This is a genomic window from Corynebacterium sp. HMSC11E11, from assembly GCF_001807025.1.
Taxonomy (GTDB): domain Bacteria; phylum Actinomycetota; class Actinomycetes; order Mycobacteriales; family Mycobacteriaceae; genus Corynebacterium; species Corynebacterium freneyi.
In genome coordinates this window covers 6951-62024 of sequence record NZ_KV787148.1, presented here as the reverse complement: position 1 = coordinate 62024, position 55074 = coordinate 6951, and the positions used below count along the sequence as shown (strand labels likewise).

General features: G+C 68.1%; 50 protein-coding genes and 1 tRNA gene. 33 read left to right on the top strand and 18 right to left on the bottom strand.

Features of this window, described 5'->3' with window-relative positions:
* Positions 1-39: 39 nt before the first annotated feature.
* The 6 genes from HMPREF3121_RS07570 (at position 40) to HMPREF3121_RS07545 (ending at position 5176) form a co-directional block, all read left to right on the top strand.
* Positions 40-309 carry a type B 50S ribosomal protein L31 gene (locus HMPREF3121_RS07570; protein WP_035119546.1) on the top strand — a complete coding sequence of 90 codons (270 nt, stop codon included), beginning with the start codon at positions 40-42 and terminating at the stop codon, positions 307-309.
* A gap of 18 nt (positions 310-327) precedes the next feature.
* Positions 328-501 (top strand): 50S ribosomal protein L32, encoded by a 174-nt coding sequence (gene rpmF, locus HMPREF3121_RS07565; RefSeq protein WP_035119544.1) that lies wholly within the window; start codon positions 328-330, stop codon positions 499-501.
* A 140-nt stretch (positions 502-641) separates the two neighbouring features.
* A complete protein-coding gene (locus HMPREF3121_RS07560; protein ID WP_070521723.1) occupies positions 642-1334 on the top strand; it encodes a response regulator transcription factor in 693 nt (230 codons plus the stop codon).
* Positions 1334-2995, top strand: coding sequence for a HAMP domain-containing sensor histidine kinase (locus HMPREF3121_RS07555; protein ID WP_224370373.1), 1662 nt, complete (start codon positions 1334-1336; stop codon positions 2993-2995). The genes HMPREF3121_RS07560 and HMPREF3121_RS07555 overlap by 1 nt, the downstream gene beginning before the upstream one ends.
* 84 nt (positions 2996-3079) lie before the next feature.
* Positions 3080-4504, top strand: a complete 1425-nt coding sequence (locus HMPREF3121_RS07550) for a S1C family serine protease (protein ID WP_246816104.1) — start codon at positions 3080-3082, stop codon at positions 4502-4504.
* Between the two features lie 90 nt (positions 4505-4594).
* A complete protein-coding gene (locus tag HMPREF3121_RS07545) occupies positions 4595-5176 on the top strand; it encodes a MogA/MoaB family molybdenum cofactor biosynthesis protein (protein WP_070521718.1) in 582 nt (193 codons plus the stop codon).
* A 314-nt stretch (positions 5177-5490) separates the two neighbouring features.
* Here the strand turns inward: HMPREF3121_RS07545 and mscL are convergent, their stop codons facing one another.
* The 3 genes from mscL to HMPREF3121_RS07530 all read right to left on the bottom strand — a co-directional run bounded on the left by mscL (position 5491) and on the right by HMPREF3121_RS07530 (position 7614).
* Positions 5491-5928: a large-conductance mechanosensitive channel protein MscL gene (gene mscL / locus HMPREF3121_RS07540; protein WP_070521716.1), complete on the bottom strand. Its 438-nt coding sequence runs from the start codon at positions 5926-5928 to the stop codon at positions 5491-5493.
* Between the two features lie 231 nt (positions 5929-6159).
* Positions 6160-6798 (bottom strand): SAF domain-containing protein, encoded by a 639-nt coding sequence (locus HMPREF3121_RS07535; protein ID WP_083291456.1) that lies wholly within the window; start codon positions 6796-6798, stop codon positions 6160-6162.
* 153 nt (positions 6799-6951) lie between these two features.
* Positions 6952-7614: a 5-formyltetrahydrofolate cyclo-ligase gene (locus HMPREF3121_RS07530; RefSeq protein WP_070521710.1), complete on the bottom strand. Its 663-nt coding sequence runs from the start codon at positions 7612-7614 to the stop codon at positions 6952-6954.
* Positions 7615-7675: 61 nt separating this feature from the next.
* On the opposite strand from HMPREF3121_RS07530, the gene HMPREF3121_RS07525 reads away from it, so the two are divergent.
* The 7 genes from HMPREF3121_RS07525 (at position 7676) to HMPREF3121_RS07495 (ending at position 13669) form a co-directional block, all read left to right on the top strand.
* Positions 7676-8671 (top strand): UTP--glucose-1-phosphate uridylyltransferase, encoded by a 996-nt coding sequence (locus HMPREF3121_RS07525; protein WP_070521707.1) that lies wholly within the window; start codon positions 7676-7678, stop codon positions 8669-8671.
* The gene (gene glp, locus HMPREF3121_RS07520) at positions 8671-9921 is read left to right on the top strand and encodes a molybdotransferase-like divisome protein Glp (protein WP_070521704.1); all 1251 of its coding nucleotides are present in this window, start codon (positions 8671-8673) and stop codon (positions 9919-9921) included. Before HMPREF3121_RS07525 ends, glp begins: the two co-directional genes overlap by 1 nt.
* Before the next feature lie 23 nt (positions 9922-9944).
* Complete coding sequence (locus HMPREF3121_RS07515; RefSeq protein ID WP_246816103.1) at positions 9945-10658, top strand: GNAT family N-acetyltransferase; 714 nt, start codon at positions 9945-9947, stop codon at positions 10656-10658.
* Between the two features lie 79 nt (positions 10659-10737).
* A complete protein-coding gene (gene glpR, locus HMPREF3121_RS07510; RefSeq protein ID WP_070521698.1) occupies positions 10738-12159 on the top strand; it encodes a divisome protein SepX/GlpR in 1422 nt (473 codons plus the stop codon).
* Between the two features lie 98 nt (positions 12160-12257).
* Positions 12258-12330 (top strand) — tRNA-Ala (locus HMPREF3121_RS07505).
* 95 nt (positions 12331-12425) lie between these two features.
* A complete protein-coding gene (locus tag HMPREF3121_RS07500; RefSeq protein ID WP_070521696.1) occupies positions 12426-12830 on the top strand; it encodes a DoxX family protein in 405 nt (134 codons plus the stop codon).
* Positions 12831-12841: 11 nt separating this feature from the next.
* Positions 12842-13669 (top strand): zf-HC2 domain-containing protein, encoded by an 828-nt coding sequence (locus HMPREF3121_RS07495; protein ID WP_070521693.1) that lies wholly within the window; start codon positions 12842-12844, stop codon positions 13667-13669.
* A gap of 73 nt (positions 13670-13742) precedes the next feature.
* Here HMPREF3121_RS07495 and HMPREF3121_RS07490 read toward each other — a convergent pair whose 3' ends face one another.
* On the bottom strand, positions 13743-15275 hold the full coding sequence (locus tag HMPREF3121_RS07490) for a dolichyl-phosphate-mannose--protein mannosyltransferase (RefSeq protein ID WP_246816102.1): 1533 nt from the start codon (positions 15273-15275) through the stop codon (positions 13743-13745).
* Positions 15276-15313: 38 nt separating this feature from the next.
* On the opposite strand from HMPREF3121_RS07490, the gene rsmI reads away from it, so the two are divergent.
* From rsmI to HMPREF3121_RS07465, 5 genes are all read left to right on the top strand, one after another.
* Entirely contained in the window at positions 15314-16276 is a 963-nt protein-coding gene (rsmI, locus tag HMPREF3121_RS07485; protein WP_083291453.1) for a 16S rRNA (cytidine(1402)-2'-O)-methyltransferase, read from the top strand.
* Positions 16277-16490: 214 nt separating this feature from the next.
* Positions 16491-18299, top strand: a complete 1809-nt coding sequence (locus HMPREF3121_RS07480; RefSeq protein WP_083291451.1) for a BCCT family transporter — start codon at positions 16491-16493, stop codon at positions 18297-18299.
* 68 nt (positions 18300-18367) lie between these two features.
* On the top strand, positions 18368-20020 hold the full coding sequence (locus tag HMPREF3121_RS07475) for a BCCT family transporter (protein ID WP_083291449.1): 1653 nt from the start codon (positions 18368-18370) through the stop codon (positions 20018-20020).
* Between the two features lie 108 nt (positions 20021-20128).
* Complete coding sequence (locus HMPREF3121_RS07470; RefSeq protein ID WP_141743030.1) at positions 20129-20713, top strand: hypothetical protein; 585 nt, start codon at positions 20129-20131, stop codon at positions 20711-20713.
* A complete protein-coding gene (locus tag HMPREF3121_RS07465) occupies positions 20713-21051 on the top strand; it encodes a hypothetical protein (protein ID WP_070521684.1) in 339 nt (112 codons plus the stop codon). The genes HMPREF3121_RS07470 and HMPREF3121_RS07465 overlap by 1 nt, the downstream gene beginning before the upstream one ends.
* Here HMPREF3121_RS07465 and HMPREF3121_RS07460 read toward each other — a convergent pair.
* Both HMPREF3121_RS07460 and HMPREF3121_RS07455 read right to left on the bottom strand, forming a co-directional pair.
* Positions 21035-22336, bottom strand: coding sequence for an aminodeoxychorismate synthase component I (locus tag HMPREF3121_RS07460; RefSeq protein WP_168161387.1), 1302 nt, complete (start codon positions 22334-22336; stop codon positions 21035-21037). The genes HMPREF3121_RS07465 and HMPREF3121_RS07460 overlap by 17 nt on opposite strands.
* Before the next feature lie 97 nt (positions 22337-22433).
* Positions 22434-25598, bottom strand: coding sequence for an N-6 DNA methylase (locus HMPREF3121_RS07455; protein WP_141743029.1), 3165 nt, complete (start codon positions 25596-25598; stop codon positions 22434-22436).
* Positions 25599-25862: 264 nt separating this feature from the next.
* Here HMPREF3121_RS07455 and HMPREF3121_RS12435 point away from each other — a divergent pair, with 264 nt between their 5' ends.
* Positions 25863-26681 carry a hypothetical protein gene (locus HMPREF3121_RS12435; protein WP_141743028.1) on the top strand — a complete coding sequence of 273 codons (819 nt, stop codon included), beginning with the start codon at positions 25863-25865 and terminating at the stop codon, positions 26679-26681.
* A 135-nt stretch (positions 26682-26816) separates the two neighbouring features.
* Complete coding sequence (gene metG / locus HMPREF3121_RS07445; protein ID WP_070521678.1) at positions 26817-28670, top strand: methionine--tRNA ligase; 1854 nt, start codon at positions 26817-26819, stop codon at positions 28668-28670.
* Positions 28671-28674: 4 nt separating this feature from the next.
* On the opposite strand, the gene HMPREF3121_RS07440 is transcribed toward metG, so the two are convergent.
* Entirely contained in the window at positions 28675-29478 is an 804-nt protein-coding gene (locus tag HMPREF3121_RS07440; protein WP_070521674.1) for a DUF1707 domain-containing protein, read from the bottom strand.
* A 37-nt stretch (positions 29479-29515) separates the two neighbouring features.
* Here HMPREF3121_RS07440 and HMPREF3121_RS07435 point away from each other — a divergent pair, with 37 nt between their 5' ends.
* The 4 genes from HMPREF3121_RS07435 (at position 29516) to HMPREF3121_RS07420 (ending at position 33213) form a co-directional block, all read left to right on the top strand.
* Positions 29516-30355 (top strand): TatD family hydrolase, encoded by an 840-nt coding sequence (locus tag HMPREF3121_RS07435; RefSeq protein ID WP_070521671.1) that lies wholly within the window; start codon positions 29516-29518, stop codon positions 30353-30355.
* Between the two features lie 306 nt (positions 30356-30661).
* Positions 30662-31801, top strand: a complete 1140-nt coding sequence (locus HMPREF3121_RS07430) for a resuscitation-promoting factor (RefSeq protein ID WP_070521668.1) — start codon at positions 30662-30664, stop codon at positions 31799-31801.
* A complete protein-coding gene (rsmA, locus tag HMPREF3121_RS07425; protein ID WP_070521665.1) occupies positions 31802-32737 on the top strand; it encodes a 16S rRNA (adenine(1518)-N(6)/adenine(1519)-N(6))-dimethyltransferase RsmA in 936 nt (311 codons plus the stop codon).
* 197 nt (positions 32738-32934) lie between these two features.
* Entirely contained in the window at positions 32935-33213 is a 279-nt protein-coding gene (locus HMPREF3121_RS07420) for a DUF1540 domain-containing protein (protein WP_035119510.1), read from the top strand.
* Positions 33214-33400: 187 nt separating this feature from the next.
* On the opposite strand, the gene HMPREF3121_RS07415 is transcribed toward HMPREF3121_RS07420, so the two are convergent.
* Both HMPREF3121_RS07415 and HMPREF3121_RS07410 read right to left on the bottom strand, forming a co-directional pair.
* Complete coding sequence (locus HMPREF3121_RS07415; protein ID WP_070521661.1) at positions 33401-34210, bottom strand: hypothetical protein; 810 nt, start codon at positions 34208-34210, stop codon at positions 33401-33403.
* Positions 34211-34345: 135 nt separating this feature from the next.
* Complete coding sequence (locus tag HMPREF3121_RS07410; RefSeq protein ID WP_083291443.1) at positions 34346-34918, bottom strand: NUDIX hydrolase; 573 nt, start codon at positions 34916-34918, stop codon at positions 34346-34348.
* Between the two features lie 147 nt (positions 34919-35065).
* On the opposite strand from HMPREF3121_RS07410, the gene HMPREF3121_RS07405 reads away from it, so the two are divergent.
* The 4 genes from HMPREF3121_RS07405 to HMPREF3121_RS07390 are packed head-to-tail and all read left to right on the top strand — an operon-like array spanning position 35066 to position 39531.
* Positions 35066-36514 (top strand): extracellular solute-binding protein, encoded by a 1449-nt coding sequence (locus HMPREF3121_RS07405; protein ID WP_070521658.1) that lies wholly within the window; start codon positions 35066-35068, stop codon positions 36512-36514.
* Entirely contained in the window at positions 36514-37509 is a 996-nt protein-coding gene (locus HMPREF3121_RS07400; protein WP_083291441.1) for a carbohydrate ABC transporter permease, read from the top strand. The genes HMPREF3121_RS07405 and HMPREF3121_RS07400 overlap by 1 nt, the downstream gene beginning before the upstream one ends.
* Before the next feature lie 6 nt (positions 37510-37515).
* On the top strand, positions 37516-38349 hold the full coding sequence (locus HMPREF3121_RS07395) for a carbohydrate ABC transporter permease (protein WP_070521656.1): 834 nt from the start codon (positions 37516-37518) through the stop codon (positions 38347-38349).
* A gap of 6 nt (positions 38350-38355) precedes the next feature.
* On the top strand, positions 38356-39531 hold the full coding sequence (locus HMPREF3121_RS07390) for an ABC transporter ATP-binding protein (RefSeq protein WP_070521654.1): 1176 nt from the start codon (positions 38356-38358) through the stop codon (positions 39529-39531).
* A 101-nt stretch (positions 39532-39632) separates the two neighbouring features.
* Here HMPREF3121_RS07390 and HMPREF3121_RS07385 read toward each other — a convergent pair whose 3' ends face one another.
* Both HMPREF3121_RS07385 and HMPREF3121_RS07380 read right to left on the bottom strand, forming a co-directional pair.
* Positions 39633-40481: a ParB N-terminal domain-containing protein gene (locus tag HMPREF3121_RS07385; RefSeq protein ID WP_070521651.1), complete on the bottom strand. Its 849-nt coding sequence runs from the start codon at positions 40479-40481 to the stop codon at positions 39633-39635.
* A gap of 2 nt (positions 40482-40483) precedes the next feature.
* Positions 40484-41335: a metallophosphoesterase family protein gene (locus HMPREF3121_RS07380; protein WP_083291439.1), complete on the bottom strand. Its 852-nt coding sequence runs from the start codon at positions 41333-41335 to the stop codon at positions 40484-40486.
* Between the two features lie 173 nt (positions 41336-41508).
* Between HMPREF3121_RS07380 and HMPREF3121_RS07375 the strand changes: the two genes are divergently transcribed.
* From HMPREF3121_RS07375 to HMPREF3121_RS07365, 3 genes are all read left to right on the top strand, one after another.
* Positions 41509-41967, top strand: a complete 459-nt coding sequence (locus HMPREF3121_RS07375) for a hypothetical protein (RefSeq protein ID WP_141743027.1) — start codon at positions 41509-41511, stop codon at positions 41965-41967.
* Between the two features lie 100 nt (positions 41968-42067).
* Entirely contained in the window at positions 42068-42988 is a 921-nt protein-coding gene (locus tag HMPREF3121_RS07370; RefSeq protein WP_070521643.1) for a 4-(cytidine 5'-diphospho)-2-C-methyl-D-erythritol kinase, read from the top strand.
* 129 nt (positions 42989-43117) lie between these two features.
* Entirely contained in the window at positions 43118-44998 is a 1881-nt protein-coding gene (locus tag HMPREF3121_RS07365) for an ABC-F family ATP-binding cassette domain-containing protein (protein ID WP_070521639.1), read from the top strand.
* 91 nt (positions 44999-45089) lie between these two features.
* On the opposite strand, the gene HMPREF3121_RS07360 is transcribed toward HMPREF3121_RS07365, so the two are convergent.
* Both HMPREF3121_RS07360 and HMPREF3121_RS07355 read right to left on the bottom strand, forming a co-directional pair.
* Positions 45090-46685, bottom strand: a complete 1596-nt coding sequence (locus tag HMPREF3121_RS07360; RefSeq protein WP_083291435.1) for a carboxylesterase family protein — start codon at positions 46683-46685, stop codon at positions 45090-45092.
* Positions 46686-46759: 74 nt separating this feature from the next.
* Entirely contained in the window at positions 46760-47527 is a 768-nt protein-coding gene (locus HMPREF3121_RS07355) for an alpha/beta hydrolase family protein (protein ID WP_070521634.1), read from the bottom strand.
* Between the two features lie 228 nt (positions 47528-47755).
* Here HMPREF3121_RS07355 and HMPREF3121_RS07350 point away from each other — a divergent pair, with 228 nt between their 5' ends.
* Positions 47756-48343 (top strand): TetR/AcrR family transcriptional regulator, encoded by a 588-nt coding sequence (locus tag HMPREF3121_RS07350; protein WP_070521631.1) that lies wholly within the window; start codon positions 47756-47758, stop codon positions 48341-48343.
* The gene (locus HMPREF3121_RS07345; protein ID WP_083291433.1) at positions 48333-49142 is read left to right on the top strand and encodes a metal-dependent transcriptional regulator; all 810 of its coding nucleotides are present in this window, start codon (positions 48333-48335) and stop codon (positions 49140-49142) included. The genes HMPREF3121_RS07350 and HMPREF3121_RS07345 overlap by 11 nt, the downstream gene beginning before the upstream one ends.
* On the opposite strand, the gene HMPREF3121_RS07340 is transcribed toward HMPREF3121_RS07345, so the two are convergent.
* From HMPREF3121_RS07340 to HMPREF3121_RS07320, 5 genes are all read right to left on the bottom strand, one after another.
* Positions 49126-50040, bottom strand: a complete 915-nt coding sequence (locus tag HMPREF3121_RS07340) for a metal ABC transporter permease (protein ID WP_070521626.1) — start codon at positions 50038-50040, stop codon at positions 49126-49128. The two genes, HMPREF3121_RS07345 and HMPREF3121_RS07340, sit on opposite strands and share 17 nt — an antisense overlap.
* Positions 50037-51056: a metal ABC transporter permease gene (locus HMPREF3121_RS07335; protein ID WP_070521622.1), complete on the bottom strand. Its 1020-nt coding sequence runs from the start codon at positions 51054-51056 to the stop codon at positions 50037-50039. Before HMPREF3121_RS07335 ends, HMPREF3121_RS07340 begins: the two co-directional genes overlap by 4 nt.
* The gene (locus tag HMPREF3121_RS07330) at positions 51053-51781 is read right to left on the bottom strand and encodes a metal ABC transporter ATP-binding protein (protein ID WP_070521620.1); all 729 of its coding nucleotides are present in this window, start codon (positions 51779-51781) and stop codon (positions 51053-51055) included. Before HMPREF3121_RS07330 ends, HMPREF3121_RS07335 begins: the two co-directional genes overlap by 4 nt.
* Complete coding sequence (locus tag HMPREF3121_RS07325; RefSeq protein WP_052053976.1) at positions 51778-52731, bottom strand: metal ABC transporter substrate-binding protein; 954 nt, start codon at positions 52729-52731, stop codon at positions 51778-51780. The genes HMPREF3121_RS07330 and HMPREF3121_RS07325 overlap by 4 nt, the downstream gene beginning before the upstream one ends.
* A 415-nt stretch (positions 52732-53146) precedes the next feature.
* Positions 53147-54865 carry an AbgT family transporter gene (locus tag HMPREF3121_RS07320; protein ID WP_052053977.1) on the bottom strand — a complete coding sequence of 573 codons (1719 nt, stop codon included), beginning with the start codon at positions 54863-54865 and terminating at the stop codon, positions 53147-53149.
* Positions 54866-55074: the final 209 nt, after the last annotated feature.

The following is a 55074-nucleotide window of genomic DNA, read 5'->3' as shown; positions in this document are numbered from 1 at the left end:
CGGAAGCGACCCGAAGTTCAATCCTGAGGGAATCGAAGCATGAAGAAGGACATCCACCCCGACTACCACCCGGTGGTCTTCCAGGATGCGGGTACCGGAACGCAGTTCCTGACCCGCTCCACGGCCACTTCCGGCCGCACCGTCCAGTGGGAGGACGGCAATGAGTACCCGCTCATCGTCGTCGACGTGACTTCCGAGTCGCACCCGTTCTGGACCGGCGCCCAGCGTGTCATGGACACCGCCGGCCGCGTCGAGAAGTTCCAGCGTCGTTACGGCAACCGCGTTCCGCGCCGGTCCAAGAAGAACTAAGAAGGAGGGTAAACCCACATGGCAGTCCCCAAGCGCCGCATGTCGCGGGCCAATACCCGCGCCCGCCGTTCCCAGTGGAAGGCTGACAACGTCGCCCTCCAGGAGGTCAAGATCGACGGTCAGGTGCACATGGTGCCCCGCCGCCTGGTCAAGGCCGCCCAGCTCGGCCTGGTCGACGTCAAGCAGTTCTAGCTGACTTCGAGCGGTCCCGGTCGGCCGCAGGCTTTTCAGGCTTTGCCCCGAAGACCCGTTCCCCGCGTGGGGGACGGGTCTTCGGCTTTCCCGGGCGTTGCTCTCAGCGCCGACTCAGCCGTTCACGGCACAATGGGACCATGAAGATTTTGGTGGTGGACGACGATCAGGCCGTGCGTGAGTCGTTGCGGAGGTCGCTGACGTTCAACGGGTACACGGTCGACCTGGCGGAGGACGGGGAGCAGGCGCTGTCGAAGATCGCGTCGGACCGGCCCGACCTGGCGATCCTGGATGTGATGATGCCCAAGCTCGACGGCCTCGACGTGTGCCGCCGCCTGCGCAGCGAGGGCGACGATCTGCCGGTGCTCATGCTCACCGCCCGCGATTCCGTGTCCGAGCGCGTCTCGGGCCTCGATGCCGGCGCCGACGATTACCTGCCCAAGCCGTTCGCGCTGGAGGAGTTGCTGGCCCGGGTGCGTTCCCTGCTGCGTCGCGCGGCGTTGGAACCCACGACGAGCCAGGAGCCGGTGGTCCTGAAGTTCGAGGACCTCAGCCTCGATCCGGACACGCGGGAGGTCTTCCGCGGCGAGCGGGCCATCAGTTTGACCCGCACGGAGTTCGCGTTGCTGGAGTTGCTGATGAACAACCCGCGTCGCGTGCTGTCGCGCACGTCGATCCTCGAGGACGTGTGGGGCTATGACTTCCCGACCTCCGGAAACGCGTTGGAGGTGTACATCGGGTATCTGCGCCGCAAGACCGAGGCCGACGGCGAGCCGCGGTTGATCCACACCGTCCGCGGCGTCGGTTACGTCCTGCGGGAGACCGCACCGTGATGCTGCGCCGTTCCGGCGGCGGGCGTCGTTCGTCCTCCGCCGATTCGCTTTACGACGCCGACGCGGAGGCGGAAGCGGCCCCGGGGGCGAGTGCGCCGGAGACCGACGGCCCGGCGGCGTCGAAGCCGTCGTGGCAGGGAATGACGGGAATCAACGGCAACGGCGACAAGGCGGGGAAATCCGCCAAAAATGGGAAAGCCGGCCGGGAGGACAAGAAGGGGAGATCGTCGTCAAGCGTGGACGACGAAGCGTTCGACCGGGCCTTCAACTCGGGATTCGGTCACCGGGTGTCGCTGCGGTGGCGGCTGACGCTGCTCACCGCCCTCATCGTCGCCGCCTCCGTCGGCCTGATGACGCTCGCCGCGTTCGTCACGGTGCAGGCGACGCTGTACCGGGAGGTCGACGAGAACCTCAAGAGGCAGGCGACGCAGCTGCTCAACTCGCCCTACGCGTCGGAATTCGCCATCGAACCGATCGTGACGGCCGATTCGCTGAAGATCCTCAACCCCGACCTCGACGCCATCTTCTTCGCCCGCGACAGCGTCACCGGGCGCGGCGGCACCATCAACATCGGCGGGCCCGAGTGGGCCGTCATCAGCGGCAACCGCATGGAGTCGCTGCGCACCGACGAGTTCAGCAACAAGCGCATCTACGCCATCCACGACCCGTCGGGGGCGACGCTGGTGCTGGCGTACAGCCTCGATTCGACGAATGCGGTGCTGCGGTCGCTCGGCGGCGTCCTCGTGGTGATATCCGCGATCGGCGTGTTCTTCGCCCTGGCCGCCGGCATCACGGTGGCGACGGCGGGCCTGCGGCAGATCGCGCGGCTGCGGCGGGCGGCCGACCGCATCGCCGAGACCGACGAACTGCGGCCCATCCCGGTGCACGGGCAGGATGAGCTCGCCCGATTCACCCGATCGTTCAACGAGATGCTCGCGGCGCTGCAGGCGTCGCGAACCAAGCAGGCGGAGCTCGTCGCCGACGCCGGCCATGAGCTCAAGACCCCGCTGACGTCGCTGCGCACGAACGTCGAGCTGCTCATGATGGCGTCGCGGTCCGGCGCCACCATTTCCGCGAAGGACCGCGAGGAACTCGAAGCCGACGTCATCGCCCAGATCGAGGAATTGTCGACGCTCGTCGGCGACCTCGTCGACCTGGCGCGCGAGGACGGCCCGCAGCAGGTGATCGAGGAGGTCGACGTCGTCGACGTCATCGAGACGTCCCTCGAACGCGTCGAGCGGCGCCGTCCGGACGTGACGTTCATCCTCAAACTCAACGACTGGTTCCTCTTCGGCGACCCCGCCGCCCTGGGGCGCGCGGTGCTCAACCTCATGGACAACGCCGCGAAGTGGTCGCCGGAAGGCGGCACCGTGCGCATCGGTTTGCGGCCGGTCAGCGAAAACCTGGTGGAACTCACCGTCGCCGACTCCGGCCCGGGCATTCCCGAGGAGGAGCGCGCCAAAATCTTCGACCGCTTCTACCGTGCGATCCAGTCCCGGTCGATGCCGGGGTCGGGTCTCGGGCTGGCGATCGTCAAGCAGGTCATCGTCCGCCACGGCGGCACCATCGCGGTGGAGGATTCCGACGACGGCGGCACGCTCATGCGGGTTCGACTTCCCGGTTCCGCCACCCGAACCGGGGAGCCCGTCATCGAAGCGTAGAGTCCCCCCGAAGGGGCCAAGTTCATGGCCGCAACGCAGTGGGCTCTCAGCGTCTTGTCAGTTCGAAAAGGCATGGTTATCCGCATGGCAAACGAAGACTTTCGCCCGAACGGGGGAACCGGCGACGCGTCGGGCCCCGGGCGCATCGAACCGCATTCCTCCACGTCGGGCAGACCGGGATTTCCGGGCTCGCCGGGGCCGGGATCGGGTGCCGGTGCCGGTGCCGGTGCGGGTGTCGGTGCGGGGGCGGGCGGCGGCTCGTCCTGGGGGGCGTGGTCCAATAATTCGCGGCAGGGTGGATTCGGTTCGCCTTCCTCCCACGGCGGCCACATCGACCACGGCCAGGGCGCATCCGGCGCACCGATGGGGGCCGGCGGTTTCGGTGAACAGGGCGGTGTCGGCAACGGCACCGCCAAGAAGGCGAAGGGCATCGGCGCCCTGGGCATCGCGGCGCTCATGCTGGCCTCCGCTGCCGTCGGCGGCGTCACCGCGACCATCGTCACCGCCGGCCAGTCCGGTTCGTCGCCGGCTCGGGATTCGGAGGTGACCAACGCTCTCGAAGAGCCAGGCGCCACCCGCTCCGAACCCGCGCCGGAGGGGTCGATCGAGGCGGCCGCCCAGGCGGCGCTGGACAGCGTCGTGTCCATTCAGGTGTCCACGCCCCGGGGGACGTCGTCGGGATCGGGTTCGGTGTTGTCGTCCGACGGCCTGGTGCTGACGAACCAGCACGTGGTGGGCGACGCCCAGCAACCGGGCGCACGCATGACGGTCCTGCTCAACGACGGCACCACCCACCCGGCCGAATACGTCGCGGGCCACGGTCCCAGCGACATCGCGGTCATCCGGGTCAGCGACGTCAACGACCTCCGCCCGATTTCGCTGGGCGATTCGTCGAAGGTGTCGGTCGGCCAGGAGGTCGTCGCCGTCGGTTCGCCGCTGGGACTGACGTCGACGGTGACGTCGGGCATCGTTTCCGCCCTCAACCGGCCGGTGGCGGTCGGCGGCGAGGGCGGCGAGTCGACGGTCATCGACGCGATCCAGACCGACGCGGCCATCAACCCGGGCAATTCGGGCGGTGCGTTGGTGGATCTGTCCGGCAACCTCATCGGCGTGCCCAGCGTCATCGCATCCAACGGCGCCGGCGAAGAGGCCGGCAGCATCGGCCTGGGCTTCGCCATCCCGGTGAATCAGGCCCGCCGCATCGCCGACGAGCTCATCGACCAGGGATCGGTGCAGATGCCGGCCATCAACGCCGCCATCGACACCCGTTCGCAGTTGCCGGGAGCGCTCGTCGGCGACGTCACGCCCGGGGGTGCGGCCGAGCGCGGGGGCTTGCGGCCCGGAGATTTGGTGGTGAAAGTAGATGATCGCAGGGTCGACTCCGGCATCGCCCTGATTGCCGCGATCAGGTCGCGTGCGGTCGGGGATACTGTCACACTGACCGTGACGGACGAAGACGGGCGCGGAATGCGCACCATCGATGTCACGTTGGAGGCGGCCCGCGAGTGACGCCGGCGGAAAGACGGTGTCACGGCGGATGGTCCGCAACCGTTCGGCGGCTGGTACGCGACGTGATTGATATGCGACAAGGAATGCGACATGGGTGAATTGGACGACGCCGAGCGTTACGGCGGCGAGGCCCTGGAGGCCGACTTGGAGCCGGACGAGGGCAATCTCGCGGCCATCGAGCGGGAGATCGCCACGGAGACGCAGACCCGCCGCGCGTTGGTGGTGTTGGTGGGCGACCGTGCCGCGGATGATGAGCGCACCGGCGAGTTGATGGTCGAGCTGCTGGAGGAGGACGGCTACCGCGTCGATGCGGTGGTAACGGCCCCGTCGGAGAAGCGCCAGGTGCGCAAGGCCCTGGAGACCGCCGTCGTCGGCGGCGCCGATCTGGTGGTCACGGTCGGCGGCGTGGGCGTCGGTCCGCGTGACCTGGTGCCGGAGGCGACCCGCAAGGTCCTGGACCGCCGTCTCGGAGGCATCGAGCAGGCGCTGCGGGCGTCGGGTTTGGCGGCCGGTTCGACGGAGGCGGGCCTGTCCCGTGGTCTGGCCGGCGTTTCGGGGTCGACCGTGGTGGTGAATCTTGCGGACAGCCGCGCCGCCGTCCGTGACGGCATGGCGACGTTGGGCCCGCTGGTTTCGCACGTCATCGAGGATTTGGGCCGGTGGCGGGTGTGACCGACGCAGGGGGGAGTGCTTCGGGGCGCCGTCGTCGGCGTCACCGTCGCCGTGCGGGGGCGGCCCCGGCGGCGTTCACCGTGAAGAATTCGGCGAAGAATGCCGCGAAGAAGTCGGCGACCACCGCCCGGCTGGAAAGGGGAAACCCCCCACCGGAATCCCCGGACGATGTCCGGGATTTCGATGAGGGGTTTTGGCGGGGCGAGATGCCGCCCCACTGGGGCTGAGCTCCGGGCCGCGTCCGCGTGCCGCGGGCCCATCGTTCGTTGGGGCTCCGCCGTGCTCCTCGCGAAGGGGGCCGGGCGTCTCGCGTCTTAGGCGTCGCCGTCGAGGTTCTTGTTCAGGGCGGAGTCCGGGGTGCCGGACTGCTTGGCCAGCAGGTCGCGGATCTCGGTGAGCAGGTCGGCCTCGGTGACCTCTTCCTCGGCCGAGGTCTGCAGCTTGGCCTCGCGCATCTCGTTGAACTTGTTCATCGGGGCGACGATGACGAAGTAGACGACGGCGGCGACGAGCAGGAAGTTGATCACTGCGGTGATGACGGCGGCGAAGTCGAGGTAGGTCGACGGGTTGTCCTTGATGATCTCGAAGCCGAGGCCGGTGACCTCGGCGCCGCCGATGGCGTTGAGCAGCGGCTCGAGCAGGCTGTCGGTGAAAGCCGTGACGATGGCGGTGAAGGCGGCACCGATGACGACACCGACCGCGAGGTCGATGACGTTGCCGCGCATGATGAATTCCTTGAAGCCCGAAAGCATGGTGTTTCCCTTCGTTGCGGAGGCTTGACGAATACAACATAATCGGTCAACTTCGGAAAAGCACCCCATTGGGGTGGACATCACAAAACGCCGTTCGCTTCGCCTTTTGTTAACCAGCGTTTTCGTCGACGCTTCCTCGGGTTTTGGCCAGTGTGTAACCCCGCATCGAAACCACATCTCTGTCCTTCGAATTATCTGTTTCTGTTGATTTGCGGTTGGGGTGAGTGCCGGTCATCGGGACAGCACCAGCGTCAGCGGCAGGTCGAGGCCGGCGGATGCGACGGTCGCCGCGGCGCCGGGCGGGAGGGCGAGGAGGACGACGCCGTCGTCGTCGGAAAGCACGACCCGGGCCCCGTTGGCGACGGGCCGCGCCGATCCCGCTTCGGGCCCGGGGGCGAGCACGTCCACGATGTCTCCGGTGCGCAGCATCGGCGCGAGTCCGGCGTCGCGGGGAGCGACGGCGACGATGTGCGCGTCGGCGATGCCGGTGAGTGCTTCGGCCAGGGCCATTCCGGCGAATCGGGGTTCGGTGAGGATTTCCCCGCGCGTCAACGGTCCGGCCGGCGTCGCCCCGATGACGTCGTCGACGGTGGCCAGCGCCCGGTCGGGGACGTGTTCCTCGGGTACCGCCGCGACGGTCACGTCGGCTTCGGCGATGGCCGTCCCAGCGGCGACGTCCCGGGCGGCCACGACGACTTCGGTCGTGCCGGCGTCCGGGGTGGCCAGGTCCCGCGCCGCGACGGCGATGGCCAGCGCCATCAGGCCCGCGGCGATTGCTTGGCGACGCCTGCGGGGAGTCAGCCGCCCTCCCCGCCGGGTGCGGCCGGTGGTCGTGTCGCCGCCGCCCCGTCCGTGATCCGTCCCCCGCATGATCCCCGCCCTTTCCTCGTGTTATTCCGGTGTGTTCCCGGTGCGTTGTTCCTCAATGCATTGGACGCGCGCGGGGCACGATCGGTTCCATCTTTTTCGGCCGGGGGTGCCCGTTCGGTCGCGGGGTGTCCGCGGTGTGTGGGCGGGGGCCGCTCAGGGGCGGGGGAGGATCAGTTCGTCGGCGGTGATGACGGCGTCGACGGGAAGGTCATGGACGTCGTGGGGCACGGCGTCGACGACCTCGTTCGGGTGGAGGATCACGGCGACCGCGCCGGTCGCGTGGGCGAGGCTGCGGTCGTAGTAGCCGGCGCCCCGGCCCATCCGCATGCCCGTCCGGTCGGCGGCCACGCCGGGGACGATGACGACCGCGGCATCGGCGATGGCCTCGGGCCCCAACCTCGGGCCGACGGGCTCGGGCAGCCCGTACTTGCCCGGCGCGAGGCTGCCCCGGGTCGAGCCGTCCGAGTACTCCGCCCAGCGCAGGGCCGCAGGCGGCCCGGGCGGGCACGCGGGCAGGAGAAGGCGCACCGGCGGCATCCCGTCGATCGTCGCCAGCGAGTCGAGGAGTCGGTCGGGGTCGAGCGACGTGGCGCCGGGTTCGACGTCGACCGGCACGTGCGCGGCGATGGTGATGACCCCGTCGGACGCGGGTCCCGATGTAGCGGTTCCCCTCGTGTGCGAGGCGATCCACTCCGTCACCCGGGCGGCGAGTCGCGCATCGTCGCGTCCCCGCCGCACCGGGTCCGAGACGCTGCGCCGCTCAAGCAGCGACCGTCGTAAAGCCGATTTCGAGGCCCCGTCCGACACGTTTCCCATGTGCGCGACACTACCGCCCGGCTTCCCGGGACAGGGCCCCGACAGTCGGTAGGGTGGGCGCATGACCACTCCGCACGACGCCCACGACAACGCCGGAAGCGACGCCACCGGACGTGATGCCGCCCGCACGGTCATCGTCCCCGCCGCCGGCATGGGCACCAGGTTCCTGCCGGCGACGAAGACCGTGCCGAAGGAACTGCTGCCGGTGGTGGACACCCCCGGCATCGAGATGATCGCCGAAGAAGCCGCGGCCGCCGGCGCCGACCGCCTCGCCGTGGTCACCGCCCCCAGCAAGGACGGCGTGCTCGGGCACTTCAAGCCCCGCCCCGACCTGGAGGAAACGCTGCGCGAGCGCGGCAAGGACGACATCGCCGACAAGGTCAACCGCGCCACCGAGGTCATCGAGGTCCGCGGCGTCGTGCAGGAAAAGCCCCTCGGCCTGGGGCATGCGGTGCTCGTCGCCGAAGAGCTTCTCGACGACGACGAAGAGGCCGTCGCAGTCATGCTTCCCGACGACCTGGTGCTGCCCGTCGGCGTGATGGAGCGCATGGCCGCCGTCCGCGCCGAATACGGCGGATCCGTGCTGTGCGCCCTCGAGCTGCCTCGCGAGGACGTGTTCAACTACGGCGTCTTCGACATCGAGGAGCCCGCCGACGGTGCCGACGGTGGCGCCGCCGCCTCCGACGTCAAGCGCGTGCGCGGCATGGTGGAGAAGCCCTCCCCGGAGGAGGCGCCGTCGACGTTCGTCGCCGTGGGCCGCTACCTGCTCGACCGCGCCATCTTCGACGCCCTGCGCCGCATCGACCGCGGCAAGGGCGGCGAGTACCAGCTCACCGATGCCATCGAGCTGCTCATCCAAGAGGGTCACCCGGTGCACATCGTCATCCACGACGGTTTCCGCCACGACCTGGGCAACCCGGGCGGCTTCATCAAGGCGTGCGTCGACTTCGGCCTGCGCCACCCGACGTACGGCCCGTCGCTGCGCCGCTACCTGGAACGTCGCCTGCCCCAGGGTGATTCGCCGGACTTCTGCGACGAGGAAACCGGGGACGCCTGATGCGCTCAGTCGAGGAGCAGCTCGCGACGATCACCGCGAACGCGGCGATGCCCGCCCCGGTGCGCATCGCCATTTCGGAGTCGCTGGGACTGCTCTGCGCCGAAGACGTCGTCGCGGAGACGCCCCTGCCCGGGTTCGTGCAGTCCGCCATCGACGGTTACGCCGTCCGCGCCGTCGACGTGCGCGGCGACTCGGGGGAGACCCTGGCGGAATTCGACGAAGTGACCTTGCCCGTCGTCGGCGAGGTGTCCGCGGGCTCGCACCACCCGATGCGGCTGCAGCCGAAGCAGGCCGTCCGCGTCCACACCGGCGCCCCGCTGCCGACCCTGGCCGACGCCGTGCTGCCCCTGGACTGGTCCGACCGCGGCGAGCGTCGCGTGACCGCCCTGCGGGCCGTGAAGTCGGGCGACTTCGTCCGCCGCGTCGGCGACGACATCCAGCCCGGTGACGTTGCCGTGTCCGCCGGTGCGGTGATTTCCCCGGCGCAGGTGGGGTTGCTGGCCGCCGTCGGCCGGTCGAAGGTGCTCGTGCATCCCCGGCCGCGCATGTCCGTGGTGTCCATCGGCGCCGAGCTCGTCGACGTCGACCGGGAGCCGGGCCTCGGCCAGGTTTACGACGTCAACTCCTACGCGCTGGCCGCCGCCGGCCGCGACGCCGGGGCGGAGGTCCACCGCGTGGGCATCGCCGCCGGCGAGCCCCGTCGGATCCGCGAGATCATCGAAGGCCAGCTGATCAAGTCCGAGCTGCTGGTCATCACCGGCGCCGTGGGCGGTGCCGCCGGCGACGAGGTCCGGCGCGTGCTGTCCGAGATGGGCGAGATCGACGTCGAGCGGGTGGCCATGCACCCCGGTTCGGTGCAGGGCTTCGGGCTGCTCGGCGACGACCGCATCCCCACCTTCCTCCTGCCGTCCAACCCGGTGTCGGCGATGGTGGTGTTCGAGGTGATGGTCCGCCCCCTGATCCGCATCGCGTTGGGCAAGAGCAACCCCCGCCGCCGCACCGTCCCCGCCCGCGCCATCGCCCCCGTCGACTCGGTGGCCGGCCGCCGCGGCCTGATCCGCGGTCAGCTCATGCGCGACCGGGAGACCTCCGAGTACCTGGTGCAGCCTTTCGGCGGCGCCACCGGCGCGCAGGCCCACCTGTTGGCGGGCCTCGCCGAGGCCAATTGCCTGGTGGTCGTGCCCGACGACGTCACGCACGTGCGCCCCGGCGACATCGTCGACGTTCTCTTCCTGGCACGGCAGGCGTAGCGTCCACGTGGGCGTCGTCAAGCATGAGCGTGACGCGACGGCGGACGACGAGCGGGGAGACGACGAAATACATGGAGATGCGGTCGCAGCGCCTGATCACCGCCGCCGGCATCGTGCGACTGCGGCCGTTGCGGCGCTCCGACCTGGCTGAATGGCGGGCGGCGCGGCTGGGCGACGAGGCGATCCTGCGTGCCGTCGAACCCACCGGGGAACCGGACTGGGAGAAGGCCAGCTCGCCGCGGGCGTTTCGGAAGATGCTCCGCGGTGCCCGGTTCGCGGCCGCCGACGGGCACGCCGCCACCGCCGCCATCGAGCTCGACGGACGGTTCGCCGGGCAGATGACTCTCGGCTCCATCCGCCCGTTCCCGGTGGCCACCTGCTGGGCGGGGTACTGGGTGGCGTCGCCGTACTGGGGCGGGGGAGCCGCCACCGCGGCGCTCGCCCTGGCCTGCGACCATGCGGAGGCGCTGGGGATGCACCGCATCGAGGCGACCGTGCTCGCCGACAACGCGGCATCGCGGACGGTGCTGGAGCGCTGCGGTTTCCGGGAAGTCGGCGTGGTCCGCGAGGCGTTCCACATCGACGGCGCCTGGCGGGATCACCTGCTGTTGGAGCGGCTGGCGACGCAGGGTGGCGCGGTCGATGAACTCGTGGCGTCGGGGGCGGTGCGTACGCTGCGCGGCGACGTCGTCGACGGATCGGCGTGGCGGGAACGAAACCCCGGGGACGGGCGTTAACGTTGATCCAAACCCATGCCGGGTCGGGGAAGGGCCTGCGGCACCGGGGACATTTCCGACGACAGGAGGAATCCCGACCATGTCGAGCTCTCTGCTCCTCGTGCTCATCGTCGTGGTGTGGCTGTTCGTGCTCGCGCCGTTGGTGGTCAACACCAGGCAACCCATCCGGCGCACTTCCGAGGCACTTGGCCGCACCCGGCTGCTCCACCAGGGCGGCGAGTCCGTGGCCACGCGGCGCCGTCGCCCGGCCCTGACCGAGCGTGACGTGCGCGCCCCCGGCGAGGAGGTCGACGAGTCGCTGGAGACCGTCGACGCCGAGCTGGACGATCCGCGCGATGACCTGGATGACGCCATCCTCATCGACGACACCGACGATGGCGCCGAGGATTTCGACGCCCGGGGTGGGCGGTCGCGTCTCGGGCGCCGTGTGCGCGGCGACGATGCCGGTTCCGGGGACGCGGCCGCAGCCGATGAGGTGCCGGCGGTCGTCGACGGCGACATCGTCTACGAGCTCGAGGCGGGTGCCGATGCCGGTGCCGATGCCGGTGCGGATGCGGCCGCCGACGCGGAGGCAGACGCGGACACCGACTCGGAGGCCGGCGGTGAGGTGAACGCCGACGCTGCGGTCGATGACGCCGCCGATGATGCGCGGGACGTCGATTCTTCGCGTGACGACGCCGACCTTGCCGCCGAGGAGCCGTCCACGCGCGCCGCGGCCGCCAAGGCCATCGCCGATGCGTCGGCCGAGGACGCCCGCGCGTACCTGACCCCGGAGGACTTCCTGGTCATCGACGGTGAGACTTCGGCGGGGCAGTCCGCCGCCGCTGCCGAAGCCGCCGCCGATGACGCTGATGCGGACGACGCCGAGGCCGCCGAGACCACCGACGCTGCCGAGACCGCAGAGGACGGTGCGGATGCGGATGCCGTCGCCGAGACCGATGATGAGCTGGTGCTCACCGACGATTCCGATGCCGACGCCGGTTCCGACGCCGACCTTGATGTCGACGACGCCGATTTCGCCGAGCTCGACGACACCCTCACCGACGATGATCTGGCGTTCGCCGAGCGTCGCCGCGGTCGTGGCGGTTTCGACCCGGTGTCCGACGCCCGCTACGCCGAGACCCGCTTCGCGCGTCGCCGCCGCAGCGTCGGCGTGTTGGCCGCGCTGATCGTGCTGGGGGTCGTCCTCGGCGTCGTCGTCGGCGGCTGGACCTGGTGGCTGCCGCTGGCCGGCACCGGGCTGATGGTGCTGTACCTGGTGTACCTGCGCCGCACGGTCATCGCGGAGAAGGAACTGCGCGCCCGGCGCATCCGCCGAATGAAGATGGCCCGCATGGGCGTGCGCAACTCCGAGGACGAGGAGCTGGGCATTCCCGAGCGACTGCGCCGCCCCGGTGCCGTCGTCGTCGAGCTTGACGACGAGGACCCGGATTTCGCGGATCTGCCTTACGCCACCCATGAGTTCCCGGAGGAGGACATCCGCCGGGCCGCGGGCCAATGACCTGCTGATTTTGGCCCCCGGGGCGGGGCTGTTAAAGTTGCTTTCGTCGCAGACGGGAAGCCGGTACCTTCGCCGGAATCCGGATCCCGTAGGCGCGAGGGGCTATAGCGCAGTTGGTAGCGCGTCTCGTTCGCATCGAGAAGGTCAGGGGTTCGATTCCCCTTAGCTCCACGCTCGACACCCGGGTGTCAGCGACAGGGTTCTTCCGAAGGGGTTCGGAAGGGCCCTTTTTCGCGCTTGGGGCACCCCGGCTATTCTTGACGTCCATGGACCGACCCGCCGTACGCGATGGAGCGCTGCTCGTGCTCCGCCTCATCCTGGGCGTCATTTTCGTCTCCCATGGGTGGGACAAGATCTTCATCACCGGCGTCGACAAGACGACCGGTTATTTCGTGGCGGCGGGCATTCCGCAGGCGGAGATCACCGTGTGGTTGATGGCCATCGTCGAGCTCGTCGGCGGTGCGCTGCTCATTTTGGGGCTGTTGGCTCCGGCGGTGGCGATGGTGCTGGTGGTGACCATGCTGGGCGCCCTGTGGGCCGTGCATCTGGGCAATGGTCTGTTCATGCGCGACGATGGCGCGGAACTGGTGCTGTCCCTCATCGGCGGATTGATCGTGGTGTGGGCGTTCGGGGCGGGGCGGGCCAGTCTCGACCGGCTGTTCACCGCGTAGGAGGGGGCCGCATGAAGTGCGAGGATGTTCGCGCCGCGCTGTCGGCGCGTCTCGACGGCGAGCAGTCGGGTGCCGACGATGACGTCGTCGACGCGCATCTCGACGCCTGCGACGAGTGCCGCGCGTGGTTCGAGAAAGCCGTCGCGTTGAATCGTTCTCTGCTCATGGGCCCGGCGGGGGAACCGGGCGGCACCGCGTCGGGTTCGGCATCCGGTGCGGTCGGCCCGGCGGCACGTCCGTCGCTTCCCGACCCCGCCGACATGGCCGCGTTGTCGGAGCGCATTTTGTCGACCGTCGAACCGGAGCGACGCCGGCGTGAGCGTGCGTGGTTTTTCGTCACCGGTTCCGCGCGGGTGCTGCTCGTGCTGTTGGGCGTCCTGCATCTGGTGTGGGGCATCGGTTTGTTGGTCGGCGCGGGCGGTGCGATGGATCAGGCGTCCGCCGACGCGGGCGTGGATCTGGGGCAGGCGTTGGGTGACGACGCCGCGGCGGCGGCCGCCGCCCTCGACGAGTTGGTGGCCCCCACCATCGATGCGGTGGCGCTGCGCATGGCGTTTGCCGTGGGCATGTTCTGGGCGGCGTGGCGGCCGCGCGCGGCGATGGGCATGACGCCCGTCTACGGTGCGGCGGCGATGTTCTCCATCGGCTTCGCCACCCACGATCTGGTGCTGGGCACCCTCGGCGTCGCCGATGTCGCGGGTCTGGCCCTCATGGCCGTCTCCGCGCTCGCCCTGGGGCTGGTGTGGCTCGGCGGTCATACCCCCGCGGCGATGGCGCAGGCGTGGCGGGCGGCTGCGGGCCGACCCGTGCAGGGTCTGCCGGGCGACGTGGACTACTGACCGCCGCCCGTTGCTTCCAGCCCCGCTCCTATTACTTGCAGCTCGGCCCCGGTTACTTCCTGCCCTGCTCCGGTTATTTCCAGCTCGGCAGCCAGAGGCGCATTTCGAAGGTGTCCAGCGGCAGGGGAATGCCCGTCATGATGGGCAGCCAGAAAATGAATGCGGTGGCGACGACGGCGAGGTACGCCGCGACGATGCCGATGCCGACGGATCGCCCCCGAGGCCGCCAGCGCGTGACGTCGCCGGCGATGAGGGCGATGGCGATGATCACGAAGGGGATCAGCGCCGTGGCGTAGAAGAAGTACATCTGGCGGTCGTAGACGATGAGCCACGGCACCCACGAGGCGAGGAATCCGATGGCGGGCAGGGCGAATCGGCCGTCGCGGCGGAGCACCCAGCGGTACAGGGCCCAGACGACGACGGGGACGAGCAACCACCAGATCGGCGGGGTGCCGAAGAGCATCAGCCAGCCCTTGCACTCCCGCCCGCCCATGCAGGTCGTTTCGGTGGAGTAGTACAGCATCGGCCGCCCGGACCAGATCCACTGCCACGGTTTGGATTCCCACGGGTGCTCGTGGCCGCCGGAGGTCGTCAGCGAGCCGTGGAATTCGAGGACGCCGCGTTGGTAGTGCAGCCAGTTCTGCACGGCCTCGGGCAGCCGGTCGGCGCCGGGGGTGCCGGTGTCGCGCTGGTCGGCGGGCAGGTGCCGGTACACGGAGGTTTCCTCGGCGAACCACGAACGCCATGACAGCAGGTACACCGCCAACGGCACGGCCACCAGGTGCCCGAGCGCGGGCAGGGTGTCGCGGACCAGGGCCCCCAGCGTTGGCTTGCCGACGCCCGCCCGACGCCGGTCGACCAGATCGCAGAACACGCTGAACAAGCCGAACGCCGCGATGTAGTACAGGCCCGACCACTTCACGCCGAGCGCCAGACCGAGCAGCACACCCGCCGTGAACCGCCACCAACGCCAGGGCAGGGGTGGGCCGAGGTCGTCGTCAAGCGGAGGCGGCGGCGCCGCCAATCTGCGCGCCACCTGATCCCGATCCACCATCAGCGCCCATGCCGCACCGATGATGAAGGCCGTCTGGATGATGTCGAGCATCCCCATGCGCGACGACACGAACAGCACGCCGTCGGCGATCGCCACCACGCCCGCCACCATCGTGGCCGCGGCGGAACCCGACAGGCGACGGGTGATGTCCATGATCGCCAGCACCACCAGGACGCCGCACAGCGCGGACATGAACCGCCACCCCAACGGCGTGTACCCGAACAGCAACTCGCCGACGGCCATGACCTGCTTCGCCACCGGCGGATGGACGACCAGACCGAAGCCCGGATTGTCCTCGATGCCGCCGACGATCGGATCGCCCGTGGAACGCAGGATCTGCCACGCCTGCGGGACGTAGTGCTTTTCATCGAAGACCGGGGTGCCGTCGTCGGTGGGGAAGTGCAGACCCGCGAACCGCGACACCGCGGCGACGACGCCCAGCACCGCGAAGGCGCGGGTGTCCCACGGCGTCCACCGGACCGGCACGCGCGGCTCCCGGGGCGAAACCGGTTCGGCACCGTCGGTCTGCGGCTCGAGGAGAGGCTGGGTCACGCCCACGATGATAGGCAAGGGCCGATAGGATCGCGTCCATGGCTTCCAACGGCGACACTGACCGCATTCCGACGGGCGACGCCCCGCCGGGGGCCTTCGGGAACCGGGTCCTCCAACCGGGCATCACCCTGGCCGCCACGCCGCTGGGCAACATCGGCGACGCCACCGACCGGCTCCGGGCGGCGTTGGGCGAGGCCGACGTCATCGCCGCCGAGGACACCCGCCGGGCCCGCCAGCTGGCGTCGGCGCTGGGAGTGGAGATCCGCGGGCGGGTCGTCTCCAACTTCGACCACAACGAAGAGCAGCGCATCGAGCAGCTTCTCGACGCCGCCCGGTCGGGCCGGCGCGTCCTGGTGGTCACCGACGCCGGCATGCCCGTCGTCTCCGACCCCGGCCTGGCTGTCGTCGCCGCCGCGCATGACGCGGACCTGCCGGTGACCTGCCTGCCCGGACCGTCGGCGGTGACCACCGCCCTGGCCCTGTCGGGTCTGAAGGTCGGCCGGTTCATTTTCGACGGCTTCGCCCCGCGCAAACCGGGCGCCCGCCGGGACTGGCTGCAGTCGCTGGCCACCGAGCAACGCGCATGCTGCTTCTTCGAATCTCCCCACAGGCTGGCGTCGACGCTGGCCGAAGCCGCCGAAATCCTCGGGGGCGATCGCCGCGTGGCGGTGTGCCGCGAACTGACCAAGATGTACGAGGAAACCCGCCGCGGCACCCTGGAGGAGATCGCCGCATGGGCCGCCGACGGGGTGCGCGGCGAAATCACCGTCGTCCTCGAGGGGGCGGGCGTCTCCACCGCCCCGGTCAATCCGGAGGACCTGGTCGAGGAGGTCGAATTCCGCGTTTCCGGCGGCGAACGGTTGAAGGACGCGTGCCGGTCGGTCGCCGGCACCGCCGGTCTGGTCAAGCACCGCGAGCTCTACCAGGCGGTGCTCGACGCCCGGGCGGCCCGGGACTCCGACGACGATGACTTCGCCGACGGGCTCGGCGACGACGATTGAGTTGGCGCCGCCCCGTGACCACCCCGATATGCGTGTAAATGCGGCGGGGCGCCGATATCGTTAAGCAATCGTGATTTGAATTCACCGCGAAACCGTTTGACCAGCGAATATGTCAAACATTGCCTCGTCGTAAAGCACGTCAAATCTTGGCGAAACCTGAGATTTACGTGATTTACATTTGAAATCGCAGGTCAAAGGGCGTCATGGTGATTGCATGACCACCTCTGACCGTGAACACGGGCCCGAACACGGGCCAACGCACGAAAAGGAAGGGAATCTCGAAGCCTCCGGGTTCGGCGACGCCGCGGGCGTGGCCTCCGGCCCCGTCGTGCCGCCGCCGGCCATCGCCGACCATGATCTGCCCGGCGAAGATTCCGACGGGCCCGCCGGCTCGGGCATCGACTTGGCCGTCACCATCCCCGCCGCCGGCCTCATCCTGGCCATCGTGGTGTGGGGTCTGGCGTGGCCCGACAGCTTCGCGAATTTCGCCTCGACCGCGCTGGCGTGGGTCGTCGAGAACACCGGCTGGCTTTTCGTGCTCGCCGGCACCGTTTTCATTTTCTTCATCTTCGGTATCGCCCTGTCGAAGTTCGGGCACATCCGCCTCGGCGGCGACGACGAGAAACCCGAATTTTCCACGGTCAGCTGGATCGCCATGATGTTCGCCGCCGGCATGGGCATCGGCCTGATGTTCTACGGCGTCGCCGAGCCGCTGACTTTTTACCGCGACGGCGTGCCGGGCCGCGACCCCCACCAGGTCGGCACGGCCATGGCCTCCACGATGTTCCACTGGACCCTGCACCCGTGGTCCATCTACGCCATCGTCGGCCTGTCCATCGCCTACGGCACCTACCGCCTGGGCCGTCGTCAGCTGATTTCCGCCGCGTTCGTGCCGCTCATCGGCGTGCGCAACGCCGAGGGCTTCCTGGGCAAGGTCATCGACGTGCTGGCGATCTTCGCCACCGTCTTCGGCACCGCCGCGTCGCTGGGCCTGGGCGTGCTGCAGATCACCGCCGGCATGGAGCACACCGGACTGGTGCACAACCCGGGCACGTGGCTGATGCTGGGCATCATCATCGTGCTGGGCCTGGCGTTCCTCGTCTCGGCCCTGTCGGGCGTGAGCAAGGGCATCCAGTACATCTCGAACTTCAACATGGTCGCCGCCCTGGTTCTCGCGGTGTTCGTGCTCGTCGCCGGGCCGACCGTCGTCATCCTCAACACCATCCCGACCGCCGCGGGCTCCTACCTGTCGCAGTTCTTCGAGATGGCCGCCCGCACCGGCGCCTCCGCCGACGGCACCGCCGGCGAGTGGCTGTCGGGCTGGACGATCTTCTACTGGGCGTGGTGGGTGTCGTGGTCGCCGTTCGTCGGCATGTTCCTGGCCCGCATCTCCCGTGGCCGCACGATCCGCGAGTTCGTGTTCTCCGTGGTGCTCGTCCCGTCGCTGGTGTCCCTTGTGTGGTTCGCCATCTTCGGCGGTTCGGCGATTCACCTGGAACAGATCGGCCAGTCCATCTGGGGCGACGGCGCGGCCGAGGGCCAGCTGTTCGCGCTGCTGGATTCGTTCCCGCTCGGCGGCGTCGCCGCGTTCATCGCGATGATTCTGCTGGCGACGTTCTTCGTCACCTCCGCCGACTCCGCGTCGACGGTGATGGGCACGATGAGCCAGAACGGCCGTCTCACCGCGTCGCGTCCCGTCACCGCGATGTGGGGCATCGCGACCGCCCTCATCGCCGTCGTGCTGCTGCTCACCGGTGGCGAGGATGCGCTGTCCAACCTGCAGTCCGTCACCATTCTCGCCGCGAGCCCGTTCGTTCTGGTCATCATTGCGCTGATGTTCGCGCTGGTGAAGGGGCTTTCCGACGACCCGCTGTACCTCGATGACAAGGAACAGCGCCGATTCGCCCTGAAGTTGGCGCGCGAGCGTCGCATCGCCGCGGCCGCCGAGGGGCGCAGGGCCGCCCGCGCCGGGCGGGTCAAGAAGGCCGGAGCGAAGTCCGGCGCCGAGCCCGCGAAGAACTAGACGCGGGGAACCGGCCGCCGGGAACCGGGCGCGAAGATTTGGCAACGACACTGACGGGGCATGGGCCGATGAAGGGGCACGACGAAGAAGCGAAGCGGGACGGAGCGGGCGAATCCGCGGCACGCGCCATCGACTGGGGTGTGGCGGCGCCGGCGCTGATCCTCGTGCTCGCCATCGCCGTGTGGGCCATCGCGGTGCCAGAGGGCTTCGGGCGGGCGTCCTCTGCGGCGTTCACGTGGCTCGTCGACACGCTCGGGTGGGCGTTCATCATCGCCGCCGTGGTGTTCTTCATCGCCATGATCGCCCTGGCGTTCTCGTCGCTCGGGCACATCCGGTTGGGGCGCGACGGCGAGCAACCGGAGTTTTCCACCACCGGCTGGGTCGCCATGATGTTCGCCGCCGGCATGGGCATCGGCCTGCTGTTCTACGGCGGCTACGAACCGCTGTACCACTACCGCAACGGCGTGCCGGGGCACGCGGCGGGCAGCGCGGAGGACGCGTTCGCCCACACCCTCCTGCACTGGGGGCCGATCGCGTGGGCCACGTACGCCGTCGTCGGCGCAGCCATCGCCTACTCCACGTTCCGCATGGGCCGCCCGCAGCTCATCTCGGCGGCATGCACCCCGCTCATCGGCGACCGCCGCGCCCGCGGCTGGCTGGGCAAGCTCATCGACGTGCTGGCCATTTTCGCCACCGTTTTCGGCACCGCGATGTCGCTCGGCCTCGGCGCCTCCCAGATCGCGGAAGGCTTCCGCGCCACCGGGATGATCGCCGATCCGGGCCTGGGAGTCATGCTCACCGTCATCGGCGTGCTGGCCATCGGGTACCTGGCCTCCGCGATGTCGGGCGTGGCCCGGGGCGTGCAGATCATGTCGAAGTTCAACATGTGGACGGCCGCCGCCATCGCCGCCTTCGTCCTCGTCGCGGGGCCGACCGTCGCGCAGCTCGACACGATCCCCATGGCGCTCGGGTCCTACCTGGACCAACTGTTCGAGATGACCGCGCGGTCCGCGGCGTCCGCCGACGGCACCGCGGGGGACTGGTTGGGCTCGTGGACGATCTTCTACTGGGTGTGGTGGGTGTCGTGGACGCCGTTCGTCGGCATGTTCCTGGCCCGCATTTCGCGCGGCCGGACGATCCGCGAGTTCGTCGTCGGCATCGTCGTGGTGCCGTCGACGCTGACCCTGCTGTGGTTTTCCATCTTCGGCGGCACCGCCATCGAGTTCGAGCAGACCGGCCGGTCGATCTGGGGCGACGGCACCGCCGAGGCGATGCTGTTCGCGATGTTCGGCGAACTGCCGTGGACCGGCGTCGTGTCGGTCTTCGCCATGGTGCTGCTGGCGACGTTCTTCATCACCACCGCCGACTCCGCGTCGACGGTGATGGGCACGATGAGTCAGCGTGGCCGCGTCAACCCGACGCCGTGGGTGACGGGCGTGTGGGGCCTGATGACCACCCTCATCGCGGTGGCGATGCTGCTGTCCGGCGGCACGGACATCCTGTCGTCGTTGCAGACGATCATCATCGTCGCCGGATCCCCGTTCCTGCTGGTGGTCATCGCGCTGCTGGTGTCGTTGATCCGCGGCGTGGCCAACGACCCCAGCCGCCTGGACGAGAAGGCGGCCCGCACGGTGTACCTGCGCATGTTGCGGGAGCAGCGGGCGCGGGAGAAGGCCGAGCAAAAGGCACGGAAGCGGGTCCGCAAGGAGACTCGACGCTGAGCCCGGGGGCACCCCGCGCACCTCACTGCGCTGCGCCAATCGCGTCTGCCCGATAGATTCATCGGGAAATGTGATGTTTCTCGATGTCTCGGCGAAAGGGGCATGGGTGTGCTGATCGGCAGGCGGGGGTTTCTCGCCCTCGGTGGCGCGGCGGTGGCCACGTCGACGCTGACCGCGTGTTTGGGGTCGGTGGAGGAAAACGAGCTGGTCGCGGAAGTCTTCCGCCGGGGCGGCGGGTTCAGCGACCGGTTCATCCTCGACGCATTGTCCCGCTTCGCCGAGCACGCGGGGTATTCCACCGTGAAGGATCTTCGCCTGCGGACCCTGTCGCTCAACTCGATTCACGCCGTGCATGGCGAAGTGTCGATGGCGTCGAACCCGGACGAGTGCGACCTCGTGCGATGGGACGGGCGCAGTCTCTGGACGACGCCGTCGAACACCGAACCGTCCCCGCACTTCCTGCCGGCCGATGTTCCGGCCATGATCAGGGATCCCCGCCCGATGTTTCTCGCCATGGCGGAAGAGTTGGGCGAGCCGGCGGAAAGCTTCAGCCTCACCGCGACGCTGCTGACCATGGGTGATCGCGCCGATGAGCGGATCGTTCCCCCGTTGAGCGGATCGGCGTCGTCGGAGCGGTCCTCGGCGAGCATGTCGTTCGACCCGGCCACCGGCGCCGGAATGGGGGTGCACTGATGGCGCGGGACATCGGGATCTTCGTGATTATCCGGGTGCTGCCGTTGCTGGTGCCCCTGATCATCATCCTCCCCATCTATCCGGCTTTCTTCGAGCACGTGCCGTTCCTGCTGTGCGGCGGCGACGGCGGCGAGGTCCATACGGTTCGGGACGTGACGCACCCGGAACCGGGCGAGACGGCGGTGAGCTTCGACTACTACTGCCTGAGCGACGCCGGTGAATTGACCGTCGTGCGGTGGTACCGGGTCTTCGCAGCGTTCCTGGTGGTGGGCGTTGCCATCGCTGCCCTGGTGCAGGTCGTGGATTCGGTCCGGCGGGCGGTCAAGCAGGGTCGATGAGGGGTGCGGCCTTCGCCAGGATTTCCGCCCACTCCGCGTCGGGGTCGGAGTCGATGGTGATTCCACCGCCGACGCCGACTTCCACGGTGATGGTGTCCGCATTGGCGTCGTGAAGCACGGAACCCGGGCCCCGGAACTCTGCGGTCCGGATGGCGACGTTGAGTTCCAGCATCTCGCCCGTCGACGCCCCGATGGCGCCGCAATGCACGCCGCGCTCGACCGGCTCCCATTCCGACAACAGTTCCGCGGCCCGGATTTTCGGGGTGCCGGTCACGGAGGCGGGCGGGAAGCAGGCGTCGATGAGGTCGGCGTGCGGCAGTCCGCCGGGAAGCTCGGCGGTCACCTCCGATACCAGGTGCCACACGCCGGGGGCGGGCCGCACCGCCAGCAGGTCGGTGGCGCGCACGCCACCGGTGACGGCGACCTGGCCGAGGTCGTGGCGGACCAGGTCGACGATCATGATGTTCTCCGCGACGTCCTTGCGCGACGCCGCCAGCTCCGCCGGGTCCGCGCTCAGCGGGATGGTGCCCTTGATGGGCGACTCCCGCACCGTCGAGCCATCGCGCACCAGGAACTCCTCCGGGCTCAGGCTCGCGACCACGAAGTCCCGACCGTCGGCGGCGGTTCCGGCGAGGAAAGCGGCGCGCACCGGTTCATGCTTGACGACGCGGCCGGCCCACCACGCCGCAGCGGCCCGCACGGTCGGGTTCGGGGTGGCGGGCTCGGCGGCGGGCTCCGCGGCGGGGGCAGGCGCGGGGTCGGGCGCGGTCACGGTCCCGTGGAACCTGGTCGACACGCACGCCTGGTAGACGTCGCCGGCGCGGATGGCTGCCAGGCAATCGAGGACGCCGCGTTCGTGGGCGGCGCGGTCGCCGGCGTCCCATTCGATGGCGGGATCGTGGGGGAGGGCGGCGTGGGCGGCGTCGGAAAGTACTGCGGTCAACCACTCGGGGTCGACGCCGGAACCATCCGGGATGGACCACTCGCCGTCGTCGAAGACCACCACGTCGCGCGTCGATGCCGCGAAGGCGGCGGGCTCCACCTCCGGCGGACAGTAGGGGAGCCAGCCGAAATGCCATGGCGTGGAACTCTGCGCCGAATCCCTCGCGGCCGCTCCATCAGTCGGCTCGGGGCCGGCCGGGAAAGCGTCGGCGAGCGGGGTGCGGCGAGCCACCAGATCCGGGGCCACCACCGCCCCATGCCCGAACCACTCGCCGACCACCGCCGCCGGGCGATGGCCGACGGCGACGAGATGGGCGACGAACTGCGCGGGCGAGGGGATCACGGATGAAGATGGTAGCGGGCGCGCTACGGCGGTCAGGCAGGGGCATATGGGGGCGGGGACAGCGATCCAGTCCGCTCCAGCCTGGAGCCGAATCGGGCTACTCCGCTGTGTCGATGGCGTCCTCGACAGCCTCCACTGGGATGAGTTCCAGTACGGCTGAGTTGATCTTGGCGGAAATCCCCGCCCCATCGAGTGCCGTGCGGATGCGCTTGCGCGCCCCCTGGAACTTCAACGCGCCTGTGTCGACCGTGGCCGCGAGTTCTTCCGCTTCGAGACCTAGTTCTGCGAGCCGCTGGTGGATCGGGTTTGCCTCGTCGAACATCGGGATCGGGACATCGAAAATATGCTTGTCGAAGTGCCTGGGACCAAAAAGACCCACTGTCTGGAAAGGCTTGACCCGTTCCATGAGGGCATCGGAGTTCAATATGGCTGTCAAGTACTGACCTTCGGCCCGACTGCCTACAGGGGCCCAGTACAAGGCGTGCTCGACGACTGCTTCACGGTCTTCCAAGATTGCCGCTGTGAGGGTCGTGCCGGAGCTCGAATAGACAACCCGAATCGGTCGGATCGGGAACTGAGAAGCCAGTTTATTGCTGTAGTTGATGTTCTCCCACAGACTTAGCTTCGTACTCGCTTGCTTGTTACGGCTCCAGACAAGACTCACTTCACTCCACCATTTGCTCACCTCGGGAGAGGCAAGTAGATCGGATTCTTCAATAACTCCTTGTTTATCCGCAGGAAGGACGGTGGTAAGTGCCTCCCATAGTTTGAAGGGAAGCGTAGTCTCGCCCAAGTGAGTAGGGAACAGATAATCGATCCCGACAACCCCGGAAACTGATGGAAGAGATTTCCAAGGCTTCTTCTCCAGGTTGTTACGTCGGGACTTCACCGATACGCGTCCTCTTCCCGTGCCCAGTGGAGATGCAGAAGCATCTTGTTTCTCGACGAACATGAGCATGCGGGGGTAAATAGTGGCTCCATTTTTGAACACCTTCTTGTACGGCGATTGTCCCGTGCCACCTGTGGTTCTAGGGACCACGGAGGATACGTCTGTCGTTGCGTGGGCTCGCGCCACGAGCCACGGTACGTCGGCACGCCGCAGCCGTACGGTCCAGGCGACCGTTTTCGTCGGCATAGCTACAGCGCTGTCGTCCTGCCCGCCCCGCGTGAATCGGATGACACAGGACGCCATGGGGAATCCCGTGTCTGCACCCTGCAGATCCCAGGAGGGCAAGAATCGGGCGGCGATCGCGGCGTCGCCTCCCCACCGGCCAGTCCTGAATTGGGAATGCGGCAGCCGCGTCATAGTCCCATGCGGCATGACGAAAGCTGCGGATCCGCCAGGTCGAAGGTAAAGCTCGGTGGCGCGAACTACGAATAGCGTGGACAAGTCCATGGCCGTCACCGACGCACCCTTGGACAGGATATGCCGGGACTGAGCCATGCGCCTATAGTCCTTTTGCATCGATGGGGTCATTTTTGAGTAACGCAACCACGGTGGATTGCCCACCAGGTGAGTCACTTGGTTTTCCGGAAGCGACAACCACAACGGGCGAATAAGATTTCGCACGTAGTAGCCCCAAATATGATCTCGGCCATCATCGACCAAGCCTCGCATGACGGCGAGAGTTACCGCCAGTACTTCGGCATCGGCAGACCCTTCCGTGATGTCGAACATCTTCAATATCGGTGCGAGCAACATCTTATTGCTGCGCTTGAACTCCCGCTGCGTGCGTTCGCGGTGCTTGTAGCGCTCCACGTCCAACGCAGCATCGGACATTGCCGACACCAGCCTCCCGAACTTCGCGGCGTCTTCAAGAACCGAGGCCGGGAACCGGAGATCATCGGCGAACAACGTGCCGCCAGCATCGGGGCCGAAATGATCACCGCCTGTGGATACCGATACCACCCCATCGCCGGACAAGAGGTCCGTTGGTTGCTCCCACTGAATCGAATCTCCCAAGTACACTGGAATGTTCAGTTCGCCTCGGTCAGCATGGTTCAAGCGGTCCTTGCCAATGGCTAACAGGTAAGTCACACGCGCCAAAGTCACCGACACCGGATGCACGTCCATGCCCACAACATGCCCGCACACGTCAGTGGCTGCCTGGCCAGCGGAAAAGCCGGCGGCCTCGGCTGCGTCCAAGTAAGTGCGGACGGCGTGGAATAGGAACGTGCCAGAGCCACAGCTAGGGTCTGCGACGCGGGCAGTGAGCGGATCCGCCACCGTATCAGCGACAACTCGATTGGCCAGCCAATCCGGGGTGTAGTATTCGCCGAGGCTTTCGCGTTCCTCCACAGGGATGACAGATTCGTAGAGAATCTTCAGGACATCATTCTCCACATCCTCCCACACGAAGCGGGACAGGCGGCGCCCTAGCTCCACAACGAAGGCCTCGCCTCCAGGCACATCGAGCACCCAGTCGAAGAAGTCAGCCTCCACCACACCAAAGATCGATGCGTCCTCGAATGCCGACCCCGTGGTGAGCGTTTTCGCTTGCAAGGGGCCAGTCGGTGAAACATCGAAGCCCAACGCAGCGTGCGCGATGATTTCCGCTTGAATAACCAACAGGGTGTGGTTGAGGAACAACGATTCGTCATCGTCGAAACCGCTGCCGAACGACGTCCGCAGCAGCTTCGCCCACAAGGCACGCTTCACGTCGACTTCGGATTTCACAGGAGCCGAATGAAAAAGGTCCTTCAACCTGGCCAGGTCAATCAAGTGGGCAGAGGACTTAGCGCCGAGCCGTAGCTCGATTTCCTCCGGAGTTGGCGCTATCCGCTCCTTCGTGGACATCGCCGACTCAAGCCATACTAGGAATCGGTCCTGGTCAGCTGCGCCCGTGGTCAACCGGTATGCTGATACTTCAGCTAGTGCATCGTCTTGGAGGTCGTAGAGTTTCCAATCTCGACCATCGGTGAGAATGCCGATGAACTCGGTGCCCGTGTTTTCCTCACGCGTGCGGATGTACCCGGCAAGCTGTTCTTTTGCGGAGCTGAGGTCTGTTTTGGCGAAGTCCTTCTTCGTCTCGATGATCGTTCGGCCGGTCGCGATGTCGATCCGTCGACGGGTTCCATCCCCGATCTGTTCTTCGAGAACGACGTTGTCGTCTTCGAGCCCCAAATCCGCCGCTACCAGCAATGCCTTGATGTCGGACTGGATGTCCGCCTCGGTCCGCCCGACGCCCGTGGACAGGGACGAAAGCAGCCTGGGGACGATGCCGTCTTCGGGTGTGCGCTGGGGAAACGTATCAACATTCATGGGATTGGAGCCTCTCGGGGGGGCATAGGTGTGACTACTTACCTGGATGATATGTGCCCTCGGGGAAGGGTGCTGTCGAGGTGGACTTTCAGGGGGATCTGTTCCCAGGGCTGGTGGTGGCCCGGGTACTGACCGCCCTTTTCGGCGAGGGGCCGCAGGGGTGGGCAGCCGTCAAGCAATCATGCGACGGCGAATTGCGGTGCACCGCAGGAGTGATTTGGCCCAAGCCTGAGCTGGTCTCCCTCGTCAGTTAGTATTCTCGGTATGGTGTACGCGAAAACGGACTGGCATGCTGAAATTGGTAGGTTGTCGGAAATGTTGGCTCATGAAGTTAATCGAGTGGCGACATCAAAACCGATTCTAAGTGATCGTCAGAAGGGGCATATTAACGCGGTATTGGGCTCCAATGATCCGAGAGATCACTTGTTTAATATCGCGCGACTGCCTGATGAGCTCATCTATGTGACACTGCAGGCTGCTGGTGGCTGTGTTCATAATATGGGATTGCTTGTAGCTGCGGGTCATGCAAGCCTGACGCCTTTGGCGAGTTTGGCCCGTACGGCATTCGAAAACGCCGCTACAGCTATGCATATTGTTAAAGTGGCCGACCCGGTATTGAGGACGCTTGTCGCAGCTGATTTTATGGTCAAGGGATTCCGTGATAGTAGGATGGGCCTGCCCGGGCAGCCCTTTGAGAAGGATTTGGCGGCTTATCAGGCGCTTGTGCAGAAGGCTCGGCGTGAAAAGGTAAACGGGTTTGCAAAATGGCCGAATCGTACTGCGCTTGTTGAGAAGCACTTTGCTGACGGCGTTAGCGGCGGTATCTACCGCGAGTTGAGTGAGTATACGCACCCAAACGCCGTTACCTCGATGTTCGTGTCGGTGGCGGCGGACGTCAATCCGCTTCATAACTACGTTTTGTCCTTCAGGGTTGTCGCTCGCGCGTCGATGGCTATCGCTATGGCTGCTGCATCGGTATCGGACTTGCGGGAGCGCAATAAAGATCAAGTTGTTCAATTTATGGGTTATATTCTTGAGTTGGAGCAGCAGCTGGAAAGGTCGCTGGGCTTGAGTAAGGGCTAGGACTCTCTAGGTTTCGCGCCTCGCGGCTCCAACATTGGCCGTCATTAAGCAGGGAAAGCCGGGGCGGTCCACCCGCCCAATCTGCCGCGTCGACCTTGCGTGACCCGGTCCGGACCATGGTTTACCCTGGACATCATGTCTCGCATCCTCACCGCCGTCGCCTGGCCGTACGCCAACGGACCCCGCCACATCGGTCACGTCGCCGGATTCGGCGTGCCGTCCGACGTCTTCGCCCGCTACCAGCGCATGGCGGGCAACGAGGTGCTGATGGTCTCCGGCACCGACGAGCACGGCACCCCGCTGCTGGTCCAGGCGGAGAAGGAGGGCGTCACCGTCCAGGACCTCGCCGACCGGTACAACCGGCAGATCGTCGAGGACCTCGCCGGCCTGGGGCTGAGCTACGACCTGTTCACCCGCACCACCACTCGCAACCACTACGCCGTGGTGCAGGAGTTGTTCCGCGGGCTGCACGACAACGGGTACATGGTCAAGCAGACGACCATGGGCGCCATTTCGCCGTCGACGGGGCGCACGTTGCCGGACCGCTACATCGAGGGAACCTGCCCCATCTGCGGCGCATCCGGCGCGCGCGGCGATCAGTGCGACAACTGCGGCAACCAGCTCGACCCGGCCGACCTCATCGACCCGGTGAGCAAGATCAACGGCGAGACGCCGAAGTTCGTCGAGACGGAGCATTTCCTCCTGGATCTGCCCGCGCTTGCCGACGCCCTGTCGGAGTGGCTGAAGGGCCGCGAGGATTGGCGCCCCAACGTGCTGAAGTTCTCGCTGAACCTGCTGGAGGACATCCGTCCGCGCGCCATGAGCCGCGACATCGACTGGGGCGTGCCGATCCCGCTGGACGGCTGGTCGGACGACAAGGCGAAGAAGCTCTACGTCTGGTTCGACGCGGTCGTCGGCTACCTGTCGGCGTCCATCGAGTGGGCGTACCGCGTCGGCCGGCCGGAGGCGTGGCGCGAGTTCTGGAACGTCGGCGGCGGCGAGGACGGCAAGGGCGCCGAGTCCTTCTACTTCATGGGAAAGGACAACATCACCTTCCATTCGCAGATCTGGCCGGCGGAGCTGCTCGGCTACGCGGGAGCCGGGTCGCGAGGCGGCGAGGCCGGGGAGCTCGGCGAGCTGGCGCTGCCCACGGAGGTCGTGTCCTCGGAGTACTTGACCATGTCGGGCTCCAAGTTCTCGTCGTCGAAGGGCGTGGTCATCTACGTCAAGGACTTCCTCGCCGAGTTCGGCCCGGATCCGCTGCGCTACTTCATCGCCGTCGCGGGCCCGGAGAACCAGGACACGGATTTCACGTGGGACGAGTTCGTCCGCCGCGTGAACAACGAGCTGGCCAACGGCTGGGGCAACCTGGTCAACCGCACGGTGTCGATGGCCCACAAGAACTTCGGCGAGGTCCCGCAGCCGGGCACGCTGCTCGACGACGACGTCGCGCTGCTTGATTTGGCCGAGCGCACCTTCGACGAGGCCGGAAGGGCGCTGGGCGCATCCCGCTTCCGCACCGCCGTGACGGCCGCGATGCACGTCGTCGGCGAAGCGAACGCCTACATCGCCGCGCAGGAGCCGTGGAAGTTGGCGAAGGACGAGTCGCAGCGCGAGCGTCTGGCCACCGTGCTGTGGACGGCCCTGCAGGTGGTGTCGGACTGCAACACGCTGCTGACCCCGTTCCTGCCGGCGTCGGCGCAGAAGGTCCACGAGACCCTCGGCCGCGACGGCGTGTGGGCGGCGATGCCGGAGATCCGCGAGGTCGAAGACGACATGCCGGTCGAGCCGGTGGGCGTCGACCTGCCCGCGGCCGGTCGCACGTACCCGGTGATCATGGGCGATTACTCCGACCAGCTGGCCACCTGGGGCCGCGTGGAGATGGTGCCGGGCACGCCGCTGTCGAAGCCGAAGCCGCTGTTCGCCAAGCTCGACCCGGAGCTGGCCGAAACCGGCCCGGAGTGGGCGCCGGTCGACCCGGAGCAGTAACCGGTCAACCCCGGCGGTAGGGGTTGTCGGGGCTGCCCTCGGTTTTCCCGTCGGTTGCTCCGTCGGTTGCTCCGCTGGTGCCGCCGGTGCGGTCGTCGCCGGTTCCGCCGTCGCGATCCCGGCCGCCGCCGGTTCCGCCGTCCAGGGCGCGGCTCATGAAGCCGATGGCGCGGCTGGTCAGTTGCTCGGTACGGGCCTTGCGCTCCAGGCGCAGTTCTGCGAGGCGCTCCTCCTCCAGGATCTTCTGCTTGGCGGCGCGTTCCTGTTCCGCGGCCCTGTGTTCGGCGGCGCGCAGTTTCTCGGCGGACCGCAGCTCGCGCAGGCGCTGCCGTTCGACGGCCCGGGGGCTGGGGACGTGCCAGGAGTCGGGGCCGATCTTCATTACGTACAACAGCAGCCACACCGTCGGAATCAGCAGCAACAGCACGGTCGGCAGGGGAGAGGCGATCATGGAGGACCAGACGATGGCCCCGGCGGTGGTGCCGACCGTCGTCAGTCCCAGCAGTCCGAGCCGGGTTTTCTTGCCGCTCTGATACGCGGCGTCGATTTCTTCCCCGGCGTAGAGCTTGGCGGGCGCCTGTCCGGGCACGCCGCCCCTGCGGGAAGGCGGCAGGTCGTCGAAAAGCGGCACCAGGTCGGCGCCGGTGTCGGCGCATGCGACGCGCTGGACGCGGTCGTCGTACTCGTCGATGGTCAGGCGGCCCTCGGAAAACGCGTGGCCCAGACTCGCCATCGCCGCTTCGCGTTCGGCGTCGCTGATGCGGTAGTTGGCGTCGTCTGCTGGGAACTGTCCGTGGCCGGCCGTCATGTGGCCAATGATATCGGCGGGCCTACACTGGGCGACCATGGGAAAGAAGAAGCGCCCCGTCGCAAGCCCGGCCCCGTACGTCGCGCCGCTGTTCGACGCGCACACGCACCTGGCGTCGTGCGGTGCCCGTGATGAGGCGGCGATCGCCGAGTTGATGGACCGCGCCGTCGCCGCCGGCGTGGCGGGCGTGTGCACCATCGGCGACGGGTTGCCGGAGACGGAGTTGGCCGTCGCCGCGGCACGGTCGCATCCGCGGGTGTGGGCGGCTGCGGCGATTCATCCGACCCGGGCGGCCGAGCTTGACGACGCCGCCCGCACGAGGCTCACCGAATTGGCTGCGGAAGAGCGGGTCGTCGCCATCGGGGAAACCGGCCTGGACGAATACTGGATCGGCAAGATGGACGACTGCGCGCCGCTGGACGTCCAGATCGAGGCGCTGCACTGGCACATGGAGCTGGCGCAGTCGGTGGACAAGCCGCTGATGATCCACAACCGCGAGGCCGACGACAACCTCATGCGGGAGCTCGACGGGTTCGACGGGCCGGTGATCCTGCACTGCTTCAGCTCGCCCATCGAGGTGGCGCGTGAGGCTCTGGAACGCGGGTACGTGCTGTCGTTCACGGGCAACGTCACGTTCAAGCGCAACTCGGATCTGCGGCTGGCCGTGGCCGAGGCGCCCGCGGAGCAGCTGCTGGTGGAGACCGACGCGCCGTACATGACCGCCGAGCCGTACCGGGGGGCCCGCAACGAGCCCGCGTTCGTCGGCTGGCAGGCCCGCTGCATGGCGGAGGCCCGCGGAGTGCCGGCCGAGGAGATGGCGGCGCAGCTGACAGCCAACGCCGAGCGGATCTACGGCATCGAGGTGTCCGCCCCGTAGGTGAGCGCGGCGTGGCGGCGCCGCCGGAGCCTTCGTCACATCCGCCCCAGTCGTCCCAGCGGTTTCGTCGCATGGTCGTATAACGGGACGATTGCGGCAGCTGTGGCGCGAATTACGTTCGATTCGCGGATCAACCTGGGCATTTAGTGGACTTTCGAAGGTTCTTTACCGTAACGTGACCCAAGTACTTCCATCGGGGTGCATTTTTCGCCCGCACCAGGCCCGCGCGAACCGTCACCGGAACGCCGGGCCATGCCCATGCCCGCCCGACCGCCCCCGGGGATCATCGAGAGGAACCGCAGTACCGTGAGCAAGCACTCCAAGAGCCGCGTCAACCAGCTGAACAACAAGGCCACCACAACCAGGCGCGTCGCCACCGGTGGCCTGTTGGTCGCGCTGGTCGCCGGCGGCGGCACGGCTGCGGCGGCGCAGAAGAGCGTCACCGTCGACGTCGACGGCGAGATCCAGCAGATCTCCACGATCTTCGGCGACGACGCCCGCATCCTGAACAAGGCCGGCGTCGAGCTCGGCGACGGCGACCGGGTCGTGCGCCAGGGCGAGATCTCGGACGGCGGAACGCTGGTCTACCGCTCCGCGAAGCCGGTGTCACTGACCATCGACGGCCGCACCACCGAGACCACCACCACCGCCGTCACGGTCGAGGAGCTCATCGCGTCCCTGCCGAACGTCAAGGCCGCCGACTCGGTGAAGACGCCGTCGTCGCAGCGCATTCCGGCCGAGGGCATCGAGCTGGACATCGTCTCCGCCAAGGACATCGTCCTCAACGACTCCGGCCGCGAGGGTCGCCTGCAGATGGCCGCCGCCACCGTCGCCGACGTGCTCGAGCAGCGCGGCATCGTCCTGGGCGAGGGTGAGACCGTCACCCCGGCTCCGGAGACCCCGGTCACCGAGGGCCTGCGCATCGACGTGTCCCGCTTCATCGACCAGGTCCTCACCGAGGACGTCGAGATCCCCTCCCCGGAGGAGATCATCGAGGATCCGGAGATGTACGACGACGAGCGCGTCGTCGAGACCGAGGGCGCCCCGGGCGTGAAGCTGCTCAAGGTCAAGGTTCTGTCCCGCGACGGCGAGGAGCTGTCCCGCGAGGTTCTCTCGGAGCACGAGCGGACCGCCCCGTCCGTCACCGTCGTCCGCCAGGGCACCAAGCCCCGCCCGGGCGCCGCCCCGGCCGTGGCCCACGGTTCCGTGTGGGACGCGCTGGCGCAGTGCGAGTCCGGCGGCGACTGGAGCATCGACACCGGCAACGGCTTCTCCGGTGGCCTGCAGTTCCACCCGCAGACCTGGACCGCCCACGGCGGCGGCCAGTACGCCCCGACCGCGGGTCAGGCGACCCGCGAGCAGCAGATCGCCGTGGCCGAGAAGGTCCAGGCTTCCCAGGGTTGGGGCGCCTGGCCGGCGTGCTCCGCGCAGTTGGGACTGCTCTAAGTGGCCGAGGTCCGTCTCCTCGGGCCCGTCGAGATCCGTCGGCTCGCCGACGAGCTGGGCCTGCAGCCCACGAAGAAGCTCGGCCAGAATTTCGTCCACGATCCCAACACGGTGCGTCGGATCATCGCCGCGGCCGACCTGTCGCCGGATGACTACCCGGTCGAGGTAGGCCCGGGCCTCGGATCGCTGACGCTGGGTCTGCTCGAACACTGCGGCCGCGCGGCCGCCGTCGAGATCGATCCGCGATTGGCCGAACGCTTGCCGACGACCGTCGGGGAATTCGCGCCGGGACGTCACCTCAACCTCGTCGTGAAGGACGCGTTGACGGTGACGCGAGATGACATCGTCGGAAAGCACGACGGTGCGGGCACTGCGGGCACCGCAAACGACACGGAGTTCCCGGAGCCGACCGCCCTGGTGGCGAACCTGCCGTACAACGTGTCGGTGCCCGTGCTGCTGCACATGCTGCGCGAATTCCCGACGATCCGGCGGGTGCTGGTGATGGTGCAGCTCGAGGTCGCCGAGCGCCTGGCCGCCGAGCCGGGGTCGAAGATCTACGGCGTGCCCAGCGTCAAGGCCGCCTTCCACGGCACCGTGCGGCGCGCCGGCGTCATCGGCCCGAACGTGTTCTGGCCGGTGCCGAAGGTCGATTCCGGACTGGTGCGCATCGACGTCTTCGGCGTGCCCGGGCCGAACGGCGAGGAATCGCCCGCCGGCGAGGCCCCGTGGCCCGTCACCGACGAAGCGCGACGGAAGGTGTGGCCGCTCATCGACGCCGCGTTCGCCCAGCGCCGCAAGACCCTCCGCGCGGCACTGTCCGGCGTGTACGGCTCCGGCGCCGCCGCCGAAGAGGCCCTCGTCGCCGCCGGCATCGCCCCGAAGCTGCGGGGCGAAAAGCTCGGCGTCGCCGACTTCGTCAGGCTCGCGGGGCTGTAGCTCGGCGGATCACAGCTCGGGGACCGTGGTCGACGGGGAGTCGGGGCGGGGCTCATCCGGAGGCAAGGATAAGGCACCTGAACGTTGACAGTGAAGGCTGCCCTTGCTTGTTTTTCCTGGTCAGGGGGCTATTCTTGGAAGTGTCAGATACGCGGAACCATCGATCATCGCTTTACGATCTCGAGGAGACCCGTACCATGTCCACCATCACCAAGATTTCTTCCTGCACCACCACCGCCTGCTCCTTCAACAACGGCGGCTGCACGGCCTTCGCGGTGAACGTCGGCGGCGACGGCGACGCCGCCTGCACCACCTTCGCCACGGTCGACCTTCGCGCCGGCCTGGCGAATGCCGAAGGTCAAGTGGGGGCGTGCAAGCGCCTCGACTGTGCGCACAACCAAGATCTCATGTGCGGACTGGACGACATCAGCGTCACCGGTGACACGGCGCTGTGTGCCAGCTACGAAGCACGCTGACCACGATTTTCGACGGCCATCGGACCCGCTTCTTCCGGCGGGGCCCGGTGGCCTTCGTCGTGCCGCGGGGCCAGCGGGGATGGGGAAACCGGGGTTGGCGGGGAAAATGGGGGATTGGGGGCGGGAACTGGGAAATGGGAAACGCGCGGGGTTCGGCGAAGAACCCCGCGCGCCCCTCGACCCGGTGTCAGATACGCGGCGATGCGTGCCGGGCCGAGGTCGTGGCGGCCAGGGCCGAAACGGCCCCGACCAAGTCCGAAAATTCCCGGATCTCTTCGGGAAAGTCAATGAAAACGCTGGTCAGCCGAGTGTCGTAGATGGTCGACAGCATCAAACCGGCCACGTCGATGTCCGACACCCAGACCTCGTCGCCCAGGGCCTCGCCGGCGTGCAGCGCAGCGGAGGGGTCCAACTCGAACTCCGAGCAGCGGAAGCCGTCGACGAAGCCCACCAAGGCGTCGGACAGCAGCTGACGAAGCTGCTCCTGCGACAGCCGGCCGACTTCGTCGCGGGCGTCGAATTCGCGCGACGTGAGCTCGAGATCTCCGGGATGGGGGCAAAGTTCGTCCACTGGAAGCTTGACCACGCCGCACGGGCCATGCAGGTAGGCCCTGTCCAGCTCCACCACGCCCAGGACATACGAGCCCGGGGAACTCGGGTGGAAGCCGAGACCGGCCAAAGAGGCGTCGGCGTCGACCGAATCGTCGCGGATGGGCAGCCATTCGACCCGCCCGAGCGCATGAAGACCCGCGACGGTGATGTCGGCCGCCAACTCCGGGGCCTTCTTCACGCCGTCGACCCGAACTTCCGCATCCCCGTAGTACTGCGCATCCGCGGCGGGGCAGACGACGATCAACCGGCCGCCGTCGCTGAGTCGGTGCGACACGACCGGAATCGTCGCGGCGACGTCGACCCGGTAGGGGGTCAGCGACAGGGCCCCGGCGCCGCCGAGCATCCGGCGTCCGAGGCCCTCACCGTGCGAGAATGCGGGGTCCATGAAACCTCCATCGTGGTCAAGGTGAGGCTAGCCTAAAGTCATTGTCTTTGGCTGTCAATGGAGGGGGTGGTTGCGCTTACTTGCTGGTCGGTGGCGTGCCCGTTCGTCGGTGGTGTCTGCTCGTCGGTGGTGCGTCTACTCGTCGGTGGGCGGTTGACGCAGCCCCAACACCCGGTCGACGTGCCAGGCCAACGGCAGCTCCGCCAACTGCTCCCGGGTGGCCCACATGTAATCGGAATGCTCCCGGTTCAGCACGACCTCGGGGAGTGCATGGCCGTCGGGCTTGGCTGTCCCGTCGACTCCGGTGCTTTCCGCGGCTCCGTCGGCTCCCGTGCCCCCGTCGGCGTCGTCATGCTCGAAGGCCTCGAAAGTGACGATGTGAAACCGGAAATCGCCGCCCTTCGTGTCCGGGTTCGACCAATGCGCCACCTCCGGGCCGATGGTGCCGGTCAACCCGGTCTCCTCCATCAGCTCCCGCAGTGCGGCGGCCGACGGCTCCTCGCCCGGCTCGCTCTTTCCTCCCGGCAGATCCCACTGGCCGCCCAAGTACCCGCCGGGGGCGCGGCGCAGCACCAGCAGACGATCGCCCCGCCACAGCAGGACGTTGCAGACCCAGCCGTCCGCCTCCGGCCATTCCGACAGCCGGGCCCGGCCCGCGGATTCGCGGCGGCTCATGGCCGGTCGGTCGTGGTGGCGGTCGTCGATCATGAGGAAAGTCTAAGTCCGCGAGGAGGTGACGGCGATATCGGCTCGGCGAAAATCTCCCTCCCGAAAGAGAACCTTCCACCCAAAACAGTGATCGTCGTACACTGAGAGGTGGCTAATCACATCCCGTGCAGAGGAGCTGATGCAACGATGACGCCCGAGCAACGAAGATCCCCGGTCGGGGATCGGGAAGGGCGGGGCGTCCGGCTCCGCCCGCGATCCGCGCTGAAGAAGAAGACCGCCGCGCTGCTCGCCGCGCTGACCATCGGATCGCCGGTTCTCGCGGCGTGCGGAACGGACGAGGCGGGCCCCACCGTCCTGCGGTTCATGGGGCCGGCCGACGGCGTCGACCAGTACAGCGCGGCCGCCCAGAAGTGCTCCGAGCAGGCGGACGGAAAATACGTCATCGAATACGACGTCTCGGCCAAGCAGACCGACGACCAGCGCCTTCAGCTGGCCCGGCGCATCGTCGGCGGCGACGACTCGTTCGACATCATGGGCCTCGACGTCACTTGGACCGCCGAGTTCGCCGAAGCCGGATGGGCGGTCGAGTTCCCCGAAGACGTCGCACGGCGAGTCGAAGACGGAACCCTGTCCGGCCCGATGGAAACGGCCACGTGGAACGACAAGGTGTACGGTGCGCCGCTGAACACGAACACCCAGCTCATGTGGTACCGAAAGTCCCTCATGCCGCAGGGCCCCGACGGTGAAGCGCAGCCCCCGGCGACGTGGGAGGAAATCGCCGCACTCGGCGAACAGCTCGCCGACGAAGGCAAGCCGTCCTACGTCGGCGTGCAGGCCGCCCAGTACGAGGGCATCGTGGTGTGGTTCAACTCCATGCTCGAAGCCGCCGGCGGAACCATCGTCGACGACACCGGCCGCGAGACCACCATCGACGAAGGCGACGCCGCCAAGCAGGCGCTGACGGCCATGAAGGCCGTGGCCACCGCCAAGGGCGCCGACCCGTCGACCTCGCAGCTCGACGAAAACATGGGCCGCCTGGCCTTCGACCGCGGTGACGCTTTCATGCAGGTCAACTACCCGTTCGTGTACGCGGGGCTGAAGGAGAAGGCCGAGAGCGGCGACGCCGCCGCCCAGGAGGCCTTCGATGACCTCGGCTGGACGGTCTACCCCGGCATGGTCGCCGGCGAGCCGTCCAAGGCCACCATCGGCGGTCTCAACATCGCCGTGCCGTCGACCTCCAAGAACCAGGACCTCGCGTTCGAGGCCATCGAATGCCTGCGCAACGAGGAAAACCAACTGCACAACGCCCTCACCGGCGGCCTACCGCCGACGTTGACCAGGCTCTACACCGAGGCCACCGACGAATTCATCGAGGAATACCCCTTCTACCGGGAGATCTTCGAATCGCTCAACACCCTCGACCCGGAGGACCTGGGCCCCGAGGAACGCAGCCTGCTTCCCGACGAACGCACCGTGTCGGTCGCCGTCCGCCCGGCGTCGCCGGCGTATCAGTCCGTGTCGATTCTCCTGGCGTCGCGCCTGAGCCCGCCCGGCGACATCGACCCCGAGACCCTCGTCCCCGAATTGGCGGATGAGATCGACCGGGCCATCAAATCCGAAGGGTTGGTGCCGTGATGACCGCGTCAAACAGCACGACGCCCGCATCCGTCGACTCCGCTGAGGCGACCGGTTCTGCGGGCGCGACGACGAAGCCGGACACGACCGCGAAGACGGACGCGAAGGCGAAGCAGAAGTACTCCGACGGCCGCAAGGCCGAACGCCGCCTGGGCATGATCCTCGTCGCGCCCGCGGTGATCCTCATGCTCGCCGTGACGGCGTATCCGATCATCTACGCGGTGTGGCTGTCCATGCAGCGCTACGACCTGCGTTTCCCGGACGACCGCGAGTTCGTCGGTTTCGACAACTACGCCGCGGTGCTGTCGTCGGGCTACTGGTGGGAGTCGCTGTGGGTGACCGTGTTCATCACGGTGACCTCGGTGATCATGGAGTTCATCCTCGGCCTGGCCATCGCGATGGTCATGCACCGGGCGATGTTCGGCCGCGGCATCGTCCGCACGGTGGTCCTGGTGCCCTACGGCATCGTGACCGTCGCCGCCGCCTTCTCGTGGAACTACGCCTGGACGCCGGGTACCGGTTACCTGGCCAATCTGCTTCCCGACGGGTCGGCGCCCCTGACCGAACAGTGGCCGTCGATTTTCATCATCATCCTGGCCGAGGTGTGGAAGACGACGCCGTTCATGGCGCTGCTGCTGCTGGCGGGTCTGGCGCTGGTGCCCGACGACGTGCTCAAGGCTGCGGAGCTGGACGGCGCGGGATTCTGGCACCGCCTGTTCAAGATCACGTTGCCGCTGATGAAGCCGTCGATCATCGTGGCGCTGTTGTTCCGCACGCTCGACGCGTTCCGCGTGTTCGACAACATTTACATCCTGACCAAGGGCAACAACGGCACCGGTTCGGTGTCGATCCTCGGCTACAACAACCTGTTCAAGGCGTTCAACCTGGGCATCGGCTCCGCCATCTCGGTGCTGATCTTCCTCTGCGTGGCCGTCATCGCAATCATCTTCGTCAAGGGGCTCGGCGCATCGACCCCGGGCAACGGGAAGGAGTGATCGGCCATGAAACAAGGAACCGGTAAAGAAAAGGCGCTGTGGACCATCGCGTTGGTTCTCGTCGTCCTGTACGCGCTGGTGCCCGTGGCCTGGATCGCGTCATTGTCGTTCAAGACCACGGCGACCCTGCACGACGGGCATTTCATCCCGCGTGAGTGGACGCTGGACAACTACAAGGGGATCTTCCAGACCTCCGAGTTCACCCGGGCGCTGATCAACTCGATCGGCATCGGCATCATCACCACGCTCATCGCCGTCATCGTCGGCACGATGGCGGCGTACGCCATCGCCCGTCTGACGTTTCCCGGCAAGTCCCTGATCCTGGGCGTGTCGCTGCTCATCGCGATGTTCCCGCAGGTGTCGCTGGTCAGCCCGCTGTTCGACATCGAGCGCAAGGTCGGCCTGTTCGACACGTGGCCCGGTCTGATCCTGCCGTACATCACGTTCGCGCTGCCGATGGCCATCTTCATCCTGTCGTCCTTCTTCAAGGAGATCCCGTGGGAGCTGGAGAAGGCCGCGCAGATGGACGGTGCGACGCCGTTCCAGGCGTTCCGCATGGTGGTGGCTCCGCTGGCCATTCCGGGCATCGTCACCGCGGCGATCCTGGTGTTCATCTTCGCGTGGAACGACTTCCTGCTGGCGGTGTCGCTGACCTCCACGGAGGCCTCCCGCACCGCCCCGGCCGCGATGGCCAATTTCACGGGTTCGTCCCAGTTCGAGGAGCCGACGGGTTCGATCGCCGCGGCGGCGATCGTCATCACCATCCCGATCATCATCTTCGTCGTCATTTTCCAACGCCGCATCGTGGCCGGCCTGACCTCCGGCGCAGTGAAGGGATAGCAAGTCATGGCCGAAATCGAACTCAAGCACGTTTCCAAGAAGTTCCCGGACGGCGCGGTCGGCGTCGACGACGCGAACCTGCACATCGAGGACGGGGAGTTCATCATCCTCGTCGGCCCGTCGGGTTGCGGTAAGTCGACGACGCTGAACATGATCGCCGGTTTGGAGGACATCACCGACGGTGATCTGCTCATCGGCGGCGAGCGCGTCAACGACGTCGCCCCGAAGGACCGCGACATCGCGATGGTGTTCCAGTCCTACGCCCTGTACCCGCACATGACGGTGCGGGAGAACATCGAGTTTCCGCTGAAGCTGGCGAAGCTGCCGAAGAAGGAGATCGACGAGAAGGTCGCGGAGGCGTCGCGCATCCTCGACCTGGATCCGTACCTGGACCGCAAGCCGTCGAACCTGTCGGGTGGCCAGCGTCAGCGCGTGGCGATGGGCCGCGCCATCGTGCGCCGTCCGAAGGTGTTCCTCATGGATGAGCCGCTGTCGAACCTCGACGCGAAGTTGCGCGTGCAGATGCGCGCGGAGATTTCGCGTCTGCAGGCTCAGTTGGGCGTCACCACGGTGTACGTCACGCACGACCAGACCGAGGCGATGACCTTGGGCGACCGTGTGGTGGTCATGAAGGGCGGCGTCATTCAGCAGGTCGGCGAGCCGCAGGAGCTCTACGACCACCCGAAGAACCTGTTCATCGCGGGCTTCATCGGTTCGCCGTCGATGAACTTCACGCCGGGGCGGTTGAATCGGGGAGTGGTGTCCACCGGAATCGGCGACATTCCGCTTTCCGACGAGCTGGCGTCGGCGATCGGCGATGTGGCGGATCGCAACGTGATCGTGGGGCTGCGTCCGGAGGCGTTCGAGGACGCGACTCTCGTCGATGAGGGGCAACGCGCCGATGGCGTGGTCACCGACGTCGACGTCGAGGTCCTCGAGTCGATGGGCTCCGACAAGTTCGTGCACTTCACGGCCCCGGAGACGGGGGAGAACGGCGCCGGTGGCGTGGCGTCGTCGGCGGCGGCCGCGGATGCGGGTCTGGACGACAAGTCCACCGGCACCATGGTCGCGCGTCTGTCGGCGGAGTCGCCGGTGCGCCGCGGCGAGAAGGTGACGCTGTGGTTCGACCCCGCCAAGGTCTCCATCTTCGACGCCGAGACCGGCGAGAACCTGGGACTGTAGCCCCCGGCATCAGCCCCCGGCGTAGCCCGCCTCCCGGCCGCTGCGGTCGGGAGGCGGGTCGTCGTCAAGCAATGACCGGGGCTGCCGGCCGTCGGCCCGAATCAGTCGGGCTGGCGGCCGGTTTCGCGTACCCGCTCGAAAACCTCGTCGGTCCACTCGTGGCGGCGGATGAGGCGGTACCGCTCGGCGGCGATCCAGAGGTAGAGCTCGGCGTCGGTGTGGTTGGGGGCCAGGCCGATGGCGCGGGCGGCGGCGACGACCGGCTCGTACTCGGTGGTGAACCACCGGTCCGCGACCTCCCGGCGGTCGAGGAAGGCGCCCTCGGCCTGCATGGCGCGGAACCCCCAGGCCTCGACGTTTTCGGCGAGCTCGGCGTACTTCCACGGATTGGGCAGCATGATCGTCGCGGCGCGATCGTCCGACAGCGGCACGCGGGCCAGGAAGATGCGGCGATGGTCCTTGAGCACCAGGTCGCGGTTGGAGTGGATGCCGTCGGCGTCGACGCTGGTGAGGGTCTCGGTCACGTAGGCGTCGATGGTCGGATTCCCGCGGTTGCGGGCGATGGACACGCGGTGGTGGCCGTCGACGACGAAGTACATGCCGCCGACCTTGCGCAACCGCACCGGCGGGACGGTTTCGCCGCGGCGTTGGGCGGCGTTGATGCGGGCCCACCGATCGCGGGTGGTGGCGGTGATGGGGCGGAAGGCGCGATCGAACTGGCCGGTGCGGTCGACGGAACCGACGATGGCGTCGACGGGCACGTCCATGAGGCCCAGCTCGCGCCGCCCGGTTTCGCCGAGGGCGGCGACGACCTCGTCGTACGGCAGCACCTGGGTGACGTCGTCGGGCTGGCGGCGCAGGCGGGACACGGCCCTGCTCAGGCGCGCGCGGCGGCGGGCGCGGGCAAAGTCGGCCTGGGCGTCGGCGTCGGGGAAACCGGTGTCGGCCATGGTCAGCGTCCTTTCAGGATCAATTCCGCGCGTGGGGTGGTGCGCGGCGGGTGGACGCGGGTGAGCGTCCAACCGACGGTGTTGACGACGAGCGTCCGGGGGCGCGCGCCGGGCGGGGGCTCGGGTGCGGGGTGGGGTGCGGTGCCCGAGGCATCGGTACCGGCGGTGGTGGTGTCGGCGGCCGCGTGCGTCCCGTCGTCCGAAGGCAGCGAGAATACCCGCCTGTCGGCGCCATGCAAATGGATGTGGCCGTGCAGGTGCAGCGCCGGGCGCAGGGCGTCGACGAGCATGTCGACGGCGGGCAGCGCCCGGTGCGCGGGGTCCGTGCCGTCGACGTGGGCCGCGGCCGCGCCCGGAGTGCCGGGGGCGTGGGTGAGCAGGATGTCGACGCTTCCGTTGCGGCGACCGCGGCGGGCCTTGCGCAGCACGCGGCGCGCCCTCCGTCTGGCCTGCGCGTCGGTCCACTGGTTCGGGCCGGAGGAGTAGCGCGCGCACCCGCCGAGCCCGGCGATGCGCAGTCCGGCGACGTCGACGATGTCGCGGTCGGCGGCCCACGCCCCGGCGGGTCCGGGCCACCGGTCGTGGCGGCCCGCGCGCACCCAACCGACGGGGGTGAGGGTGAAGCCCTCCAGCGACGGGTCGTGGTTGCCGGGCACCATGACGCAGGGCACGTCGACGGCGTCGGCGACGGCGGTGACGTACCGGAAGTCGAGGTCGCCGGCGGACAGCAGCAGGTCGGGTCGGTTGCCGGGGCCGAAGTCGACGCCTCCGGGGATGGTCAGGGCGGGGCGTTCCTCGTCGGCGATGGCGAGGATGGTCACCGGTTCATCTGCTTTGCGACGTTGCTGTCCCATTGCCACGACCGTATGCCAAAGACGGCCGGGGAGGCATGCACCGCGGTCGCATCCGGTGGGAGACGCCCGGATGTTCGAACGATGTGGGGTTCATCCGGCCGGGCGATCCGGGGCGTCTTCTAGGGTGACGGAATACGCCGCCGAAGGGGCCGCCGAATCGAAGGAGACCCGCCGTGACCTCGCCCATCACCGAACCCGTTGCACCTGCTGCACCCGCCGTGCCCGTTGCTCCCGCCGAGCCCGCCGAACCCGTGCCGCCCGTGGAGATTCCCGACGTGTGGGAGATGCCGAACCGCAGTTCCGGGTGGTGCGATTGCGGCGAAGACCACGAAGTCGACCGCCCCCTGGTGCGTCGCATGATCGACCGGGCGCTCGGCCGGGGTGCCCGTGATCGCGATGTCATCACGCACCCGGAGGTGTGCCGCGTGATCATGGACATGTGGCGGTACGTCGAAGTCTGCCGGTTCTTCCATGACGCGGTGGAACGGTCTGCGAAGGCGGTGCATGGCCGGGTGGAGCCGAAGTACCCGATGACCACGGGGGAGGCGATCATCGCGCACTTCGCCAAGACGTGGAACGGGTGCCCGGAGGAACTGTGCGGCGGCGGTTTCGACTGGGAGGGCGAGGTGTAGCGCCCGGGTAGACTCGGACGACGTGAACCCGCCCAGCTCCCAGAATTCGTCGTCCACCCCGCCCGCACGGCCCGGGACCGAACCCGGCGACCGTCGCCTCGTGGAGGTGTCCGCGACCGCCCACGCCAAGGTCAACCTGCACCTCGGCTGCGGCGACGTGCGCGACGACGGATTCCACGAACTGGTCACGGTGTTCCAATCCCTGTCGCTGCCGACGACGGTCACTCTCACCGAGGTGCCCGACGGCGATGCGTCGGGGCACGTCGCTGAGCTGACGGTGTCCGGTGATTCGGCCGCGCACGTGCCCGTCGACGATTCGAATCTGGCGTGGCGGGCGGTCATCGCCGCCGTGGAGAAGGCCGAATCCCGGGTGCCGCGGGTGGCGGCGATCCACATCGACAAGGCGATCCCCGTCGCCGGCGGCATGGCGGGCGGCTCGGCGGACGCGGCTGCGGCTCTGGTGGCGGCCCGCGAATTCTTCGAACTGCCGCTGACCGACGACGAACTGGTGGAGTTGGCCGCCGACCTCGGGTCCGACGTGCCGTTCTGCCTGCTCGGCGGCACGGCCCTGGGCACGGGGCGCGGCGAAAATCTGGCGCCGATTCTCGTGCGCGGCGAGTACCACTGGGCGTTGGCGCTGGCCAAGGGCGGGCTGTCCACCCCGGACGTGTTCCGGACCATCGACCGGCTGCGCGAGGAACGCGACGTCCCCCGCGCCGCGGCCCCCGATGAGCTGATGAAGGCCCTGGCCTCCGGATCGCCCGACGAACTCGCGGCGCACCTGGCCAACGACCTGCAGCCCGCGGCGATTTCGCTCAAACCGGAGCTGCGCACCACCCTGCGCGCCGGCCTCGACGGCGGTGCGCTGGCGGGCATCGTCTCCGGTTCCGGGCCGACGACGGCGTTTTTGTGCCGCGACCGCGAACACGCCCTCGACGTCGCGGCGCATTTGGCCACGTCGGGCACCTGCGCCGCCACGCTCACCGCCTCCGGCCCCGCGCCGGGTGCGCGGCTGACGTGAATCCGGCGGCGCCGTCGAAGCCTGCGCCGCAAACGAAACCGGCGCCACCGACGCAACCGGCACCAGCACCACAAGCAGCATCGACCGCATTGAACCGACCGCATTGAACGAGGAGTCCGAGAAGCCGAGATGGCGAACCTGATCAACCTGGAGAACGTCAGCAAGACCTTTGGGCTGAAGACCCTGCTCGACGGCGTCAGCCTCGGCGTCCAAACCGGGGACCGGATCGGCGTCGTCGGACTCAACGGCGGCGGCAAGTCGACCCTGCTGAAGATCCTCTCCGGCGACGAGCCCGCGGATTCCGGCCGCGTGTCGCGCAACAACGACCTCGCCATGGCACACGTCACGCAGGGCGCGGAGTTGGATCCGGAGGCGACGATCTTCGACAGCGTCATCGCCCCGCTGGGCGTCGCCGAGCACGAGTGGGCGGGCGACGCGAAGATCCGGGGTGTCCTCGACGGGCTCGGCCTCCACGAGCTGGGGTTGGACACGAAGGTCGGGGAACTGTCCGGCGGTGAACGCCGCCGCGTGAACCTCGGCGCGGCGCTGGTACGGGACCTGGACCTGCTCATCCTCGACGAGCCGACCAACCACCTCGACGTCGAGGGCGTGCAGTGGCTGGCCGACCACGTCATGGCGCGCCGGTCGGCGCTGGTGGTGGTCACCCACGACCGTTGGTTCCTGGACACCGTGGCCACGAAGACGTGGGAGGTCCACGACGGGCAGGTGGATTTCTACGACGGCGGCTACAACGACTGGACCTTCGCCCGCGCCGAGCGTGCCCGCCAGGCCGATGCCGCCGAGGCGCGCCGTCGGAACCTGGCGCGCAAGGAGTTGGCGTGGCTGCGCCGCGGTGCGCCGGCCCGCACGTCGAAACCCCGCTACCGCATCGAGGCGGCCGAGGCGCTGATTTCCAACGTGCCGGCTCCCCGCGACAGCGTGGAGTTGATGGCGTTTTCCAGGCGCCGCCAGGGCAAGGTCGTCGTGGAGTTGGAGGACGCCACGCTGTCAGCGCCGGACGGACGGGAGCTGGTGCGGGACCTGACGTGGCGGTTGGCGCCGGGCGAGCGCATCGGCCTGGTGGGCGTCAATGGTTCGGGAAAGACGACGCTGTTGCGCACGCTGGCCGGCGCGCATCCGCTTGATGCCGGCAAGCGCGTCGAGGGCAAGACCGTGCGTCTGGGGTGGTTGCGCCAGGAGCTCGACGATTTGCCGTTGGACATGCGCGTGCTCGACGCCATCGAGGACGTGGCCACGTACATCGAGGTCGGCGACAAGCAGTTGTCGGCGTCGCAGTTGGCGGAGCGCCTGGGTTTTTCCCCGAAGCGGCAGCGCACCCCGATCGGTGATCTGTCGGGTGGCGAGCGCCGTCGTCTGCAGTTGACGCGCGTGCTCATGTCGGAGCCGAATCTGCTGCTGCTCGACGAGCCGACCAATGACCTGGACATCGACACCCTGCAGGAGCTGGAAGACCTGTTGGATGGGTGGCCGGGCACGTTGGTGGTCATTTCGCACGACCGTTACCTCATCGAGCGGGTCTGCGATTCCACGTGGGCGTTGTTCGGCGATGGTGGCCTGACCAATTTGCCGGGTGGCATCGACGAGTATCTTCGCCGCCGTCGTGCGATGGCCGCGGCGGGCGTGGGCGGGGCGGCGCCGGTGCGCGAGGGTTCGGGTTCCGCGCTTGACGACGGCTCGTCGTCCGCGTCGTCGCCCGCCGGTCGCGGCGCCGGGGGAGTCGGCGCCGCGGGTTCCGGCGACTCGGTGAAGAAACTGTCCTCGCAGGAGGAGCGTGAGCTGCGCAAGGAGATGAACCGTCTCGAGCGGCAGCTCGCGAAGTTGGATCAGAGGGAGTCGGCGCTCAACGACGAGATGGCGAAGATCTCGGAGGACGTCGCCAACCTGGACACCGCCCGTCTGGCGGAGATCGACGGGGAGCTCACGGCGCTGCGCGAGGAGCGCGAGGAGATCGAGATGCGGTGGATGGAAGCGGGCGAGGAACTGGAGTAGCGGTCCCCCCTCCGGGTAGGCGGGCGGCACCCCGGTGGCCGCCGCCCGCCACCGGCCCGTCACCGGCCCGTCACCGGCCCGTCACCGACGGTTACGTCGCTTCGACCTTCTCCACCGTCAGGAACGGTGCGGCGTCGAGGAGGACCTGCGCGATGCCGCCGGTTTTGGCGAACTGCGTCCACATCGCCTGCATGGACTTCCGGTCGCGGCGGACGTCGGTCCACATCTGGTCCTCCAGGAGGATGGAGTCGCGCCACGCGGACTCGTCGCCGAACAGCAGCGGCAGGTCGCACGTGTGCGCGGACCGGTACTTGCTGCGCTTCGCACCCCATGTCAGCGTGTAGTGCAGGGCTTTGCCACCGGCGGCGGCCCACTTTTCCGCGAACGCCGACGACCCGCCGTAGGTCTTCTTCGTCACCGCCCGCAGGATCCCCTCGAACACCGGTCCGCCGGCGACGGGCACCTTCTTCAGACGCGCGACCTCAGGGGCGTCGTGGAGGAACAGCGCCGACTCGCGCGGAGTATGTCCGAGCAAAATGTCGATGTCCCCGGCGATGGCGTCGAGGCAGGCGTCGAAAAGCGACTCGTCCGGCAGCGGCGCCGCACCGTAGCGCACGCCCCACGGCATGGCCTGACCGTTCTTGAAGGACCGGGCGGCCTCGGTGGCGCGGACCTCGGCGGCGGCGATGTCGTCGTGGCTCGTGGCCCGGTCGATGGGGCCGGCGGCGGCGACCATCGCGTCGTACATGGGGGTGCGCCCGCCGAGGAATCCGAAGGGGAGGGACTGCAGGATCGCCCGGCGGAACGGGGGCGCGTACGGCTTGTCGACGTCCCGCCGCCCCGGCCCAGAGGCCTCCAGTTTGTCGGCGCCGGCGGCGACCATCAGCGCCAGGATCAGGTCGGCGCCCGCGGACTGGCCGAATATGGTGATCTGGTCGGGGTCGCCGCCGAACGCGGAGATGTTGGCGCGGATCCACTCCAGCCCCGACCGGATGTCCATGAGCCCCAGGTTCGCGGGCGGGATGCCCTCGGCGCGGTCGTCGCCGCCGCCGAGGAATCCGTACGCGCCCAGCCGGAAGGTGATGGACGCGACGATGACGTTGTTGTCCGCCGCCATCTGCGAGGGGTCGAATCGGGGCAGGTCGCCGCCGCCGGAGATGTTCGCGCCGCCGTGGACCCAGACCATGACCGGCAGTTTCGCGTCGGGGGAGGTGCCGTCGGGAATGGTGAGGGCCAGGTGCTGGCAGTGCTCGTCGTGGTGGCGCGGCCGGGCGTGCGGGGCGATCTTCTTCGCGGCCGGCGAGGGGCGTTGCGGGCAGGTCGGGCCCGGCCGGTCGGCGACGACGATGCCGTCGGGCAGTTCGGTCAGCGGCTGCGGAACCTCGTGGCGATTTGCGTAGGCGTAGGGGATGCCGGTGGCGCGCAGCACCTCCGCGTCCGGCTTCTCGGCGACGGGGGCGCGGAAGCCCTGGACCACTCCGGCCGGGGCGTACCAACGCGGGGCGCCCGCCGACGGGGCCGGGTGCGGTCGACGCTGCTGCGCCTCGGTGACGTCGGCGGTGGTCTCGGAGGCGGGGGTCGTCCGCTCGCCGTCGTCCCCGGTGTAGCGGAAGGCTTCGTTGCGGTAGGCGTCGTCGTCGAAAACCCGCTTGGGGTGGGGCGGCTGCTCCTCGGTGGGCTTGGTCATGCCGCAATGTTGCCACGCCCCCGACCCGTGCGTCCGGGGAATCGGCCGCGGGCGGCCCACGCGGTGTCGGGAAGCTACGCCGACTCGGGCAGGTACGGCTCGGCCCAGGTCCGGATCAGATCCGCGGCGCGCTGGGGTGCGCCGGGCTTGATCAGCAGGTGGTCGGCCTTGTCCAGGCTGATCAGGGACTTCGGGTAGCGGGCGACGAGGAAGATTTTCTGGGCGCTGTCGATGCCGACGGTCTGGTCCGTCGGGGAGTGGAGCAGCAGCAGCGGGGTGCGCAGCTTGTGGATGTACGTTTCCGGGTTGATCTCGGCGAGGGTTTCCAGGAACTCGCGGGAGATGGGGATGTCGCGGCCGGCGATGGACAGCATCTGGGTGCCGTGGGCGTCGATGTCGCCGATGGCGTCGGCGAAGTGGTAGATCGAATGCGCCGGGTCGAAGGGGGCGCCGATGGTGGCGACGGCCTTGACCTTCGGCATCCGCTGCCCGGCGAGGATCGCGGCGGCGCCGCCGAGGGAATGCCCGACCAGCAGCGACGGGGCCCGGTACTCGGCCTCCATGAATTCGTAGGCGGCGACGAGGTCGTCGACGTTGGTCAGGAAGGTGGTGTCGGCGAAGTCGCCGCCGGATTCGCCGAGGCCGGTGAAGTCGAAACGCAGGCACGCGATGCCCTGTTTGGCCAGCGCACGGCAGGTTCGCGCGGCGCCGGGCACTTTGCGGTTGCAGGTGAAGCAGTGGGCGAACAGCGCCCAGGCGCGCGGCTCGCCGTCGGGCAGGTCGATCGTCGCGGCGAGGGTGTGGCCGGTGGATCCGGTGAAGGTCACGTTCTTGCTCGGCATGTCACCGAAGGGTACGCGCGACGACGCTTCAGGGCTTTGCGACGAGGCGAATTTCACGTCATGGTCGTGAACGTGAGCTGTGCCCGCAGAGCGTCGACGCGAAGGGCGCCGGCACGATCAGGCTTATCGACTAATTGGGCCGGGCCGTCGTCAAGCCTTAGGAAACCGCCGGAAGGCGGGGTACGGTGAGGAACGGACCCAGGCGGCCCCGGACCGAGAGGAGACGCCATGCCGAAGATCACCGGCCCCACCGTCGTGGAGCACCGGGCCGCGCAGCATCGGGCGCTTCTCGCCTCGGCCGAACGGCTGATCAACGAATCCGGCGGCAACGTGCCCACCCTCACCGAAGTCGCCGAAGCCATGGGCCTGGCCCGGTCGAGCATCTACCTGTACGTGAAGTCGCGGAAGGACCTGGTCGTCCAACTGCTGCTGGACATCATCCCCACCTGGACCGACGGCATCACCACCGCGATGGACGCCGCCGGCGACGACCCGGTGGCGCGACTGACGGTCTACGTCGACGAAACCTTCCGCCTGTTCGTCGAAGGGGACCACGGCGCCCTGATGGTCGCCGCCCAACAGCTGCCCGAGACTTTCATGGACCCGCGGGTGCAGGAGGTGCACGGCGCCCTCGACCCCGTGCTGGACGAACTGCTCGACGCCGTCGGCGGGCCCGTCGCCGTCGCCGCCAAACCGCTCATCGACTCCGCCATCCAACGCGGCGCGGAAATGGTGACCGCCGGCGGCGCGGACGAGGCGACCGTCCGCGAGGCCCTGCACCGCATGGTTGAAGGCGTGGTGTCCGATGAGCGCTGAGGCCGGCGGCGTCTCCGGGGCAGACCGCGGCGCGGCCCCGACCCCCGACGTTCCCGACCTGTCGGGGCTGTCGGCGAGCTTCCAGAATTACCTGAAGGCCATGTGGACGCTGCAGGAATGGAACGACGAACCGGTGTCGCCGACGGCGCTGGCCGAACGCGTCGGAGTGAAACTGCCGACGGCGTCGGACGCGGTGCGCAAACTCGGCCGCCTCGGCCTCGTCGACTACGAACGCTACGGGTCGGTGACCCTCACCGACGCGGGACGCGCGTTGGCCCTGGAGATGGTGCGCCGGCATCGGTTGCTCGAGACCTTCCTGGTGGAGGTGCTCGGCTACCGCTGGGACCAGGTCCACGACGAGGCGGAATCCCTCGAGCACGCCGTCTCCGAGTTCATGATCGACCGCATCGACGACAAGCTCGGCCATCCCGAACGCGACCCCCACGGCGACCCGATCCCCCGGGCGGGCGGGGACCCGACCCTGCGGGGCGTCGTCGTGCTCACCGGAGTGGAGACCGGCCGGCGGGTGACCGTGGAGCGGATCTCCGACGACGACCCGGAGCTGCTGCAATTCTTCGCCGGACACGGCATCGGCGTCGGCTCCGAGCTGCAGCTGCGCCCCGGGGCGCCCTTTTCCGATTCGGTGGAGGTCATCGTCCTGGGCAACGGCCCCGGCGCGGATGACGCGGGCAGCGCAGACGGTGCAGACAGTGCAGATGGCGCCGGTGACGCGGGAGGCGTGGCGTTGCCGCTCGGCCGCACCGCCACCGACGCCATCTGGGTCACGCCGCGCGGCTGAGAGACTCCGTCAACTCCGGCGATCTCGCCGACTGCGCACGGTGCGAGCGCCGCGAGCGCCGCACCCGCATCCGCGTGAACAGGTGCGCGGCGATGAAGATGGCTCCGTAACAGACGGACATGGCGGCGCTCGTCGCGGCGTCGAGGGCGTAGGCGCCCCAGAACCCGGCGACGGCGCCGCCGACCGCGACCGCCGCGGTGACCGCGAACAACGAAGCCAGGGTCTTGGTCAGCAGATGAGCCGTCGCCGCCGGCACGACGACCAGCGCGATGACCAGGATCGCCCCCGCCGCGTTGAAGGCGGCGGTGACGGTCACCGACACCAGGAACATGAACGCCGCATTGACGCTCTTGACCGGGATGCCGATGCTGGCGGCGAAGGGGCCGTCGAACGTGGTGACCGTCAGCTGACGGTGGAAGGCCCAGAGGAACGCGACGTCGATCAGCAGCACCGCGAGCATGACGTACAGGTACTCCGGGCCGATCGACGTGCCGCCGACGGTCAGATGACGGAAGGCCGCCAGGTTGAGGTCGCCGACCAACACCGCGTGGGTGTCCAGGTGGACGTTGGCGAAATTCAACGTCACCATGATCACGCCCGCGCTGAACAACGCCGGGAACACCAGACCCTGAGGGGCATCGCCGGTGATGAGGCCGGAGTCGGTGAGCCATTGGCTGCCCAACACCACGATCAACCCCGCCGTCGCCGCGCCGAGGATCAGCCACGGAGAATCCAGGTTGCGGGTGAAGAAGTAGCCGACCACGATGCCCGGCAACACCGAATGCGCGATCGCGTCGACGAGCATGGAATCGCGGCGCAGCACCACGTACACGCCGGGCAACGCACACGCCAGGGCCGTGACCACCGCGAGCAGCAACGTTCCGGTGACGAAGCTCATCGGGCCACCTCCCGCCGCATCCCGTTCGCTGCCTCGATCCGGGCCGGGTCATTCTCGTCACTCTCGTGACCGGGATGATCGGCGTGATCGGCCTGTTCCGCCCGCAGCTCGCGGGCCAGGGAAGCCCGGCCACGTGCGCGCGTCACGGCCTTCGTGACCACGCTGCGCCTCGGCGCGAACAGCATCGACACCAGGAAGATGGCGAACAACGTCAACACGATCAACGGGCCCGTCGGCACCTTCCCCAGGGCAATGGACAAGTACGCTCCCACGCCGCTGCCCACGGCCCCGATGGCCGCCGAGAGACAGACCATCGTCGGCAAGCTGCGGGTCCACTGCCGCGCGGCAGCCGGAGGCGTGACCACGAACGCCACCATGAGCACCAGCCCCACCGCCTTCACTCCGATGACGGTGGCGACGACGATGCACGTGAACATGATCCCGTCGATGATCCCCGCCTTGAAACCCAGCACCGACGAATACACCGGATCGAAGGTGCGGACCTGGAACTCCTTCCACAACAGCAGCATCGGCACCAGGGCCAGCGCACCGACCACGATCGACGTGAGCAGATCCGCGCGGGTGATCACCGACGCATTGCCGAAAAGGTAATCCTGGATGCCGCCCTTGTCCGGGTACGGCCGGTTGGTGATGATGCGCATGAGCAACATGCCGGCACCGAAGAAAACGGTCAACGTCACCGCCATCGCCGTGTCGATGCGGATCTTCGACGTCTCCGCCACCGTATTGGCGTACCAGGCGGCCAACGCCCCGGCGACGACCGCGCCGATGATCAACCCGATCATGTTCCGGCCGCTCAACCCCGGGATCGCGGTCGCGACGAGGAAGGCGACGAGAGTGCCCGGCAACGCCGCATGCGACACGACGTCACTGACCAGCGACTGCTTGCGCAGATACGCGAACGACCCCAGCGCACCGGCGACCAGGCCGATGAGGGCCGTGCCGAAAAACACCATCCGGTAGGTGTGGTCGGCGAAGAAAACCGCGAAACTCATCGGAGGAATCCCTCCGTCAAGTCGTAGGTCTCGGCGATCGCCTCGCGCGTGAACGTCTCCGCGGCCGGGCCGGAGGCGACGACCCTGCGGTTGAGCAGCGTCACCCAGTCGCAGAACTCGGTGACCGTGGCCAGATCGTGGTGGACCATCACCACCGTCTTGCCGTTTTCGCGCAGCCCGTGGAGCACGTCGACGATCGCCCGGCGGCTCTTCGCGTCGACGCCCTGGAACGGCTCGTCCATGAAGAACAGGTCGGCGTCCTGGGCGAGCGCGCGGGCGAGGAACACCCGCTGGCGCTGGCCGCCCGACAGCTCGCCGATCTGACGGTCGGCCAAATCCGTGATCCCGGTCTGCTCGAGGGCGACGGCGACGCGTTCGCGTTCGGCCGCGCCGGGCCGCCGGAACCATCCCAGGCGGCCGTAGGTGCCCATGAGCACCACCGACGACACCTGGGCCGGGAAATCCCAGTCGACGCCGGCGGACTGGGGCACGTAGGCGACGCGGTCGCGCACCCGGGCGAGGGGTTCGCCGAAGAACAGGGACCGCCCCGTCAGCGGCGGGATGAGCCCGAGCATCGCCTTGAGCAGCGTGGACTTGCCGGCGCCGTTGGGGCCGACGATGCCCATCACCCCGCCGGCGGGCACGGTGACGTCGGCGTTGCGCAGGACCGGCGCCGAATCATAGGCGACGGACAGTCCGATGGCCTCGCATGCGGGGGCGGTCATCGGGAGGCCTTCCCCAGCGCCTCGGCCACGGCGTCGACGTTGTGGGAGAACACCCCGAGGTAGGTGTCCACCCCGGCGTCGGCGCCGAGGGAATCGGCGTAGAGCTCCTGGTCGGAGACCTCGACGTCCCATCCGCGCGAGCGCACGGCTTCCTTGAGGCTGGTGATCGCCTGCGGGTTGGCCTGATTGTCCTGGAAGATCACCGGGACCTTCTTCTCCGCGATGAGGTCGGCCAGCTCGGACAGTTCGCCGGCGCTGAGCTTGGCCTCGGTGGACACGAAGTCGGTGGCGCGGACCTCCAGCCCGAAGGTGTCGCCGAAGTAGTTGAAGGCGTCGTGGCCGGTGATGAGGATGCGGGGCTCGGGGATGTCCGCGAGCTTCTCGCGCGCCTCGGCGGCGGCCTCTTCGATGCGGCCCTTGTAGTCCTCGGCGTTGTCTCGGTACTCGTCGGCGTTGTCCGGGTCGACGTCGGCGAGCTTGTCGGCGACGAGGCCGACGACCTCGGTCCACGCTTCGGGGCTGTTCCAGACGTGGGGGTCGTGCAGCGGGTTGCCCTCGTCGTCGGTTTCCGGCCAGTCCAGCAGCATGTCCTCGGGGAGCTGATCGCCGACGGCCAGCTGGCGGTCGCCGAGGGAGGACAGCTGGTCGGTCATCTGGGCCTCCAGGTGGAGACCGTTCCAGAACACGACGTCGGCGGCGTTGATCGTCTCGATGTCCTTGGTGGACGGCTGGTAGGTGTGCGGGTCGCCGCCGGGGCCGACCATGGTGGTCACCTCGGCATCGGGGGCGATGTTGGCGACGGCGTCGGCGAGGTAGCCGGTGGTGGCGTACACCTCGAGCGCGTCGGAGTCGCCCGAGGCGCCGGAATCGGCGGAGGAGCAGCCGGTCAGCAGCAGTGCGGCGGCGGCGACGGCGCCGACCGCCTTGAGGGCGGTAGATCGGATGGTCACGGCAGACGCTTCCCTTCTTCGATGGTGTGAGTCATGGTCGGTAATCTAACTTAGGCGCATCGAACTTATGAAGATAGGGGTGGCACTGGGGTGGGTTAGGTGGGGGTATTTACCTGTCTTCGGCGAGTATTTTTCGGTGCTTTCCGGGGTTTACCAGGAGTCTGTTCCGGAGCTTTCCCGAAGTCACTTCGGGGGCTTTCCGGGCTTTTCGACGCTTGCCGGAGTGCACAGGAGCGGTGGTCGCCCGGGAGAAACCCGGTTTCCGCATGACGACGGCCCGCACCGTGAATCGGTGCGGGCCGTCGGGGGCTCGTCGGGCAACGCGGTTGCCGGGGTTGGCGGCGCCGGGGAAGGAGGGAGGGGAGAAAGGAAGGGAGAGGGAGGAAAAGGGGCGGGAAGGAAAGTCCCGGCTCGGTCAGCGCACGGGCACGCCCGGTCCGAGCGGAATGCCGAGCAGGTACCAGATGGCGAAGAACGCGAACCAGCCCACCAGCATCGCGATGGAGTACGGGATCGCCAGCGACATCAGCGTGCCGACGCCCGCCGGTTTGTAGTACTTCTGCAGGAACGTCAGCGCCAGCGCGAAGTAGGGCGACATTGGGGTGATGATGTTCGACGGCGAATCGCCGATGCGGAACAGCATCTGCGACACTTCCGGCGCAATGTCGACGTACATCAGCATCGGAACGACCACCGGGGCCATCAGAGCCCACTGGGCCGAACCCGACGTGATGAAGAGGTTCAGTGCGGCGACCATCAGCACCAGTGCGGCGAACAGCACCAGCGGCGGCAGGTCGGCCCGGGTCAGCAGCTCGGCGCCCTTGATCGCCGTCCACTGGCCCAGGTTCGACCACGAGAAGTACGACGTGAACTGGGCGACCGCGAAGAACAGCACCATCATCGCCGTCAGCGTGGACAGGCCCTTTTCCATGAAGCCGGGGATGTCGGAGGAGTCGCGGATCGACCCGAATGCGATGCCGTAGGCGATGCCGGTGATGGCGAACAGCAGCGCGATGGGCACCACGATGTCGGTGAGCAGCGGGGAATTGAGGATGCCGTCGCCCTCGCCGCGCAGCGGGGACCCCGGGATGAACAGCAGCGCGGACCATGCGGCGAAGGTGGCCAGCGCCGCGAATCCGGCGATTCTCAGGGCGCCGATTTCGCGTGCATCGAGTTCGAGTTCGTCGCGCAGCTCCGCCTTCGAGCGGGTCTCGCCGAGATTCTCGCCGTTGCTTTCCGACGACGTGCTCGTGGATTCGGAGCCGGCCGAGTCGTCGGTGTCGTCGCCGTTGCCGGGCGTGGTGAAGGCCGCGGCCTCGTAGTTGATCTGCGATTCGTCGATCGTCTTCTTCGTGTGCTTGACGATGAACAGTTCCGTGACGGCGGTGATGATCATCGCCAGCACGACCGCCGAGGCCATGGAGAAGAAGTAGTTCGCCAGCGGCGACACCACGTACTCGGGGTCGACGAACTGGGCGGCCGTCGTCGAGATGCCGGCCAGCAGCACGTCGGTGATGTTGAGCACCAGCGAAGAGTTGAAGCCGGCGGACGAGGCGGCGAAGGCGACCATCGCGCCGACGATCGGGTTGCGGCCCACCGCGCGGAAGGCGGCGGCGCCCAGCGGGATGAGGATGACGTACACGGCGTCGGACGCGATCGAACCGGTGACGCCGGCCAGCGCGACGACGAAGGTCAACCACATGGGGGAGCGGACCCTGGCCACCGCCGAGCGGATCGCCGCGCCGATGAAACCGGAGTACTCGGCGACGGCGACGCCGAGCATGCACACCAGGATCAGCCCGACCGGGGCGAAGGTGACGAAGTTGTCCACCGCATCGGTGACCATCTTCTGCAGGTATTCGGCGGTCATGAGGTTCTGGACCTCGATGACCTCGCCGGTGCCGGGGTCTTCGGCCGACATGCCGGCCATGGAGCCCAGCCACGACGAGACGATGACGACGCCCGCCAATATGACGAACAACCAGAACGGGTTCGGCAGGGCATTGCCCACCCGTTCCAGCGTGGCGAGGAATCCCTTCGGCTTCTCGGGGCCGTCATTTCGGTCGTCGCCTGCGGCGGTGGCCGTCGTTCCCCGGCCCTGGTGCGGGGATCGTCTGCCTGCGTCGGTGGTCATGGTCGCTCCTGGGTTCGGGGGCACCGTCGTCGTGGTCCGGGGAAAGAGAGGCAAATCCTGCGGAGGCTTCGTCCCCGGATGGTTCGTTCCAAAGTACCCAAAAGGGTGAACTCAAATCACCGATTCACGCTGATCGACGTCCAACTCAGCTGACCTTCGCCCAACTCCATGGAACCTGCACCCCACCATCGAGAGCGGGCCGCCATCAC

What these genes read in the sequence shown, in the direction of transcription:
- HMPREF3121_RS07365 (WP_070521639.1), top strand. Translation starts at nt 43,118, where the DNA reads ATGGCGAACCTGATCAACCTGGAGAACGTCAGCAAGACCTTTGGGCTG.
- mscL (WP_070521716.1), bottom strand. Translation starts at nt 5,928, where the DNA reads ATGCTTTCGGGCTTCAAGGAATTCATCATGCGCGGCAACGTCATCGAC.
- HMPREF3121_RS07455 (WP_141743029.1), bottom strand. Translation starts at nt 25,598, where the DNA reads ATGAATGTTGATACGTTTCCCCAGCGCACACCCGAAGACGGCATCGTC.
- HMPREF3121_RS07480 (WP_083291451.1), top strand. Translation starts at nt 16,491, where the DNA reads ATGACCACCTCTGACCGTGAACACGGGCCCGAACACGGGCCAACGCAC.
- HMPREF3121_RS07385 (WP_070521651.1), bottom strand. Translation starts at nt 40,481, where the DNA reads ATGGCCGACACCGGTTTCCCCGACGCCGACGCCCAGGCCGACTTTGCC.
- HMPREF3121_RS07440 (WP_070521674.1), bottom strand. Translation starts at nt 29,478, where the DNA reads ATGACGGCCGGCCACGGACAGTTCCCAGCAGACGACGCCAACTACCGC.
- HMPREF3121_RS07500 (WP_070521696.1), top strand. Translation starts at nt 12,426, where the DNA reads ATGGACCGACCCGCCGTACGCGATGGAGCGCTGCTCGTGCTCCGCCTC.
- rpmF (WP_035119544.1), top strand. Translation starts at nt 328, where the DNA reads ATGGCAGTCCCCAAGCGCCGCATGTCGCGGGCCAATACCCGCGCCCGC.
- HMPREF3121_RS07350 (WP_070521631.1), top strand. Translation starts at nt 47,756, where the DNA reads ATGCCGAAGATCACCGGCCCCACCGTCGTGGAGCACCGGGCCGCGCAG.
- HMPREF3121_RS07545 (WP_070521718.1), top strand. Translation starts at nt 4,595, where the DNA reads ATGGGTGAATTGGACGACGCCGAGCGTTACGGCGGCGAGGCCCTGGAG.
- HMPREF3121_RS07415 (WP_070521661.1), bottom strand. Translation starts at nt 34,210, where the DNA reads ATGGACCCCGCATTCTCGCACGGTGAGGGCCTCGGACGCCGGATGCTC.
- HMPREF3121_RS07475 (WP_083291449.1), top strand. Translation starts at nt 18,368, where the DNA reads ATGAAGGGGCACGACGAAGAAGCGAAGCGGGACGGAGCGGGCGAATCC.
- HMPREF3121_RS07535 (WP_083291456.1), bottom strand. Translation starts at nt 6,798, where the DNA reads ATGCGGGGGACGGATCACGGACGGGGCGGCGGCGACACGACCACCGGC.
- glp (WP_070521704.1), top strand. Translation starts at nt 8,671, where the DNA reads ATGCGCTCAGTCGAGGAGCAGCTCGCGACGATCACCGCGAACGCGGCG.
- HMPREF3121_RS07355 (WP_070521634.1), bottom strand. Translation starts at nt 47,527, where the DNA reads ATGCCGAGCAAGAACGTGACCTTCACCGGATCCACCGGCCACACCCTC.
- glpR (WP_070521698.1), top strand. Translation starts at nt 10,738, where the DNA reads ATGTCGAGCTCTCTGCTCCTCGTGCTCATCGTCGTGGTGTGGCTGTTC.
- HMPREF3121_RS07335 (WP_070521622.1), bottom strand. Translation starts at nt 51,056, where the DNA reads ATGAGTTTCGCGGTTTTCTTCGCCGACCACACCTACCGGATGGTGTTT.
- HMPREF3121_RS07390 (WP_070521654.1), top strand. Translation starts at nt 38,356, where the DNA reads ATGGCCGAAATCGAACTCAAGCACGTTTCCAAGAAGTTCCCGGACGGC.
- HMPREF3121_RS07495 (WP_070521693.1), top strand. Translation starts at nt 12,842, where the DNA reads ATGAAGTGCGAGGATGTTCGCGCCGCGCTGTCGGCGCGTCTCGACGGC.
- HMPREF3121_RS07550 (WP_246816104.1), top strand. Translation starts at nt 3,080, where the DNA reads ATGGCAAACGAAGACTTTCGCCCGAACGGGGGAACCGGCGACGCGTCG.
- HMPREF3121_RS07345 (WP_083291433.1), top strand. Translation starts at nt 48,333, where the DNA reads ATGAGCGCTGAGGCCGGCGGCGTCTCCGGGGCAGACCGCGGCGCGGCC.
- HMPREF3121_RS07395 (WP_070521656.1), top strand. Translation starts at nt 37,516, where the DNA reads ATGAAACAAGGAACCGGTAAAGAAAAGGCGCTGTGGACCATCGCGTTG.
- HMPREF3121_RS07465 (WP_070521684.1), top strand. Translation starts at nt 20,713, where the DNA reads ATGGCGCGGGACATCGGGATCTTCGTGATTATCCGGGTGCTGCCGTTG.
- HMPREF3121_RS07530 (WP_070521710.1), bottom strand. Translation starts at nt 7,614, where the DNA reads ATGGGAAACGTGTCGGACGGGGCCTCGAAATCGGCTTTACGACGGTCG.
- metG (WP_070521678.1), top strand. Translation starts at nt 26,817, where the DNA reads ATGTCTCGCATCCTCACCGCCGTCGCCTGGCCGTACGCCAACGGACCC.
- rsmI (WP_083291453.1), top strand. Translation starts at nt 15,314, where the DNA reads ATGGCTTCCAACGGCGACACTGACCGCATTCCGACGGGCGACGCCCCG.
- HMPREF3121_RS07525 (WP_070521707.1), top strand. Translation starts at nt 7,676, where the DNA reads ATGACCACTCCGCACGACGCCCACGACAACGCCGGAAGCGACGCCACC.
- HMPREF3121_RS07380 (WP_083291439.1), bottom strand. Translation starts at nt 41,335, where the DNA reads ATGGGACAGCAACGTCGCAAAGCAGATGAACCGGTGACCATCCTCGCC.
- HMPREF3121_RS07405 (WP_070521658.1), top strand. Translation starts at nt 35,066, where the DNA reads ATGACGCCCGAGCAACGAAGATCCCCGGTCGGGGATCGGGAAGGGCGG.
- HMPREF3121_RS07410 (WP_083291443.1), bottom strand. Translation starts at nt 34,918, where the DNA reads ATGATCGACGACCGCCACCACGACCGACCGGCCATGAGCCGCCGCGAA.
- HMPREF3121_RS07360 (WP_083291435.1), bottom strand. Translation starts at nt 46,685, where the DNA reads ATGACCAAGCCCACCGAGGAGCAGCCGCCCCACCCCAAGCGGGTTTTC.
- HMPREF3121_RS07330 (WP_070521620.1), bottom strand. Translation starts at nt 51,781, where the DNA reads ATGACCGCCCCCGCATGCGAGGCCATCGGACTGTCCGTCGCCTATGAT.
- HMPREF3121_RS07555 (WP_224370373.1), top strand. Translation starts at nt 1,334, where the DNA reads ATGCTGCGCCGTTCCGGCGGCGGGCGTCGTTCGTCCTCCGCCGATTCG.
- HMPREF3121_RS07420 (WP_035119510.1), top strand. Translation starts at nt 32,935, where the DNA reads ATGTCCACCATCACCAAGATTTCTTCCTGCACCACCACCGCCTGCTCC.
- HMPREF3121_RS07560 (WP_070521723.1), top strand. Translation starts at nt 642, where the DNA reads ATGAAGATTTTGGTGGTGGACGACGATCAGGCCGTGCGTGAGTCGTTG.
- HMPREF3121_RS07340 (WP_070521626.1), bottom strand. Translation starts at nt 50,040, where the DNA reads ATGAGCTTCGTCACCGGAACGTTGCTGCTCGCGGTGGTCACGGCCCTG.
- HMPREF3121_RS07570 (WP_035119546.1), top strand. Translation starts at nt 40, where the DNA reads ATGAAGAAGGACATCCACCCCGACTACCACCCGGTGGTCTTCCAGGAT.
- HMPREF3121_RS07435 (WP_070521671.1), top strand. Translation starts at nt 29,516, where the DNA reads ATGGGAAAGAAGAAGCGCCCCGTCGCAAGCCCGGCCCCGTACGTCGCG.
- HMPREF3121_RS07515 (WP_246816103.1), top strand. Translation starts at nt 9,945, where the DNA reads ATGAGCGTGACGCGACGGCGGACGACGAGCGGGGAGACGACGAAATAC.
- HMPREF3121_RS07320 (WP_052053977.1), bottom strand. Translation starts at nt 54,865, where the DNA reads ATGACCACCGACGCAGGCAGACGATCCCCGCACCAGGGCCGGGGAACG.
- HMPREF3121_RS07400 (WP_083291441.1), top strand. Translation starts at nt 36,514, where the DNA reads ATGACCGCGTCAAACAGCACGACGCCCGCATCCGTCGACTCCGCTGAG.
- HMPREF3121_RS12435 (WP_141743028.1), top strand. Translation starts at nt 25,863, where the DNA reads ATGGTGTACGCGAAAACGGACTGGCATGCTGAAATTGGTAGGTTGTCG.